We start from the raw sequence: 57,671 nt of genomic DNA, 5'->3' as shown, positions 1-57,671 counted from the left end.
ATGCGCGCCATCGTGCCGGGCCGGAAGTTTTCGGTGACGACGTCCGCCTTCTCGAGCAGCGCATCGAGCACGCGCCGGTCGGCCGGGTCCTTCAGGTCGAGCGCGATGCTCTCCTTGCCGCGATTGAGCGATGCGAAGTACGCCGACTTGTCGCCATACCACGGGCCGTATGCGCGTGCGTCGTCGCCGGTCGACGGGCGCTCGACCTTGATGACGCGCGCACCGTGGTCGGCCAGCAGCATCGTGCAGAACGGGCCGGCCAGCACGCGCGTCAGGTCGACGATCACGAGCCCTTCGAGTGCGCCTTCCATCATGCGACCTCCCGCATGCCGGGCGGCAGCACGGCCGCCAGTTCCCCGGGCGTGACCGGGTCGAAGCTCGCCAGCGGCGTGACGACCGGCGACGACAACCGTGCGAAGTCGCCGGCGTTCGGTTCGCCGCGCAACCCGAGCGCGCGCCACGCGGTCCGCGCGAGCGCCGGCATCAACGGATACGCAAGCAGCGCGAAGCCCTTCGTCCAGCCGTACAGGTCGCCGGCCGCGCGCGCGCCGTCGAAGCGTGCACTCCAGCGCTCGACGACCCGGGCCAGCGCCGTCGGGTCGAACGTCGCAAAATCCATCGCGCGCTGCGCATCGCGCCACGCCGCCTCGGCCGCCCGCGCCGTTTCGTCGGCCGGCGCGCGCGCCGCGAGCGGCCCGCCGATCGCCTCGGCCACCTGCCGCTGTACAGCCGCATACGGCCCGTTGACGAACCGGCAGAACGCATCGCGATCGAAGTCGGTGCGCGCGTCGACCGGATTGGTCGACGCGACGAAGAAGCGCACCGCGTCGGCCGGCACGCGCGTGCGGGCCGCGAGATCCTCGACCCAGATCGCCCAGCGCAGGCTCGTCGAGAACTTGCGCCCTTCCAGCGTATAGAAGTGGTTGATCACGAAGCGGTCGAACGGCTTCGACACGCCGTCGGCCATCGCCATCGCCTGGATCCCGACCAGGTGCGACACGCAGTTGTCGATCCCGAATCCGTTCACGGTGATCACGTCCGAGTCGCGATCGAACGGGTTCGCATGCAGCCCGTGCTTGCGCGCATAGAGATCGCCGACGAAGCGGATCGCGCCGAACAGCAGCCCATGACCGAACAGCGTGCGCGGTTCGCCGTCCAGCACGTACGGCAGCCCCCAGCCGGCATGGCTCGTCACGCGAAAGCGCGCACCGTCGCGTTCGAGATGGCGGCGCGCGATATCGACGAATACCGGTGCGGTCTCGGTGTCCACCAGTTGCGCAACCAGCGCGGCGGGATCCGCGATGTCGAAGAACAGGTTGTCCTGTTCGCGCATCGCAAGCGTCTCGCCCCAGCGCGCCGACGGTTCGCGGACATCCTCCGGCTGGAAATGCGCGCCGCAGTCCTCGCAGAAGAATCCCGAAACGTCGCGCGCGCACTGCGGGCAGCGGCCGAGCAGGAAACTGCCGGTCACGTAGCAGTCGCGCGCGGCCGAATACGGCAGGCGTTCGCGCACCGTCGACACGCGTCGCTGCGCGGCAAGCCGCGCGACGAGCCCGTCGTGCGCGGCGAGGTACGCGTCGTGATGCGCATCGCCGAGCGGATCGACGAACAGGTCGACGTCGATGTTCATGTCGGCGAGATCGTCGACGATGCCCGCGCAGCTCTGCCGCGCGAGCGCCGCCGCTTCGACGCCGGCCTGCCCGGCGCGCAGCGGAATGTAGGAATCGTACGGGTCGCTCGCGCACGCGATGCGCGCGCATTCGCCGCGGCTGCGCAGGTGGCGCGCGAGCATGTCGAGCCGCAGGTACGGGCCCGCGATATGACCCAGGTGCAGGCGCCCGTTCGGCGCCGGCATCGCGGGCACCAGCAGGTAGTGGCGCGGGTCGCGGATCGTGTCGATCGGCATGAGGGTCTCCGGGTCAGTCCAGCGTGACGGTCACGTCGGCCGCGAGCTCGCGCAGCAGCGCCACGATATCGCGGTCGAGTTCGCACTGCGCGATCAGGTACGCGATCTCGTACGCCTTGAACACGTCCTTCGGCAGCGCCATCTGCGCGCCCTTGCCGGCGACGACCTGCAGGAAACGCAGTTCCGGCCGGCGCCACAGTCGCTCGAACCCTTCGACGCGGGCGATGCGGCCGAGCCCGGGCGGCATCACGATGCGCTGGCCCGCGCGCGTCGACACGGTGCCGAACCGGTCGTCGAGCGGGCCGTCGATCGCACCGCGCGCGAGATCGAGCACCGTGCGATACGGCGAAAAGCCCGCGACGCTGTACGGGATCAGGTGCGAGTTGATGAACTCGCCGCCGAGCCGCCCGCCGATCTCGAGAATCTTCGGCCCGTCGCGCGTCACCATCACGTCCGCGTGGAAGCCGCACCAGTCGATGCCGGTTGCCGCGACGCCCGCGCGCACCATGTCGCGAATGGCCGCCTGCGTGCCGGCCGGCAGCAGCGACGGCGTCACGTTCTCGTACTGGATCGGGATCGACCGGTCGAAGGTCTTGTCGATGATCGCGTTGATCGCGACGCGGCCGTGCGCGACGACGCCGGACACCGAGTGCTCACTGCCCGTCAGCCGTTCCTCGAGCAGCGCATGATCGCCGTACAGGCTGAACATCTCGCCCTTTTCCGGCGAGTTGTATGCGCGAAATGCGCGATAGACCTCGGCCGGATCGTCGTGCGCGTCGACCGGAAAGATGCCGCGGCTGCCGGAGTTGCCGGCCGGCTTCAGCAGCGCAGGCGCGCCGATACGCTTCAGCGCGGCAGCGAACTCGGCTTCGCTGCTGACCACCGCGTAACGCGGGTTCGCGTTCGGCACGGCGTCCAGCACGCGGCGGGTCGCGGCCTTGTCGCGCACGTTGAGCGCGGCGTCCGGCGCCGTGCCGCGCAGCCCGAGCCGATGCGACAGCCGGCTCGCGAGCACGACTTCGAGGTCCTTCCACGCGACGACGCCGGACAGCTCGACGCGATGTTCGCGCAGGTAGTCGAGAATGGTCCGCTCGGCGGCGTCGTAATCGCCGAGCCGCGTCGGAATGATGCCGGCGCAGCCGAACGAGCGGAACGCGTCCGGCGTCGGCGTCGCCACATACAGGTCGAGCCCGAGGCTGCGCGCCGCGTCGATTTCGGCGATCCGCTCACCCGGAAGCGCGCGCGTGTCGAGATACAGCATGGCCGGTGCATGGGTCATGGCGGTGTGCTCCTGTCAGTTCACGAATTGTTGGGTGGCAGCGTGCGGCGCGTCGCCGTGCGGCCAGTCGACGAAACCCGGCGGCGTGCCGACTTCATAGATGGATGCGCCCGCGATCGCATTCGCGATCCGGCCGCTGCGCCACGCGGCGAGGCTCAGGTTCGGGTCGGCGATACCGCGCGTCGTGCGCGCGGCGTTCTGGAAGAAAATCCGCGCGGCGCTCGGCCGGTTCCAGCGCACCGCATAGTCGTCGTCGAGCTCCGGCACGCCGTTGCGCGTGTGCATCTCGAAGCGCAGCGATTCCAGCGCACCCGGCATCTGGAATTCGCTGCCCGTCGCGAGCAGCACGACGTCGGCGTGCAGCGGCGCGTGCACGCCGGTACCGTCGTCGACGCTCAGCACGTAGCCGCCGTCCGCGCGATGCAGGTTGGCCATGCTGCGGCCCGGCATCAGCGCGCAATGGCCGGTGCGCCCTTCGATGTGCGTGATCTCGTAGAGCCGCTGGTAGATCGCAGTCAGGAGCGGCAGCGTGACGCCGTCGCTCGCGAGGCGCTGCGTGTCGAGCGCGTCGCGCTTGCGCTCCGGCGACAGCCGCGAGAAATGCTCGTTGTACTGCGGCACGAACCATTCGTTGACGAACGGCGAGTCGTCCATCGGCAGGAAGTTCTCGCGCCGCGTCAGCCATGCGACATGCGCGGGCGCCGCGTCGCCCGTCAGCCCGAGCAGGTGTAGCGCGAGTTCGGCGCCGCTCTGGCCGCCGCCGACGATCGCGACGCGCCGGCCGGCGAGCGCCGGCCGCACGGTGCAGAACTGCGACGAATGCAGCACGTCGGCGCCCAGGTGCGGCCGTGCGCACGCGGGAATGGTCGGGCGCAGCCCGACGCCGACGACGAGGTTCGCGGTGCGCACGACCCCGTGCGAGGTCGTGACGCGCAGCGCGCGCCCGTCCCGCACGACGCTTTCGACTTCGCAGTCGAACCGCAGGTTGTCGAGCGACGCGCATACCCATTGCATGTACTGCTCGAACTCGCGGCGGCGCACGGTCGGAAAGCGCGCGTTCGCGAACGAGTACAGGCGCTCGGTGCGTTGCAGGAACGCGATGAACGAGTAGCGGCTGCACGGATCGGCCAGCGTCACGAGGTCCTTCAGGAAGCTCGTCGTCAACGACGAATCGGCGAGCATCAGCCCCGGATGCCAACGAAACTCGGGCTTGCGCTCGACGAACAGCGAGCGCAGGCCGTCCAGCGGCGCCAGCAGCGCGGCCAGGCTCAGGTTGAACGGGCCGACCCCGATCCCGAGCACGTCGACCTCCTCCCCGGCAAGGGCCCGCGGCTTCGCGCCGTCAAGCGTCTGAATGTCGAAAGTGTTCATCGCGCCTCCCCGGCACCGGTGATCGAATCGTGAAGAACGGCGCTGCCGGCCTCGCCGAGCACGAGCCCGGCGAGCACCGCGCCGCCATGAACGGCCGTGGCGATCCCGCTGCCGCAATAGCCGCCGCACCAGCCCAGCCGCCCGGCCGTGCCGACATGCGGCACGCCGTGCGCCGTGAAGCCGAGCGGCGCGGACCACACACGCTCGACGCTCACGTGCCCGAGCGCCGGGAAATACGTCGCCAGCCGCGCGCGCAAGGCGGCTTCGGCATCCGCGGGCGGCATGTCCGTCGCCAGGCCGAGCCGGCTGCCGAACAGCAGTCGCCCGCGGTCGTCGAGCCGGAAGTAGTCCTTGTCGGCGGACAGCGTGCCGTACACGCGCGGCCGCCGCGAAATGCGGTGTTGCGTCGCGTCGTCGAGCACGCCGGTCGCGAGCAAATGCGTGCCGTACCGTTCGAGCGGCGGGCGTACGTCGGCCGGCAGCAACGGCCACGCATCCTCCGCGCACACCAGCACGGTGCCGGCGGCAAGCGTCGCATCGTCGAGGTCGAGCGCGGCTGCTTCCGGCGCGAGCCGCAGCGCGTTCACGCGGGCGCCGCGCCGGATCCGCACACCGAGCGTCGCGGCCCGCATCCGCATCGCATCTCGCAGCGCGCGCGGCCGGATCAATGCGAAACTCAGGTTCAACAACCCGGCGATCGCGTGCGCCGCGCCGGTTTCCTGCGCGACCGCCTGCGCGTCGAGCCATGCGACACGCGCGTCCGGCTGTGCCGCGTAGTGATCGAACCGGCGTGCCAGTTGCATCGCCGATGCGTCGTCGCACGCGAGCGTGATATGGCCGGGATGCGCCCACCCGCACGCGAGGCTGCGGCTGTCGACGAAGCGCTTCAGATACGCGATCGCCTGCGCCGCCTCGCGCTCGGCGGCCTGCGCCTGCGCGGCCGAACCCGGGCCGCGCGGCAGCGCCGGCGCGACGCTCGCGACCGAACCGAAGTTGAATGCGCTCGGGACGTCGCCGGGCGGATCGGCATCGCAGACGTCGACCGTCGCGCCCTGCTCCGCCAGGTGGATCGCGGCGGACAGCCCCGTATAGCCGCCGCCGACGATCGCGACGTCGGCGGTTCGTTTGCCGGGCGCCATCATGCGTGCTCCGGCTGGTGCTGGCGCGCGTCGACGAAAGCGCGGTACGGCGCGTCGAAGAAGAACGCGGGCTCGCCGTCCGGCGGTTCGAGCTGGTCGAGCCAGCAGGCCGTCGCCGAATACTTCGCGAGGAACGGCCTGCGCAGCCAGCGCGGATCGCGCGCCTGCAGGAAGTTCAGCAGGAAGTAGCGCTGCCCGTGCAGGTCGAGCGTGCCCGCGACCTCGACCTTGCCGGGGCCCGCGCTCATCGACGGGCCGCGCGCGCTGCGCGCGAGCCCCGATACCGATGCGATCGCCGTGTTGTAGATGTCGAGCGCTCGCGCGAGCGGCAGCTCGAAATAGGCGCGCGGCCCCGTATCGCGCTCGACGAACATGTAATACGGCACGATGCCGAGCCGCACCTGCCCGACCCAGTTGCGCCGCCACACGTCGGCGTCGTCGTTGATGTGGCGCAGCACCGGCCCCTGCGAGCGGATCACGACACCGATGCGGCGCAGGTTCGTCACCGCCTGCTCCGCGATCTCCGTCGACAGCTCGCGCCAGTGGTTCAGGTGCGCCATGATCGTCACGTTGCGCCCGGCGTCGACCAGCGTGCGCAGCAGCGCGAGCAGCTCGGGCGTATCCGGATCGCTGACGAACCGGTACGGCCAGTACGTGAGCGCCTTCGTGCCGATCCGGATGTTGCCGACATGCTCGAGCCCCGGCTCCAGCAGCGGCGTCAGGTATTCGCGCAGGCGTGCCGCGCTCATCACCATCGGGTCGCCGCCCGTCATCAGCAGGTCGGTCACTTCGCCGTGCGCGCGCAGATAGGCATGCAGCCGCGCCGCTTCGCTCGACGCGAATTTCAGCGATGCATCGCCGACGAACTGCGGCCAGCGGAAGCAGAACGTGCAATACGCGTGGCAGGTCTGCCCGTGGCTCGGAAAGTACAGCACCGTCTGTGCATACTTGTGCTGGATGCCCGGGCAGGGTTCGCCGTCCAGCTCAGGCTCGTTGAGCCGCTGGTCCGCCGGATGCGGGTTCATCCGCGCGCGCAGGCGCCCGACCAGCGTGTCCAGTTCCGCGTGGCGCGCCGCGTCGCGTGACAGCACGGCCAAGCGCTCGAGATCGTCGGGCGCGAGCATGTCCGGCTGTGGAAACGTCAGCCGGAACAGCGGATCGTCCGGCACACGGGTCCAGTCGATCAACTGCTCGACCACATAGCGGTTGACCTTGAACGGCAGTACCCGTGCAACCAGCCCGATCTCCTCGCGCATCCGCGGCGGCAGCGCCGAGAGCTGCGGAATGTCGTCCAGCTTCGAGCGGTTGTACGCCTTGAACACCGGATGCACCGGTATCGACTGACGCGGCGGCGCGCCGCCCTGCACGCCATCGCGCGCGGATATCCGTTGGCCCTCGGATAGTTCGATCATTGACTCTACTCCATTTTTTTAGATGTACTAATGTATGTCGTGTGTCTTGCTGATCGCCGCCGACGGCCAGGCAGCCCGTCGGCGTCCTGCAGATACTAGAAGCAATTGCCGAGGCGAAGCATTACCGCCGTGTTATTTATCCATAAGCGTTTCGCATGCGGCTGCGCACCAATTCAGCGGGGCGCGGCCGCGCCCACCGCCGGCCGCGCCGCCCGTGGGTGCTTGCCCGGATGGGTTTCCGGCATCCGCCAGTACACGACCAGCGAGACCGCCGCGCAGGCCGCGACGTACCAGAAGAACATCGCCTCGTTGCCGCCCGCCTTCAGCCGCAGCGCAACGAACTCCGTCGTACCGCCGAGGATCGCCGTCGTCAGCGCATAAGGCAGCCCGACCGCCAGCGCGCGGATCTGCGGCGGAAACAGTTCCGCCTTCACCAGCATGTGCACCGAGGTGAACCCGCTCAATACGACGAGCCCCGCGAACACCAGCGCGAACGCGGCGAGCGGCTCGTGCACGTGCCCGAGCGCGGTGAAGATCGGCACGGACAGCAGTGCGCCGCCGAAGCCGAACCACAGCAGCACGGGCCGCCGCCCGACGAGATCCGATACAAGGCCGAACAGCGGCTGCAGCGGCATGTACAGCAGCAGCGCGAGCGTGCAGATCCAGGTCGCCGTTTCCTTGTGCAGGCCGACGGAGTTGACGAGGTATTTCTGCATGTAGACCGTGTATGTGTAGAACGCGACGGTGCCGCCGATCGTGATGCCGATCGCGAGCAGCAGTTCGCGCCAGTGGGCCGCGAGATCGGCCGACACGCGCGTCTTCGCCGCACGCGCGCGGCTGGCGAGGAACGCGTTGCTCTCCACGACGTTGCGTCGCATGTACAGCGCGAACAGCGCGAGCACGCCGCCGACGAAGAACGGGATCCGCCAGCCCCAGCGCTCGATGTCGTGCGTGCCGGCGAAGATCTGCTGCATCGCCAGCATCAGGCCGAGCGCGACGAGCTGGCCCGCGACCACGCTCACTTGCAGGAAGCCGACGTAGAAGCCGCGCCGGTTCGGCGGCGCGATCTCGCTCAGGTAGGTCGCGCTGGTGCCGTATTCACCGCCCATGCTGAGGCCCTGCAATAGGCGCGCGACGACGAGCAGCACCGGCGCGAGCACGCCGATCGTCGCGTAGCCGGGCGTGACGGCGATCAGCATCGATCCCGCGCACATCGCGAGCACCGATTTCGTCAGCGCGGCCTTGCGCCCGTGCCGGTCCGCGTACAGGCCGACGAGCCAGCTGCCCGCCGGGCGCGCGACATAGCCGACTGCCGCGATCGCCGCGGTGTTCATCAGTTGCACGGTCGGCCGGTCGGCGGGAAAAAACGACGGCGCGAAATAGATCGAGAAGATGCTGTACGCGAGAAAGTCGTACCACTCGATCAGGTTGCCGGCCAGTCCGCCGACGATCGAGCCGATACGCGGCGGCGCGTCGGCCGCCCCGGTGGGGGAAGTTGCCAAGGTTGTCTCCTGTTCGTTCTGTATCGGGCGGCCGGCATGCGGCCGCCCGTGCCGCATGCCGGCGTTACGGCTGGGCAGCCGCGTAGCGCGCGTCGAGCGCGTCGAAGCGCGCCTTGTCGACGAGCCGCTGCCGTTCCGCGAACGGCGCGACGCGCGCCGGGTCCTCGTCGAGCCGGCCCGTGTCGCGCAGCGTCGTCAGCGCCGCCTGCATCCCGCGCACCGCGCCCTGCAGCGCGGCGTTCGCATACAGCACCACGCCATAGCCGAGGCGCGCCAGTTCGTCGCGCGAGCGGGTCGGCGTCTTGCCGCCGATCACGATGTTGATGAGCTGCGGCGTATCGAACAGCGCGGGCAACCGCTCGACGTCCTCCGGCGACTCCATCGCCTCGATGAACAGCACGTCGGCGCCGGCCGCCGCATAGCGATGCGCGCGCTCGATCGCGTCGTCGATGCCGTGCACGGCCGCCGCATCGGTGCGGGCGACGATCAGCAGGTTCGGGTCGACGCGCGCGTCGACGGCCGCCTTCAGCTTGCCGACCATTTCCGCGGCCGGGATCACTTCCTTGCCCGCGAAGTGGCCGCACTTCTTCGGCAATACCTGGTCCTCGAGCTGGATCGCGTCCGCGCCGCTGCGCTCGAGCGTGCGCACCGTATGCAGCACGTTCAGCGCGTTGCCGAAACCCGTATCGGCATCGACCATCAGCGGCAGGTCGACGGCGTCGCGCACGCGCGCCGTGTGCTCGGCCAGTTCGCCAAGCCCGACGAAGCCGAGATCCGGCAAGCCGAGCGACATGTTGGTGACGCCGGCGCCGCTCAGGTACAGCGCGCCGAAGCCGAGATCGGCGGCGATCCGCGCGCTCAGCGCGTTGAACGTGCCGGCGACGAGCAGCCCCTCGCGGGCGGCGATGCTGCGCCGGAACGCGGCGCGACGAAGGGTGGTGTGATCAGTCATGCAGGGCCTCATTGGTCGAAACGGAACAGGGTTCGCGGCGAGTCGCGCAGCACACGCGTGCGCTCGCCGGGATCGGGCAGCCAGCGTTCGAGCGCCGCGCAGGTCGCGCCGAAATCGACACGCTCGCGATGCTGCGTATGCGGCCAGTCGCTGCCCCACACGAGCCGCTCGGCCGTGAACGCGGCGCGCAGCGCCTGCGCGGCGCCGAGCGCCGCGTCGGTGCCGTCGCCGGCCAGGCTGTTGCGATAGGCGGCCGACAGCTTGACCCATACGCGCCCGGTGTCGGCGAACGACAGCAGGTCGCGGAAGCCGGGGTCGCGCTCGCCGAGCGTCGGCGACGGGCGGCCGAAATGGTCGATCACGAGCGTGCACGACTGCGCGAGCAGGCTCGCGGCGATCGCATGCAGGTCGGCCGCATCGCGATGGATCTCGACATGCCAGCCGAGCGCATTGATGCGCGCGAACAGTGCGCGCCATGCCCGCGTGCCGAAGTCCGGAATCGGCAGGCCGACCAAGTTGAGCCGCATGCCCACGACGCCCGCGCGGTTCAGCGCGGCGAGCGCATCGTCGTCGATCCCCGGATCGACGACCGCGACGCCGCGAAAGCGGCTCGGGTAGCGCCGCATCACGTCGACGAAGAACGCGTTGTCGGTGCCGAGAAAGCTCGGCTGCACCAGCACCGCATGCGTGATGCCGTGCGCGGCGAGATGCGCGACGTACGCGTCGAGCGACGCGTCGTAGTCAGGCGCATGGCGCACGACCGGCGCGAGCGGCAGGCCGCGCGCAAACACGTGCGCATGCGCGTCGACCGCCGCGACGGCGGCCGCCGACGCGTACCACGCGGTGACGTTCGGCGCCGATGAAACCGGCTCGACCGGCGGATTCACTGCTCGATCCATGACGACTGCCTGCAAGATGTGCCCGGCCCGCATGACGGGTGACGGGCGGCTGGATGAACGAAAGACTGAAACTACAGCGATGCGCGGGCCTGCACGTCGCCGTCGGCGCCGGGCCCGGCCACCGCGTCGGGCAGGCGGCGCCCGCGCGTTTCCGGCAGGAACCACACCGCAATCACGACCAACCCGTAGGCGATGCCCGCATCGATGCCGAGCGCCGTGCCGAGCGGCATCGATGTGCCCATGTGCCCGACCAGCACCGGGAAGCCCGCCGACGCGATGCGGCCGAAGTTGTAGCAGAAGCCGACGCCGCGCCCGCGCACGTTCTGCGGATACAGTTCGTTGAACAGCGTGCCGAGCGTCGCCGGAATGCCGGCCGAAAACAGGCCGAGCGGGAACCCCAGCAACAGCATCGCGATGTCGTTCAGCGGCAGGAACACGTACAGGTTCACCATCACGGCGCAACACGCGGCGAACAGCATCACGTTGCGGCGCCGGCCGATCCGGTCCTGCAGATAGGCGCTGACGAAGCAGCCGCAGATGAACGCGACGATCACGACCGACAGATACGCGCCCGTGCCGAGCACCGACAGGTGCCGCTCGGTCTTCAGGTAGGTCGGCAACCAGATCGTGATCGCGTGATAGCCGCCGTGCGCGCCGACGCCGATCAGGCCGCCGACGACCGTCGCGCGCAGCACCGAGCGGTCGAAGATGCCGACCGTCGGCGCATCGTCCGCGTGCGCCGGCGCCCGTGCCGGTTGCGCGCGCGGCGGCTCGGGAATCGCGCGGCGGATATACAGCACCAGCAGCGCGGGCAGCGCGCCGATCGCAAACAGCGCGCGCCACGCCCATTCGGCCGGCAACCACGCGAACACGGCCATGTACAGCAGCACCGCCGCGCCCCAGCCGAATCCCCATGCGCTCTGCACGACGCCCATCGCCTTGCCGCGATGGCGCGCGCCGACCGTCTCGGCGAGCAGCACCGCGCCCGCGGTCCATTCGCCGCCGAAGCCGAGGCCCTGCAGCGCCTTCAGCACCAGCAGCTGTTCGAAGTTCTGCGCGAACGCACTCAGGAACGTGAATGCGGAGAACCAGCACACGGTGATCTGCAGCGCGCGCACGCGCCCGTAGCGATCCGCGATCACGCCGGCCAGCAGGCCGCCGAGCGCGCCCGACACGAGCGTTGCGCCGCCGATCAGGCCGGCCTGCCCCTTGCCGATGCTCCAGGTCGCGAGCAGCGCCGGAATCACGAGGCTGAACATCTGGGTATCGAGGCCGTCGAGCGCCCAGCCGGCAAAGCAGCCGCGCAACGTGCGCCGTTCGGTCGTCGATAGTTCACGCGTCCAGTTCAACAGAGGTCTCCTCGTGTCGTCGCCGTGCGCCGCGTCGTCGCGCCGCTTACCGGAGGCACCGCCCGTATCGGCGACGCTTCGTGAGCATCCTATGAATCATTTGGATAATTCGCTACCATGTTTCGAATAATTATTCATAACACACGCTTATGGAAATCAGGCACGTCCGCTACTTCCTCGCGATCGCGGATTCCGGCAGCTTCACGCGCGCCGCCAGCGAGCTCGGCATTGCGCAGCCGGCGCTCAGCCAGGCGCTGAACCGGATGGAGAAGGAACTGGGGGTTCGGCTGTTCGACCGGTCACGGCGCGGCGCGACGCTCACGCCGGCCGGGCTCGCGATGGTCGACGACCTGCGCCTGAGCGTCGCGCGGCTCGACGCGGCCGCGCACCGGGCGGGCGAGATCGGCGCGCAGCGCGCCGGGCGCCTGACGATCGGCTTCGTCAGCGCCGCGCTGTTCGACACGCTCCCACGCGCGATCCGTGCGTTGCGCGAGAGCGCGCCCGACGTGGAGCTCGTGATGAGCGAGATGAGCAATGCCGAGCAGGCGATCGCGCTCGAGCGCGGCGAGATCGATATCGGGCTGCTGCACACGCCGGTCGCGGTCAACGGCAGGATGCGCGAGAAGCTGATCCGGCGCGATCCGCTCGTCGCGGTGCTGCCGAAGGATTTCCCGCGCCAGCCCGACGGCACCGTCACGCTGGCCGAGCTCGCCGCGGCCGGCCTCGTGTGGTTTCCGCACGATCAGCTGCCGCTGATCCGCGCGGGCATCCTGAGCGCGTTCCGCCAGGCCGGGCATGCGGTGGACATCGTGCTCGACGTGAACCGCACGCTGACCGTGGTCGCGTGCGTCGCCGCCGGATGCGGCGTGTCGCTGCTGCCGCGCTCGATCCACGCGTTCGCATTCGACGGCGTCACTTACAGCCCGATCAGCGACGGCGCCGCACTGCCGCATTTCGAACTGAGCGCGATCTGGCCGGCCCGGTCGCGCCCGACACTCGCCGACCGCTTCGCCGCGCTGTTGCCGTCGGCCGACACGCGCGCGTGAGCGGCAGGCGCCGCATGCGGCACGGCGTCGCCCGGAAACAGGCCGCACCGGTCGCGCACCGCTTCGCTCCCGGTACGGGTCGTGTTGCGTCGTCCGCAGGGCCCTTCGTCGATGGATGAAAGCGCGCGCGTCATGCGAGCGTCACGGTCGCCTGCATGGTCAGCCAGCCGTCGCGATCCTTCGCCCACAGCTCGATCGTCTGGCCGTCATCCGAAGGCTTGCCGCACAGCGTGAACGGCTCCCCGTCGAATGTCGGGCGCACTGCGCGAAACGCGAAGCTCGCGAGCGTCGCAGCGGGCCGTTCGCGGTGCACGAGATCGACCAGCAGCGTCGCGATCAACGGACCGTGCACGACGAGCCCCGGATAGCCTTCCTCCTGCGTCACGTAGCTGCGGTCGTAATGGATGCGGTGGCCGTTGAAGGTCAGCGCCGAATAGCGGAACAGCATCACGGCGTCGGCCGTGACCGTGCGCGACCACGTCTCGCCTGCCGGCGCCGCGATCGGCTTCGGCGCGGGTGCGCCCGGCTGCGGCGCATCGCGATAGACGATGTCGTGCTCCTCCTCGACGCACAGCGCGTCATCGCACTCGATCCGGTGCTGCACCGTCACGAATACGAGCCGGCCGCTGCGGCCCGTCTTGTCCTCGAGGTTCGCAACCGTCGATTCGCGCGTCGCGCGCCGCCCCGTGCGCAGCGGCGCATGGAACGTCAGGCGGCCGCCGGCCCACATGCGGCGCGGCAGCGGCACGGGCGGCAGGAAGCCGCCGCGCTTCGGGTGGCCATCGGGGCCGACTTCGGCCAGCGGCGCGACGGGCAGGAAATAGAGCCAATGCCACAGCGGCGGCACGACGTTGCCGGGCGGCGGGCGGTCGAGCGTGGCGGCCAGCGCGTTCAGCGGGAACGCGGTGATGTCGTCGCCGAGCGTTTCGGTCTTGCCGAGCCACGCGTCGAGCGACGCCGGGGCGAGGGGCTGCGAGGATGGGGTGGACACGTGCGCAATCTCCAGGATGCAGGCAACGGCCTCAATATGCACGCAGTGCGCCGTTTCGCGAAGCCGGATTTCCCGAACCCCGGCTTCGCATCTGCCTGACCTGCCGAGCTGCCCTGCCGGACGACTTTCATCTGACCATTCGATCGCGACCGGCGCGCGCACGGCCGGGCCGACAACCTTACAGCTTGACCATCCCCGGCACGCCGCCTAAATTGCGTCAGACGGGCCGGCCGCGCGGCGTGCGACAAGTCATCCGGGTGACAAAAACGATAGTTTGCTATCGAATGTTTTTGCCCCTATCATTTCGCCCATGACCAATCTGCACGACCTCCGCCTCGCCGTCAGCAGCCTGCTCGTGCTGTCCGCGCGCAAGTGGCGCCGCACCAGTGACGGCGTCCTGAACGCGTACAACGTGTCCGAGGCCTGCGCGACGCCGCTGCTGATCGCCGGGCGCCTCGGCGAAGGCGTGCGGCAGGGCACGCTCGCCGAACACGTCGGCATCGAAGGGCCGTCGCTCGTGCGCCTGCTCGACCAGCTGTGCGCGGCCGGCCTCGCACGCCGCGACGAGGATCCGCACGACCGCCGCGCGAAAACGATCTCGCTGACGGCCGCCGGCCGCGCGGTCACTGCGAAGATGGAAGAAGACCTGCGCGTGCTGCGTGCGCAGGTGCTCAAGCGTGTCACGCGCGCCGATCTCGAAGCGACGCTGCGCGTGCTCGACGCCTTCAACACATCCGACTCGCACACACCCGCCGCGCGCGCGCCCCGCTCCGGCGACGCCACGTCATGACCTACCCGAGCCTTCGCGACTGGCTGTTCTCGGGCAAGACGTTCGCCGCGTCGATGCTGGCGCTGTACCTCGGCCTGTATTTCCAGTTGCCGCGCCCGTACTGGGCAATGGCGAGCGTCTACATCGTGTCGAACCCGTTCGTCGGCGCGACGCGCTCGAAGGCGCTGTATCGCGCGCTCGGCACCGCGCTCGGCGCAGCCGCCGCGATCTTCTTCGTGCCGCCGTTCGTCGAGACGCCGCTGCTGTTCGCGATCATCGTCGCCACCTGGTGCGGCACGCTGCTCTACCTCGCGATCTCCGACCGCACCGCGCGCAGCTACGTGTTCATGCTCGCCGGCTATACGATGCCGCTGGTCGCGCTGCCGACCGTGACCGATCCGTCCACCGTGTTCGATGTCGCGATCGCACGGACCGAGGAGATCGTGCTCGGCATCGTGTGCGCGAGCGTGGTCGGCAGCGCGATCTTCCCGAACCGGCTCGCGCCGACGCTGATCGAGCGCACCGACGCGTGGTTCAAGGACGCCGCGTTCTATGGCCGCGAGACGCTGTCCGGGCACCTCGCCGGCAAGGCGCTGTCCGCGTGCCGGCAACGTCTCGCGGCGACCATCACGGGCCTCGAGTTCCTGCTGAGCCAGTTGAGCTACGACCATGCGCATCCGCGCATCCTCGCGCGCGCACAGGCGCTCGCGGGCCGCATGCAGCTGTTCCTGCCGCTGATGTCGTCGCTCGCCGATCCGTTGATCGCGCTGATGCGCGACCTGCACGTGCGTCCGCCCGCGCTCGACGCGCTGCTGGCCGACGCCGCGAAGTGGTTCGACGCGCCGCTGCCGGCCGTGAAGACCGGCACCGACGGCGACATGGCCCACGATCCGGTCGCCGACAACCTGCGTGAACGGATCGCCGCGCTGCAGCCGGCCGACAGCACGCTGGCGAGCTGGGACGGCGCGCTGCTGTCGAACGCGCTGTGGCGGCTGCGCCAGGTCATCGACATCTGGCAGGACTGCCGCTCGCTACGCGCGCTGATCGCAAACGAAGCGGGCGTCTGGCAGCCGCGCTACCGGCACTGGCGGCTCGGCGGCACAGAACGCTTCTTCGATCGCGGGATGATGCTGTTCTCGACGCTGACCGTCGTGCTCGCGATCGTGTTCGCGAGTTGGCTGTGGATTTCGTCCGGCTGGCACGACGGTGCGGCCGCCGTCACGCTCGTGGCCGTTTCGTGCAGCTTCTTCGCCGCGCTCGACGAGCCGGCGCCGCTGGTGTTCAAGTTCTTCCTCGCGACGACCGCAAGCGTCGTGTTCGCGGGCCTGTACCTGTTCGTCGTGCTGCCGCACGTGCACGATTTTGCGATGCTCGTCGTGATGTTCGCGGGCCCGTTCATCCTGATCGGCACGCTGCTGCCGCGCCCGCAGTTCAACATGGTGACGATGCTCGTCGCCGTGAACACGGCTACCTTCATCAGCATCCAGGGCGCGTACGACGCCGATTTCTTCGTGTTCCTGAACAGTAATCTCGCCGGTGTCGCCGGGCTGCTGTTCGCTTATGTATGGACGCGCGCAACACGGCCGTTCGGCGCGGAACTCGCGGTGCGGCGCCTGCTGCGCTCGGGCTGGGAAGACGTCGCGCGCTCCGCATCGACGCAGCCGCTCGACGACCAGCGCAACCACGCGTCGCGGATGCTCGACCGCGTCACGCAGCTGCTGCCGCGCCTCGGCGCGTCCGACGACCACCGTCATCCGTCGATCGAAAGCTTCCGCGACCTGCGCATCGCGCTCAATGCGCTCGACCTGCGCCGCTCGCGCCGCCGGCTGTCGGGCGACGTGCCCGACGCGATCGACCGCGTGCTGGCCGGCGTCACGGACCACTACGAACGCTGCGCGGCCGCGAACGCGCGCCAGCCGGCGCCGCCCGCGCTGCTCGCGACGATCGACGACGCGCTGCACCGCGTCGCCGGCCGCAACCTGCAGGGCGCCACGCAGGCGGAAAACGGCACGGCGCCCGCTGCGCCGGCCACGCCCGCCACGCATCGCCGGCTGCGCGATACGCTGCACGCGCTCGTCGGCCTGCGCCTGTCGCTGTATCCGGCCGCGGCGGGGCAGCCGCCGCAGGCGCCGGACGGAGCACGCGCATGATCCCGCTTTCCCATCCGACTTTCCGACCCCGACCATGATCGGCGAAATCGACATCTTCGGCGTATTCGTGCCGGCCCCGCTCGTGCTGATGCTGATCGCCTACCTGATCAACATCGTCGTGCGCGCGGTGCTCGAGCGCGTCGGCTTCTACCGCCTCGTCTGGCACCGTTCGATTTTCGACCTCGGCATCTACGTGTTCGTGTTTGCCGCCGTCGTGATCGTTTCCCACCATCTCGTGGCTACCTAACGTGAAAAAAACCTGGCTCTCGGCAGGGCAAATCCTGCTCACCCTGATCGTCGTTGCCGTGGCTGCCGTCGTGCTGTGGCGCATCGTCAACTACTACATGTTCTCGCCGTGGACCCGCGACGGTCACGTGCGCGCCGACGTGATCCAGGTCGCGCCGGACGTGGCGGGCCTCATCACGTCGGTGCAGGTCGCCGACAACCAGGAGGTCAAGCGCGGCCAGGTACTGTTCGTGATCGACCAGGCCCGCTACACGCTCGCGGAACGGCTCGCCGAAGCCACGCTTGCGCAGCGTCGCGCGACGCTCGCCCAGGCGAAGCGCGAATACGCCCGCAACCTGCAGCTCGGCAACCTGGTCGCGAGCGAACAGGTCGAGGAAAGCCGCACGCGCGTCGAACAGGGCGAAGCCGCCGTCGCCGATGCGCAGGTGTCGCTCGACACCGCGAAGCTGAACCTGCAGCGCACGACGATCGTCAGTCCCGTAGACGGCTACCTGAACGACCGCGCACCGCGCGTCGGCGAATACGTGCCGGCCGGCCGCGCGGTGCTGTCGGTCGTCGACCGCAATTCGTTCCGCGTCGACGGCTACTTCGAGGAAACCAAGCTGCGCGGCATCCATATCGGCCAGCCGGTCGACATCATCGTGATGGGCGAGCCGCATGCGCTGCGCGGCCACGTGCAGAGCATCGTCGCCGCGATCGAGGATCGCGACCGCACGCAGGGCGCGAACCTGCTGCCGAACGTGAACCCGGCATTCAGCTGGGTGCGGCTCGCACAGCGCGTACCGGTGCGGGTCGTGCTCGACGAGGTGCCCGACGATTTCCGGATGATCGCGGGCCGCACCGCGACCGTCTCGATGCGCGAAGCCGACACGCGCCGCAACGACAACGCAAAGCCGGCGGCCGGCGCGAGCGCTGCGTCGATCGTCACGCCGGCATCGACGGCTTCCTCCACGGCCGCCAGCGCAGCAGGAGCATCGCGATGAAGCCGCACGGTCTGCGCCTAGCCGCAACGCTCGCGCCGCTTGCGCTCGCACTCGGCGCGTGCAAGTCCGTCGGCCCCGATTACACGCTGCCGCAGCAGGCGTACGTGAATGCGCCGCTCGCGAACCATGCGCTCGACGACGCGAACGGCACGCTCGTGTCGCGCGATGCCGTGCCCGGCAACTGGTGGCAGCTCTACGACGACCCCGTGCTCAACGGGCTCGTGCGCGATGCACTGAAGTCGAACACCGACCTGCGCGTCGCCGCGGCCAACCTCGCGCGCTCGCGCGCGGCGCTGGAAGTCGCGAGCCAGCAGGGCGGCTTCTCGGGCGGCGCGGAAGCCACCGTGCAGCGCGCACAGGAATCGGCCGAGCAATACCTGCTCGAAAACAAGCTGCCCGTCGTCAACGAAGGGATGGTCGGCATCAACGTGTCGTACGAGATCGACCTGTTCGGCAAGCTGCGGCGCGGCGTCGAAGCCGCGCGCGCGGACAGCGAGGCCGTCAGGGCCGCCGGCGACCTGGCGCGCATCACGGTCGTCGCCGACGTCGTGCGCGCATACGTCGAATCGTGTTCGGCCGGCGACGAGCTGGCCGTCGCGAAGCAGTCGCTCGCGCTGCAGCAGCAGCGCGTGAAGCTGTCGCAGCGGCTGCGCGATGCCGGGCGCGGCAACCAGACCGACGTGACACGCGGCGTGACGCAGGTGCGCACCCTCGCCGCCGATATCCCGCGCTTCGAAGGCCGCCGCAAGGTCGCGCAATACCAGCTCGCCGCGCTGCTCGCGCGCTCGCCGGCCGACCTGCCGAAAGCCGTCACCGAATGCGAGCGCCTGCCGAAGCTGCGCCAGCCGATTCCGATCGGCGACGGCGCTGCGCTGCTGCGCCGCCGCCCCGACGTGCGTGCAGCCGAACGGCAGCTCGCCGCCGCGACCGCCCGCATCGGCGTGGCGACCGCCGCGCTGTACCCGTCGGTCAGCATCGGCGCGTCGGCCGGCTCGGTCGGTGTCGCCGCCGACCTGTTCTCGTCCACGACGAATCGCTGGTCGTTCGGCCCGCTGATCAGCTGGTCATTCCCCGTCAACGGCCAGCGTGCGCGCGTGCGCGAAGCCGAAGCCGCAACGGGCGGCGCGCTCGCGCACTTCGACGGCGTCGTACTGAACGCGCTGCGCGAAACGCAGTCGAGCCTCGCGACCTATGCGGCCGACGTGCAGCGCACGGAAGCGCTGCGCACGGCCTATGAATCGGCACGCAACTCCGCCGACGAAACGCATCGCCTCTATCTGGCCGGCCGCGAGTCGTTCATCTCCGATCTCGACGCGACGCGCACGCTGACGAGCGTGCAGGCGCAGGTGGCGGCCGCCGAAGGCCAGGTCGCGGCCGACCAGGTGCGGCTCTTTCTCGCGCTCGGCGGCGGGTGGGATGACGATACGGCACCCGACGCATCGAAGCAGACGTCGAAGCCGGCGCCGGCAAGCGGTGCGTCGGCAGCCTCGGCCGTCGTCACCGCCGCCGGGTAACCCGCCGACCAAGACCTAGAAGCGCGTCTGCACCCCGACACGCGCCAGCAGCTGATTCGGGCCGCTGGCGGTGCCGTTCGGGTCGACGATGCCGCTGACGAGTGCCTGCGCGTTGGCGTTCGCGCGCTGGTACACGGCCACCGCGTACACGGTGGTCCGCTTGGAAAGAAAATAGTCCACCGACGCGCTCAGCTGGTGCGCGTGGTTGTTCTCGAGGTACGCGTTGCCCTTCATGTACAGGTAGCTCGCACCGAGCTGCAGCGCGGGCGTGACGAGGAACGTCGCCCCCAGTTCGCCCTGCGCAATCGCACCGCCGTTCGCCCCGTTTCGCACGGTCGTGACGAGCGCATTCATCGCAAGGCGGCCGAAATCGTAGCGCGCGCCGACGCCCCAGTTGCGGATGCCGACTTGCGGCCCGCCCGGCTGCAGATACTTGACTTCGATGAACGCGGCGGCGGCACCGAACGCGCCGTGATCGTAGTTCAGGCCGGCACTGACGCTGTTTCCGCTTCCCATCGATCCGGGCACACCGCCGAACCCGTACATCGCGCCCATCCGGAAGCCGTAGAGGGACGGCGACTGATACTTGACCGAGTTCGCCACCGTCTGGCCGGACATCCGGTCCCAGTCGAACTGGGCCGCGTAAGGCGGGTTGTACGGAAGCGCGATTTTCTGGAAAGGGCCCGCGCGAAAACCGTACAGGCCGCCGACTGCAAACGCCGCATCGGTGCGGCCGAAGAACAGCGAGTCGATCATGAAGTCGTACTGGTTGCCGAACTTGATCGACCCGAACCGGTCGTCGGTCAACCCGACCCAGGCGTTGCGCCCGAACAGGCCTTTGCCGGGCGGCTGGATCGCCCCCGTTCCGACCGCGATCTGGCTGACGAGATCGAAGACCGCGTGCGTGCCGCCACCGAGATCCTCGTCCCCCCGGATACCCAGCAGATTGGGTGCCATGATGCCGTCGTCGAACTTCAGGTTGCCGTGCCCGCCCGAATTGCCGATGTAGGTGATGCCCGCATCCAGAAAACCATACAGCGCGACGCTGCTACCCGTTCGCGCCTGTGCGTCGTGCATGCATGCCGAAGCGCCCAGCGCGATTCCCAGCCAGACCATACTTTTCATTGCTCGTCTCCATTGACCTGATTTCCAGTTTATTTAGTTATATTGATTATTATTTTCGTACTGCCGCATCGAAACGATGCGTGCCGGCAGTGCCTGTCCTGCGCGGACAGGCACGACTGCTTCGTGATCGAACCGCTATCGAGCGGTGGAACGCGTATTGAGAAGATCCAGCGCGACGTCGACGATCATGTCCTCCTGCCCGCCGACCATCCGGCGCTTGCCGAGCTCGACCAGAATATCGACCGCCTTCAGCCCGTACTTCCGCGCCGCCGCTTCCGAATGGCGAAGGAAACTCGAATAGACGCCGGCATAGCCGAGCGCGAGCGTCTCGCGATCCACGCGAACCGGCCGATCCTGCAACGGACGCACGATGTCGTCGGCCGCGTCCATCAGCAGGTGAAGATCCGTGCCGTGATCCCAGCCCAGGCGCTCGGCTGCCGCGACGAACACTTCGAGCGGCGCGTTGCCGGCACCCGCCCCCATCCCGGCAAGACTCGCATCGATCCGGTCGCAGCCTTCCTCGACGGCGACGATCGAGTTCGCGACGCCGAGGCTCAGGTTGTGGTGCGCATGCATGCCCGTCTGCGTGTCGGGATTCAGCACGGCCTTGATCGCACGGAAGCGGTCGCGCACATCGTTCATGTTCATCGCGCCGCCGGAATCGACCACGTAGATGCAGGTCGCGCCGTAGCTTTCCATTTTCCTCGCCTCGATGGCCAGCCGGTCCGGCGTCGTCATGTGGCTCATCATCAGGAAGCCGACCGTGTCCATCCCGAGTGCGCGTGCATGCTCGATGTGCTGCTTCGAAATGTCGGCCTCGGTGCAGTGCGTCGCGACACGCACGACGCGCGCGCCTGCATCGTAGGCAGCCTTCAGGTCGTGGATCGTGCCGATGCCCGGAATCAGCAACGTCGCGATCTTCGCGTGCGTGACGACATCCGCCGCGGCCGCGATCCATTCTGGATCGCCATGCGCGCCGAACCCGTAGTTGAAGCTCGATCCTTGCAGGCCGTCGCCGTGCGCGACCTCGATGCTGTCGACCCGTGCGGCATCGAGCGCGCGAGCGATCGCCTGCACGTCGTCGATCGAATACCGATGCCGGATCGCATGCATGCCGTCGCGCAACGTGACGTCGGAGATATAGAGTTTCTTGCTCATGATGAAGGTCCCGTTACGCGCTCGCGCGCTGCAGCGACTGCGCCATGCGCTCGGCGGTCGCGAGTGCGGCGGACGTCATGATGTCGAGATTGCCCGCATATGCCGGCAGGTAATGCGCGGCACCCTCCACCTCGACGAAGATCGAGGTCTTCAGCCCGCTCATGCGGCCGAGGCCCGGAATGTCGAGCGGCGCGGACGCCGGGATCACGTCGAACTGCACCGCCTGCTTCAGGCGATAGCCCGGCACGTACGCCTGTACCGCGCGGGCCATCTCGTCCACCGACGCGGCGATCCGCGCTTCGTCGGCCAACTCCGACAGCACATAGACGGTGTCGCGCATCATCACCGGCGGCTCGGCCGGATTCAGGATGATGATGGCCTTGCCGTGCGCCGCGCCGCCCACTGCTTCGATCGCCTTCGACGTCGTCTCGGTGAATTCGTCGATGTTCGCGCGCGTGCCGGGCCCGGCCGACTTGCTGCTGATCGACGCGACGATCTCCGCGTAGTGCGCTTTCGCGACGCGCGATACGGCCGCGACCATCGGAATCGTCGCCTGGCCGCCGCAGGTCACCATGTTCACGTTCGGCGCGTCGAGATGCGCGTCGAGATTGACGACCGGCACGCAGTACGGGCCGATCGCCGCGGGTGTCAGGTCGATGCAGCGAATGCCGGGCTTCAGTGCACGCAGAAATGCGTCGTTCTTCACGTGCGCGCCGGCCGAGGTCGCATCGAACACGAAGTCGATATCGTCGAACTCCGGCAATCGCGCGAGGCCCTCGACGCCTTCGTGCGTCGTCGCGACACCGAGGCGCGCCGCACGCGCCAGGCCGTCTGACGCCGGGTCGATACCGACCATCGCGGCAACGTCGAGATGCCGCGCATGTCGCATGATCTTGATCATCAGGTCGGTGCCGATGTTGCCCGAGCCGATGATCGCGGCCTTGAGTTTCGGATGGCTCATGAAAATCCTCAATCGATGAAAGTCGCTCGTACGTCGCCGAGGCCGGCAACATGCGCGACGAACGTGCCCGCCGATCGAACGGCGACCATCGGCCCGAGCGCGCCGGTCAGGATCACATCGCCCGCGCGCAGCGGCGTGCCGAGCCGCACCATCCGGTCGGCAAGCCACACGGCCGCGTTCAGCGGATTGCCGAGGCAGGCAGCACCGTTGCCGCGCGACAGCACGTCGCCGTCCGACGACAGCGTCATCTCGCAGCCGGCGAGATCGACATCCTTCAGCGGCACGGGCCGGGTGCCGAGCACGAAGCGCGCGCTCGACGCGTTGTCCGCGACGGTGTCGGCGAAGCGAATGTCCCAGTCTGCGATCCGGCTGTCGACGACCTCGATCGCCGCAAGCGCATACGCGCACGCACGCTGCAGGTCGGCGAACGTGTGCTTCTCGTGCACGAGGTCGTGCTCGAGCACGAGTGCGATCTCCGCTTCGACCTTCGGCTGGATCAGCTTCGACAGTCGCATCGGTTCGGCGTCGCCCGCCGCCATCGACGCGAACAGCGTGCCGAAATCGGGCTGGTCGACGCCGAGCTGCTGCTGCACCGCGAGTGACGTCAGGCCGATCTTGCGCCCCACGATGCGCTCGCCGTTTCGGACCCGCAGGTCGACATTCGCTTGCTGCACCGCATACGCGGCCGCACCGTCATCGGTTGCGATCTCGCCGCGCACCGGTGTTGTCGCGCGGCATTGCGCCTCCGCGTGACGGAGGCGCGCGGCCAGCGTATTGATGACTTCGGAATCCGGCATCTTCAAGGTTCTCCCGCAATCGGTCGGTGTTGAACTGGAATCGCGCATGCCCATCATGCGTTCGCGATGAAATCGGCGACCAGGCGGTTGAACTCGTCCGGATGCTCGATCATTGCCCAGTGCCCGCACCGGTTCAGCAGCACGAGACGCGAATCCGGAATGTTCGCGAGCAGATACAGCGACGTCTCGAACGACACCACGCGATCGTCGCGCCCGTGGATCAGCAGCGTGGGCGTCTTGATCGCCGGCAGCAGTTCGGGCTTCACCCACTTCGGCAGCGGCGCACCGGCCGGCAGGCCAGCCACGTAGTTGCTCAGGTGCTTGGGGCGCCGCAGCGCGGCATCCGAACGGGCCTGGCACAGTTCCGCCGTCGCAAAGCGCGCCTTGTCGTACACCATGATCTCCACCAGCCGGCGCATGTGCTCCGGCGACGGATCGCGGTACGCCTGGATCAGTACCTTGAGCCCTTCGGACGGGCCGTCGCCCGCGCCGAACAGCGTCGGCATGCGGCCCACCGGCGGCCCCATCGTCACGAGGTGCGTGATGCGTTCCGGATGCTCGGTCGCGAGCCGCAACGACGTCTGGCCGCCCATCGAATTGCCGACGAACGCGGCCCGCTCGATGCCCAGCGCATCCATGAACTGGATCGCCGCGTCGACATGATCGAGCTGGTCGACCGTCGCCGGATCCGATTGCCCCCAGCCGGGCATGTCGACGGCGTATACGTGGAACTGCTTCGCGAGTGCATCGATGTTGCCGCTGAAGTTGCTCCATCCCGTTGCGCCCGGGCCGCTGCCGTGCAGCAGGATCACGGGATGACCGCTGCCGGCCTCGTGGTAATGGAGTTGCCAGTCCCGTGTCTTGACGGTGCGGCTGGTCTGAGCCTGGGTAAGCGCCATGATGGTTTCCTTCCCGAACGTGATTGAGGTGTGTCGCAGCGACGTTGCGGTCGCGCGTGGGGCGTCAGCCGCGCAGCAGGTCCGCGACGACGTGCGGGGGACGATGCCCCCAGGTACTGAGCCGGTCCAGGTGCTGAACCTCCCAGCTGGCTTCGTCGATGACGAGCCCGCCCCAGCCGAACTCGACGTTGAAGCCCGACGGCGTACGAACGTAGAAGCTGAACATCCGGTCGTTGGGGTGCATGCCGAGGCTCATCTCGAGCGGCTGCTTCGCTTCGAGGCAGCGGTCATGCGCGAGCCCGACGTCGCCGAGATCGGCGGCTTCGATCATGAAGTGATGCATGCGCTTGCCGAACGGCATGTTCGCGAACGCGACGGTGTGATGACGCGGGTTGCAGCGCAGGAACGCCACGCTGGCCACGATGCCGGGCGCCACCTCCTCGTCGATGACGTCCGTCGTGCGAAAGCCGAGCAGCCCGTACCAGTCGACAAGCACGCGACGGTCCACGCCGTTCTCGATCAGCACCTGATGACCCGCGCCGATTCCGCCGGTGACGAAGCGCGACACGCGTTGCGGCGACTCGAACGGCGCATCGGCGGCGGCCAGCCCGACATAGAGCTCGACGCAGTTGCCCAGCGGATCGGTCGTCACGGCGAGGCGGCGAACCGACCGTTGCGCGCACAACTGCGCGTCGCCTTCGACGACGTCGTTGCCGGCCGCGCGCAGCCGGCCGACGATCGCATCGAGATCCGCGTCCGTCGCACAACCGAAACCGGTGAACGCGAGATCGTCGGCGCGGCCCCGAACGATGATCCAGCGATGCGCCGCGTCGTCCATCCGCAAGCTCAGCATGTCGTCGGTGCGGCGGCCGACCTGCATGCCGAGCAAGCCGGCCGCGAAGCGCTCCCACGCGGCAAGATCGCTTGCCTCGATGCCGACGTATCCGAGTTCCGTCACTGTACTCATCCTGCTCTCCTTCATTGATTCGTCCCGCATCGACTGACGGTGTGACCGGGTACGGCGAGGCCGCTCACGTCGGCGGCCGCGACGAAGCGGTCCGGCCGCAGCGCGACCGCGCGTGCGCCGAACTTGCGCAGCCACGGCTGCAGCACGCCGTCGAGATCGACGAATTCGTCGGGGCCCTGCGTATGCTCATGTTGCTGGCGCACGGCGATATAGCGCGCGCCCAGCCGGTCCCATGCCGCCTTCTCGTCGGCGCTGAGCAGGCTGGCCGGATCGACGTCGTCGCCAAGGAGTACGAAGCCGTCACCCAGCAGGTCGTCCAGCCGCGCCATCGCACCGCGGTTGTCGCCCACCACCGGCTGCGGCACCATCCGGCCGACAACGCTCGCGCCACCGAGCGGGCCGCGCAGCCATCCGGCCGCGAGCACGGGCGGCGCAATCAACGGCGGCTCGGGCGCGTCCGGGGTGGGCGGCGCGGCAAGTGCGGCCTGCTCGTCCTCCGTCAGCTCCTGTTTGATGATGCGGCCGAGCTGAACAGCGAGCTGCGTGTAGAACGTCGCGTTCGGCCGGCGTTCCGTTTCGTAGGTATCGAGAAAATCTTCGGACAACGTACCGTTCAGCACACCAGAAAGTTTCCAGCCGAGATCGAACGCATCGCGCATGCCGGTCTGCATGCCGGCGCCGGCCCATGGCGGCATCAGGTGCGCCGCGTCGCCGGCGAGAAACGCGCGGCCGGCGCGCCACGTATCGGCCATGCGCGTGTGATGCCGGTAGAACGCGTACTGATGGATCTCGACGTCGTCCTCGCTTACGCCAAGCGCCTTCAGCAGCGGCCAGACCTGCTCGTGGGTCGAGAAATCGGCCTCGCTTTCGCCGGGCTTGAGCGGCAGTTCCCAGCGATGATTGCCGCCGGACAGCGCAATATCGACCACGGGCCGCTCCTTGTCGGACCAGAAGGTCAGCAGGTTGCGATCCGGCCACCAGCGCTTCACGCGGCAGTCGATCACGATCCACTGCACGTCCAGCGTATCGCCGAGCAGCTTGATGCCGAGCATGCCGCGCGTCGCGCTGCTCCCGCCGTCGCACCCGATCACGTAGCGCACGCGTGTGTCGTTCGTGTCGCCGGTGGCCGTGTTTCTCGTGCGCACGGTGACGCCCGCGTCGTCCTGCGTCAGCGAGACCACCTCGAAGCCGTAGCGCACGTCGATTTCGCGTTCGTACTTCGCCGCGCACTCGCGCAAGGCCGCTTCCATCGTCGGCTGATAGATGTTGAAGAAGCGCGGCTTGATGCCGAGCGTCGACGGCGGGTGTTCGATGCGCATGATTTCGGTGCCGTCGTAGCGCATCCAGCGCAGCGCCCGCTGCGGATCGATGTGCTTCAGCACCGCTTCGTCGACGCCGAGATTCTGGAAGATCCGCATCGTCCAGTCGTTGACCGTCACCGCCCGCGCCCGCGGGTAGATCTCGCGGTGTCGTTCGAACGCCACGCAGGAAATGCCGTGCCGGGCCAGCGTGAGCGCGGCGATGACGCCGGTCGGTCCATAGCCAACGATCGCAACGTCGGCGTCGTACTCGTGAGTCATGGGGTGTCTCCTTCTCCTGTAGTGCGTTCGCCACGCGGTGTGGCGGCCCACACCTTCGATGACGGAATTGTACCGATAGGTCCAAAACTGGAAATCTAGGGAAAACGAGTATTGGACTGATCGGTACAATAGTTGGGGAGCGTATACTTTTGGAATGGACAATCCACAACAAATCGGTAACCGGCGCGGTCAGAAATCACGCCAGGAAATCCTCGACGCGGCGGCTCGCGTCATGTCGGCCTATGGCTATGCCGGCACATCGATGTCGGCGCTGGTCGAGGCGACCGGCATCCCGAAGAGCGCGATCTACCATCACTTCGGCTCCAAGGCAGGGTTGCTCGCGGAAGTGATGGCGCAAGGCGCGCGGGGCTTTTTCGATGCGATGCGCAATGCGCACGAGAACCCGCCCGACGGCACGCCGCGCGAGCGGCTGGGCTGGTATCTGCAGAAGACCGGCGAGGTCTTCCTGCACCGCGAGAATTTCCTGCGCCTGCTGTTCGTGATGGTCATGAGCAACGAGGCTGCGGAGCCGGAAGCGATGCAGACCGTCGTCGACGTACGCAACGAAGGCCGCGACTACATGCGCGAGATGATTCGCAACGCGTTCGGCGAGGATGGCAAGGCGATGTCCGCCGCCACCGCGGACGATCTCGCGTACTTCGGGATGATGGGTTTCGACGGCGCTTTCGTGTCGTTGCAGTCGGGCGACCCGCGATCGATGGCGAAACACATGGCGCAACTGACCGATGCACTCGTCGCGCTGGGCGAGACGCCGGCCAGCCCGGCCCGCAAGGCACCGCGCAGCACATCGAAGCGCAGCTAGGCGCGCTGGCCGCAAACGGCCGGACGCCTCGCGTCGTCCCGCGTCGTCCCGCACAGCATGGATTGCGGGACGACCATGACGCCGCCGCTCTACTCGCCGGACAGGTGCGCGAAGCCGCGCCGGGCTCGCCGGAAGCTTCCGGCGAATGGCAAGCCGGGCAACCGTGCGACCGCTCGCAACCGGAATGCCGGGCATCGCAAACCCGAGCCGCATTTCGCCGGCATTGAAGGTAAACTCGTCCGCGATTTCCCGTCTTTCACCCACCGCCCGTCGGGCAGCTCATTTTCCGGAGATCCATCATGCGAACCAGCGCCCGCAACCATTTCGCCGGCCAGGTCAGCGCCGTCAAGACCGGTGCCGTCAACGACGAAATCACGCTTCGCACGCAGGGCGGCCTCGACATCGTCGCCGTGATCACTCACGGCAGCGCGGCTTCGCTGGGCCTCGCGGCCGGCTCGAAGGCATTCGCACTCGTGAAGGCTTCTTCGGTCATCGTGATGGTCGACGTCGACAGCAGCAAGGTGTCGGCCCGCAACTGCGTCGCGGGCACGGTATCGTCGGTCGCGAAAGGCGCGGTCAATTCTGAAGTCGTGATCAAGGCAGCGGGCGGCGCCGAACTCGTCGCGATCGTCACCAACGACAGCGTCGATCGCCTCGGCCTCGCGAGCGGCACGGCTGCGTCCGCGATCTTCAAGGCATCGAGCGTGATCGTCGGCGTCGAATGAACGCGTGACGATCGCGATGGCGATCCGTTTGGCACGGCGCATTCACGCGGATCGCGCCGTACCGCTGTCGGGCCGATGCACACGATGACAGCCGAGCGCGATCACGCTCGCCAACGGGCGCTGCGGTCGCTGCTGTCCGCGGCGGCCAGCGCCGATACGCCCGACGCACGCCTGTTCGGCGCGCTCGTTGCGGCACGCGCGCGCCGCGACGAACTCGCGCTGCTCGGCCTCTCTCGTCCGCAGTTGGCCGGCCTGCTGGCGCGGCAGTTTCCGCGCCTGCCTGCAACCGATGTCGCGGCACTCATGCCGACGGCCGCGATGACACTGCTGCCCGCCACTCACGCGGCGTTCGTCGGGACGCTGCACGCGCGGCTGATGGACGACGCGAATCCCGCCGCCGGCCGTGACGACGCCAGCTGTCTCGCGTCGATCATCGCGCACGCCTGCCTGCGCCCCGATCATCTGTGGCGCGACCTCGGGCTCGACGGGCGCGACGCGGTATCCGCGATGCTCGATCGCTATTTCCCCGCGCTGGCCGCGCGCAACATCGCTCACCTGCGCTGGAAGAAATTCCTCGCACAGGAAGTGGCCGCCTCGCTCGATGTGCCGCCGGACCCTGCCCCCGGGTGCCCGGGCTGCGAGGATTTCGGCTTCTGCTTTCCTCACGCGCGATAGTCACCGCGGCGACCCAAGCTGCCCATTCGATTCGTCGCATCGCCAACTGGAGAAACCGCCTTGACCGATATAGCGAGCCCCAACCTGCCATCGCGCGATTTCGAAGTCACATCCCGCTTCTACGAGAGACTGGGGTTCGCTGAAACCTGGCGCGACGACGGCTGGATGATCCTCAAGCGCGGAAACCTGTTGCTGGAATTCTTCCCGCACCCCGAACTCGATCCGGCAACGAGCTGGTTCAGTTGCTGCTTTCGGCTCGCGGACGTCGGCACCTTCTTCGACGACGTGCTCGCCGCCGGCGTTCCGGAACAAGCGACCGGCTGGCCACGCGCGCACCGGCCGGCGCGTGAAGCCTGGGGCGGCACGGTCGGCGCACTGATCGATCCGGACGGTTCGCTGATCCGGCTGATCCAGACCGATGACTAGGCCCGCACGCGCTGTAGCTGCCGCGATCGGGCGGCGCTGAAAACAACCGTGCGCACAATGCGGCGCACGCCCCATAAACGGTTACCTTGCGAACCGTATCGCCTGCTGCTCATGGCGCGGTCAATGCCGGTGCCGGTGATGAATGTCCGGAAAATGCGCATGGCTGTGTGTGATCGGCAGATGCACGTGCGGATGCGTATGCGGTTCGTTGCCGTCGTACGCGAAATCGTGCGCATGCTGGTGATGTTCGTCGTGCCGATGCCGGTGCGTGTGCTCGAGCCGCTCGTGCGCGTGCGTGTGTTCATGCCGTTCGCGAACGTGCAGCCAGATGCCGAGCGCCATCAACGCGGCGGCGATCCAGAACGTCGCGGGCGGCAGCGCGGGCCAGATCAGCAGCGACAGTACGACACCGAACAACGGCGCGATCGAGAAATACGCGCCCGTGCGTGCGCTGCCGAGATGACGCAGCGCGACGACGAACAGCACGAGGCTGATTCCGTAGCCGCCTAACCCCGTCAGCATCGCGGCAGCCGTGACCGGGATGGCCGGCAGCGTCGCGCCGGTGGCCAGCGCGATGCCGATGTTGACGGGTCCGGCGATCAGCCCCTTCACGCACGCGATGATCATCGCGTCGTTCGCGGCGACCTTGCGGGTCAGGTTGTTGTCGACCGCCCAGCACAGACATGCGCCGACGATCAGCAACGCGCCGACCGGCACGCCGGCCCGGCCCGGCGTCCACGACAGCAGCGTGCCGCCGGCGACGATCGCGACCATTCCGAGGAACACCTGCGAATCCACGTTCTCGCGAAACACGACCCATGCGATGACGGCCGTCAGCACGCCTTCGAGATTGAGCAGCAGCGCGCTCGTCGCCGCGGGCGTGCTCGACAGCCCGAGCATCAGCAAAGCCGGGCCGGCCACCCCGCCCGCCGCGATCGCGCCGGCCAGCCACGGCAGGTCGGCGCGCTGCAGCGGCGCGGCGTCCGCGACCGGTGCATGACGGTTGTGCAGGCGGCGAAGCAGGATCCCGATACCGAGCCCGACGCCGCTGCCGAGATAGAACAGGCCGGCGACCATGAATGGCGACATCGCGCCGATCAGCGCCTTGGCGAGGGGTGTCGCGGCGCCGAACAGCGCGGCCGCAATGAGCGCGACGAGAATCGCGGAATGTCTCGAGTGCATGATCCGGTTTGAATTGAGGGTGAAACGCGTGGGCCGTGGCTTCGGGTTGTGTCGCAGTCGACTTTCCGTACCTTTCGGAATGCAAGCTGCATCGCACCGGCCAGCTTGCACGCGACCCGACGACCCCGCCGGGATTATCGCGCGACATCATGTCATGACAGCCGAACGCGAGCGCCCACCCGCCAATCCATGGTTCCGGCCTTTCTATATTTCAGGAAAACGAATTAATTGAATGTAGCATCGCGACATTCAGGATAGGCGTACCGTCCACGCGGAAACGACAATGTCGAAACATCGTCCATGCAGCGCCGATCGGCGAACGTGCTTCGTCCGGTCGCGTGGTGTGTTCGAGGCGGGAGAGATCACGGCACGGCACGTCGAGTGCCGTTGGGAGCAGTCCTGACCTGCCTCGGTCGAGGCAGGCCAGTCTGTCGTGCATTCACCGCAGGCAATCTGCATGCGGATCGGCGCCGTGCGGGATGCAGCGGCGCGGTACGGATTACTCGTTTCCGGCCGTTTGCTGCTCGACCTGCGGCGCGGCGTCGGCTTGCGCTTCCACGTTTGCCGGTTGCGGCTCGGCGGCGGCCTCGGCCTGCTGCTCGGCCTTCGGCTGCTGCTGTGCGCCCTTGGCTGATTGCCCCGCGCCCTTGTTGCCGGGGCGACGCGCCTTCAGGCGGCGCGCCCGCGCTGCGTCGTCATGCGTGACGCGCCCGGCTTCGTTGCCCTGCAGATCGACCCGCACCGCGTCTTCGACGAGGCACGACCAGTAGCGGTTGCCGCGGCACCACGTCGACATCGCGTCGCGCAGTTCGGCTTCGCTGAGCCCGACGGCCTGTGCTTCGCGCGCGAGGTCGTCCCAGATGCCGACCTTGAGCGGCACTTTGGGGGCCGGATTCTTCGGGAACGCGTGCGGAAACTTACGTTGCAGTTTGCCGATCGCAACGATGACCGGATCGACCGGCGCGGACGGCTTCGCCGACGCGGGCTTCGCGCGGTGCGGTGCTTTTGCCTTGGCGCCGGCGGCAGCCGGCTTGGCGCCACGCTGCGGCTGGTCGCCGGACTTCGGCTTCGCGCCGGTGTCCGCCGGCGCTGCCGGCCGCTTCGCGTTGCGCTCCTGCTTGGCCTTCGCTGCGAGCTGCGCCCGCAATTCGGCAAGTTGTTCAAAACCCATAAATTCAATCCACCAGGAATATAAGGTGTGGTTCGTGCGGCCATGCCGCGCGGCGTAAAAGCTTCGCCGCCATGCGGGCGACCCGTCTGCCGCCGATGCGGAACACGACGGGGCCGCATCGCGCACGCCACTCTGTTTTCAGGCACCCGGCCACGATGCCGGACAAGGCAGGAGGGAAGTATACCGGTACGCGCGACGGCCGGTTGACTCGCCGGTCTGCATTGGCCCGATTCGGGGCACCGGAAATGCGTCCATGCGGCCGTGTTGCGCATTATATGGATACGTTTCCGGAAGTCACGTCGTTCACCCTCGACAGCGAAAATCGGGGCCATCTTGCGCACTGCGGTTGCCCCGGCGGCGCGGATCGACGCTCCATGCGTGGTGTTCCGCCCTGCGACGTCGAACGCAATCGTGCCGCATCGGTACGTCGCGGCCTTCGGCTGCCATTCGGAATCCCGGGCTGCGGCGTCGGCTGCGTGCGAATCGCCGATCACGGCGATGGATCGGCGCTGGTGCCGTGCCCATTCGACCGCAGCGGTGCCCGCACATGACTCGTTGCGTCCACATCGATCCCGTGGCGTACGAAGATTACGGAAAGTGCGTAGTATGGCCGGATCGATGTCGTCGGCAGCGTACCTCGGCCCGTTTCGCGGCGCCCGCGGCGAGCCGCTGACATCCCGCCTGGCTGCAAAAGAGAACCGGTTGTACGAAACGGAGCAGATACATGGTTCCCCCCCACGACATCCCGCCCGACGGCATCACGCGCGAGGAAATTCACCATCGGCAGATCGACATGCGCGGCTATCGGCGCAGCGACGGCCAGTTCGAAGTGACGGCCTGCCTCGCGGACCGCAAGACCTTCGATTTCACGCCGCCGGGCGGCACGCGGACGGTCGCTGCGCTGTCGCCGATCCACGACCTCGGGGTGACGCTGGTCTTCGACGCCGACATGGTCGTCCGCGCCGTATCCACGTTCCTCCGGTCGCATCCGTATGCGCAGTGTCCGGGCGGTGGCGACTCGCTGCAAGCGCTCGTCGGACTGAGCATCGGTGCCGGCTGGAACAGCGAGGTCCGCAAGCGCCTGCCATCCTGCGATACGTGCACGCACCTTAAGGAATTGCTCGGCCCGATCGCCACCACGGCCTATCAGACGATGGTCGGCATGCGAAAGTCGTCGCTCGAGGGCCGCGACAGCGACGGAAAACCGCTCAAGATCGACAGCTGCCATGCCTATGGCGCATCGCGCGATCTCGTGAAACGCCTTTGGCCCGAATACCACCGGCCTTCGACGACGGTAACGGGCGGCTAAGGGTCAGGTATTCGGCCAGTCCCGTCGCCGCAGCACGCATGTGTCGCGTGCCCAAACGTGCGTCGATCGGGCCTCGCCCCAACCGGTCGTCGCTGCCACCGCACCGGCCATCAGAAAACGCCCAGCGCAAGTCCCGCCGCAAGACCGGCACCCAGCTCGGCGCAGCGCGCGAGATCGTCGCCGTCGATCGTCTTCGCCGCGAGGATGCGTTCCGGCGTCTGCGCGTGCGTACAGACGATCAGGCCCGGCGCCACGTTCTTCAACCGCCATCCAGTCGCGATCCGGTCGATCTGACGCAACGCGTTCTGCCCATCGCTTCCGGCGCAGATCATCACCGCATACGGGCGGCCGTTCACGCGATCGAGCGCCGCGTAGTAGCAGCGGTCGAAGAAATCCTTCATCAGCCCGGACATTGCCGCGAGATTCTCCGGCGTTGCAAACAGGTACGCGTCGGCGGCCAGCACGTCGGCGGCGCTCGTGGCGTCCGCGCGCTGCAGCCTGACGTCGACGCCGGGTTGCTCGCGCGCCGCGCCGGCAGCCGCTTCAGCCATCTGTTGCGTGCCTCCGGTCATCGTGTGATAGACGATCAACAGCGTCTTCATTCGTCGTCACTCGCGTTCGGTTTCAGGTATGCCGGCGGCATCGCGGGTTCCCGCTGGATGGCCAGCGATCCCATGAGGCCGCTCCTCGTTCGCTTCCTCGGATCTGCCGGCTTTCCGGCTCGTCGGTGCCCCGCACGCATCGATCGTGCGATCGCACCGGCTTCGATTCGCGCAAGTTCGACCGGATGCACGATCAGTCCGTTGTGGCGCGCGATGCGTCGGTGTCTTCCGGTCGCGCGTAGTACGCGAGAAACATGTCGGCAGCGGATTCGGCGACCTTTTGTTGCTCCGGCGCCTCGAGCGGCGGCTGGCCCATCGTTATCTGCGGCCAGAACGCGAATACCTTCACGATACCGTGCAGCTGATGCGCGGCAAACACCGGATCGGTGACCGACAGGCGTCCGGCCGCTGCGGCCGTCCGCACCCAGACCGTCATGTCTTCCTCGCGCTCGCCGAGACGCTCGACCATGTCGCGCGCACGTTCCGGCGAATGGATGGCCGCACCGATTGCGACGCGTGCGAGCGAGAGAAATGCCTCGTCGCTGAGCAGGCGCATTTTGCGATCCAGCAACGCGAGCAATTGTTCGCGCAGCGGCACGTCGGCCCGATAGGTGGGCGAGCTGCCCGTTCGGGTTGCATCCCACAATTTTTGCAGGATCGCAGCGAACAACGTTTCCTTTCCCGGGAAGTGGTTGTAGACGGTTCGCTTCGACACGTCCGCACGCGCGGCGATGCGGTCCATGCTGGTCGCGTCGTAGCCTGACGCGAGAAATTCCTCGATGGCCGCGTCGACGATGGCCGCGCGCTTTCGGTCGGTCAGGCGCTGAGGGGGAGTGCTGGTATCCATTCAGAAATTTTACACCGGGCAGTTTACTTATCCCAAGAATAAACTACACTGTTTAGTTTACTTTATCCGCCGGACGAACCGACATGGCATCGCCTCTCGTTTTGATTCATCGCATTCTGGGTTTTGCGGCCGCCCGACGCGGCCGCGCGCAGTCTGGCGGCTCGCCGCAACACAATGGCGAGCGCTTCAGCAATGTCGCGCCGCGTCCGGTCGAGGGATTGGGCAAAACGCTCGGAATCGCCTGGACCATGCTGTTCAACAAGCCACGCCATACCGTGCCTGCGGGCGTGCTGCCCGTCGATTCGCTGACCCGCGCGGCACTCGACGCGGCCCCCGATCGCAGCCTGTACCGGCTTGGCCATTCGACGCTGCTGCTCAAGCTGCGCGGCGAATTCTGGCTGACCGATCCCGTGTTTGCAGAGCGTGCGTCGCCGTTTCGGCGCGTCGGCCCCAAGCGCTTCCATGCGCCGCCGATCGCGCTCGATGATCTGCCGCCGCTGCGCGGTGTGATCCTGTCGCACGATCATTACGATCACCTCGACCGCGACACGGTGCTCGCGCTTGCGGCAACCACCGATGTGTTCGTGACCACGCTGGGTGTCGGCGACCGCCTGATCGAATGGGGCATCGATGCGAAAAAAGTCCGTCAGCTCGACTGGTGGCAGAGTGTCGATGTGGCCGGCCTGACGCTGACCGCGACACCTGCCCAGCACTTTTCCGGGCGCAGCCTGTTCGACGGCAACAGCACGCTGTGGGCGTCCTGGGTCATCGTCGCCGACGACTTGCGCGTGTTCTTCAGCGGCGACACGGGCTATTTCGACGGTTTCCGAACGATCGGCGAGCGCCTCGGGCCGTTCGACGTCACGCTGATCGAAACAGGCGCATACGATGCGCATTGGCCGTACGTGCACATGCAGCCAGAAGAAACCGTGCAGGCGCACATCGATTTGCGCGGACGCTGGCTGGTCCCGATCCACAACGGCACGTTCGATCTCGCGATGCATCGCTGGCACGAGCCGTTCGAGCGCGTCACGGCGCTGGCGATCGTGCGCGGCGTCGAACTGTCGACGCCCAGGATAGGCGAGCGCCTCGCTCTCAACGAACCGCATCGCGGCGAGCGGTGGTGGCGCACGGTGGACGAGCGCGCGACGTCCGTTGCCACGAAAGCGCGCCGCTGGCCGCTTTGCGCATCGCAGGCGACGAAGTAGCCCCGCCGGACGTTGCGCATTTTTCCCGGAGCGCGGCAATGCCGTGCTCCGGGACGCGCATTTCCGGCGTACCCGCACATCGACGTGCCTGCCTGTAGATCCGATTACTGAGTAGAGAAGTCATGCATCCGGCACCCGCCCGATACGCCCCCGGCCAACACGTCGACGACGCCACCAGCGCTGCATTCAACCCTGCTGGCCCTCGCTCAACCCGCCAAAGCCGGGAGAACGACTTGCGACAAACGCTAGCAGAGCGTGTCGCGAGATGGACGGAAGGCGTCGACCACCTCATCACGGCCATTCCGAACCTGAGCCTCCATCGAAGGGAGGCGGCAACGCAGCCGATGGACTGCATGGTCGAGCCGAGCTTCGGTCTCGTCGTTCAAGGCACGAAGCGGCTCATTCAGAGCGGCGATGTGTATCTCTGCGACGCCAACCGTTTTCTGATCACGTCGCTCGACTTGCCAGGTTCGACGCAGGTCATCGAGGCCAGCCGCGAAAGGCCGTTTCTCGGAATCGGGCTCAAGCTTGATTTTCGCGTCATGGCCGAACTGATGGCGCAAGTCGCACCGGATCACGAGGAAGCCCCTGCGGGCCGCGGCCTCGTCGTCGGCGATATGACCGAACCGCTCTACGACGCAGTGAACCGGTTGCTGGCGTTACTGGATGACCCGAACGCCATTGCCGTTCTTGCACCGTCCGTCGAGCGGGAAATCTACTATCGGCTGCTGACGAGCAACCAGGGTGCCCGTCTGCGTCAGATCGCGTCCGCCGGCAGTCAGGGCAACCGCGTGTCGCGGGCGATCCAGTGGTTGCGGACCCATTACGACGAATCACTGCGCGTCGACGATCTGGCGGCGCAGGTTCAGATGAGCAGTTCGACGTTCCACCACCACTTCCGCCAGCTCACCGGCATGAGTCCGCTGCAATACCAGAAATGGATACGGCTCAACGAAGCGCGCCGGCTGATGCTGTCCGAACGGCTCGACGCCGCGTCGGCATCGTTCAGGGTCGGATATGCGAGCCCGACCCAGTTCAATCGCGAATACAGCCGGTTGTTCGGCAATTCTCCACGAAGAGATATCGATAGCCTGCGGAGCGGAGCAGAGGTCGTTCTGTCTGTAGCGGCGACTTATTGATCGCGGAGACGGCACCGGAGATGCTGGATGCCGAGTTTGGCGGTATCCGGAGAATGGGTGAATCAGCTTCACGCATAAGGGATCGATCCGGCTGAGGCGGACGCGCGTGGCGGGATGCGCGCTTTTGGGCATCTTGCCAGCTCAGGAGTGATTGCTCGACGGCCGTCCAGGAACCTTTAGTTGAGTATCGCGTAGCGGGTGGACGCCTCGCGAAGTCAGACGCGGTCCAAACGCTCGATCATTGATCGGCCATATGCAAGCCGCCCCATGCGGACCTCATGAACTGGTGAGGGACTTCGCCCCCTCCTCAATACCCCATCGTCTTACTGTCTGTCGGGCGCCTGGCTGCGAATTTTCAGGTGCCGGATTCTCGCGTCACTATGCAATCGAACGAATTGTGCGACCCGGATGTGCGTTGTCACGTGACAACTCTCGTTGAATATCGACGCGGTGCATCCAATCAGAGACTTGACAGCGAGTCGTGACAGATCTGATTTTCAGCAACTCGATTTCTCTTCGGCATCAGGCCAGGGATGAATTGTTTTAAAAACCACGAATTACGTATCAAACGAAACAATTCATGGCATCTTCTCGTGAACGCTCGCATTCGGAACACGAAATGATCATACGCCCCTACTTACAGGGTCGATCTCGCTGATTTTGCGTGAAACAACATGAAGAATATGGCGCAAGCCATTGCTGGACAAGGATTTCCGGGAATACCCCATTTCTTGAAAATGTTTCACGATCCGGCCCGTTTGAGTTGTCGCGCAGCTTCGACAGCGGAGTTTTTCGCAAAGCCGGCCCTCGGACGCATAACTGTCGTGTAGAAACCCCTGTCTGCACTGGCCAGAACGCAGGGTACGCGGGACAAAACCCTTACCCTCCCCTGCCGGCCAACGGATGCAATGAAGTCGATCTAACGCCCCCAAATAAAAGGGTCACATCAAGTGCACCCACGATATGCATTCGAGAGCGCCGGTCAGCAAGCTGACCGGTCCTGTCCGCGGGGGGGGATGTGAATGCGGATAGTCCGCGATAAGCCCGCAGGATCTGCGAACCGATTGATGATTCAGACTCTTCGAAAAGATGTGCATCGATCGACATACGATGAAACGTACCACTTCGTCACCCAGTTCCCAGATACGACACCCCAGTTGTCACGTAACAACCCCCAACCAACTGGCCAGGAAACTGAATTTCGCACCGTCCGGCGGCTGCGGATCCCTTCATTGACGATCTACTTGGTCACGCTCGATGGAGTCCGATCAAAACTCTTCCCGAGAAGCGACTAAGTGCTGACGTTGCCCCCGTCCCGAATCGATTGTCACGTGACAACTCACATCACACGAGGCCGCCGCACCACGCCAAAGACCGGATGTCGGGCGTCGAAATGATCTCGCCACGACCGCAAACACGACCAAATCAAAGAGCGTCTGGTGTCGGATAGCATCGAGAAGTATCAGATTCCCCCGACTTGTCACGTGACAACTGAGTTTCCCGGCGACATTCGTGAAATCGAGTTGCTGGAGACACAACGAGTGCCATCAGGGACAAAGCGGGATCAAGCGATCAGCCTCTGCGGATCAACTCCGCCATCGACATTGAAGTTCATCGAATTTTCCCTTGGTCTTTGCACGTATTTTTTTGACCGCGATCGTCAATTCTATTTTTACTCGATCGTCAGTCACGATTGGCTTGTTAGCCATTCGGCTCACTTGTCACGTGACAACCACATCGATTACAAAAACATACATCGAGTCTAAGTATTTTCTAGACATTTTGACGGCAGCTGCATATATTACGCAAAACTCCGTGGAGGAATTTAATGGCTTTCAAGATCGCCGTCAGTAATCAAAAAGGTGGGACTGGGAAGACAACCATCTCCGTCAATATCGCGGCCGCGTTCGAAGCTGGCGGCAACAAGGTCGCCCTGATCGACGCCGACCCTCAGGGCACGTCCGTCCGGTGGGTGACGAGCGGCGAGAACACACTGCCGATGACAGTGCTTTCGCTAGCCCCTGCCGGCCGCGGCATCGGCGGCGAGATCAAGAAGCAGGACGCGAACTTCGACGTAATCGTGGTCGACTGTCCCGGCAACCTCGAAGATCCGCGAATTGCATCTGTACTCGAAGTCGCCGATTTCTGCCTCGTGCCGCTGTCGCCGTCGCCGGCCGATCTCTACAGCACCGTCGCGATGATCCGCATGATCGAGTCGATGCGGTCCGTCCGTAACCCGAGTCTTTCTTCCGCATTAATGCTGAATAGCGTCAATGGAAAAACTAAAATGCGTGAAGAAATTTTAAAAATTCTACGGGCTGAAGAAATAGGGGAGCATCTACTCGACAGCCAGATCGCGCAACGCGAGGTCTACCGTCAGACGTTTGCGCTCGGCACCACGATCCATCATCACAATCGATACCTGAAGGGCCTGAAAGAAGCCCGTGCGGAAATCGAAAAGCTGGTCACGGAAATGGCCCAATACATCGCGTCGACGCGCGCTACCGGAGCCGCCCATGGCTAAGGACACATCGAAAGACAAGAAGCCGACCGGCAACCTGCATCTCGCAGCCGGCCTGCTGCGCGGGCTCGCGCAGGAAAATGCGGCCCTCGAAACACGGCTGCCCGAACCGGCGGCCGCACCGAACGTCGTCGGCGAAACGGCGCCCGCCAACGCCCCGGCCGCGGCCACGCCCGCCGGCACGGCGGATCTTGGCGCGCCGCAGAAGGTACTGGTCAAGGACTGCATCCCGAACCCGTTCAACCCGCGCGTGTTCTACTCGGAGTCGAGCCTGCACGAGCTCGCCCTGACGCTGAAACGGGAAGGGCAGATCGAGCCGATCAAGGTTACGCGGCTCCCTGAGTTTCCCGGCAAGCTCGTGGTGATCGACGGGCAACGCCGGCTCCGCGCGACGAGCATCAACGGCGATGAAACCATCAACGCCACGTTCCGCACGGATCACACGCCCGAGCAGCTCTATACGATCGCGTATCGCGCGAACCACGACCACGAACGCCAGACGATCTTCGACGATGCGGTCGCGTGGAAGCGTCTCCTCGACGAGCAGGTCTTTTCCGACCAGAACACGCTGGCGGAAAAGATCGGCAAGGACAAGGCGTCGATCAGCAAGACACTGTCGCTCAACGCACTCCCGAACACACTCCTGGAACGGATGGCGAGCGCGAACGACGTGGTCGGCCTGCAGGCGGCGTACTTCCTGAAGCTGATCTTCGAGCGCCTGGGCGAGCCGACGGCCGACCGGCTGCTGACGGCCGTGATCGACCGGAAAAAATCGGTTCGTGATCTCGAGAATTTCCTGCGTGCGCAGAGCGACGGCAGCAAGAAAGCGGGACGTACGCGCTACAGCGTCCGTCACGACTTCGCGCTCGAATCGCGAGCAATCGGCCAGTTGAAGACCTATCCGGACGGCCGTCTGGATCTGCAACTCAAGGGCGTCGACGCATCGCACCAGGAGGCGCTCGCCGACAAGCTCAAGACAGTCATCGACGCGTACGTTGCCGAACTGGCAACGGCCACACAGCAGTAACGCACGAAAAGCAGAAGGCCTCGCGCCCGCGTTGCACCGCGAAGCCGGACGACGACGTCCGGCGCGCGACGCGCACCCGGCTGCGAGGCCTCGTTCAGTTGCCTGCGAGACTGCTTTTCAGCAGGAATTCCAGCAAATCGTCCGAGGTCGGTTCGCCCCACGTATCCAGCGCGAGCCATCGGAAGAAGCTGGTCTGTGCGAGCTTGCTCGCCTTCTTCTTCGGCGACAGCGTCAGGTCCTTCGAGCCTGCCACCGTCTCGTTGTAACGCTCGATCAGCTTGGTCTGGTCGTCGATCTCCAGTTCGCGGAAGTACGCACCGGCTTCCTCGACCTTCGCCGCCAGATATTTGTCGCGAATCTGCTCCTGCTTGCTCTGCGCAGACTCCTTCGCCGGTGCGGCCGTCTCCGTTCCCTGCCCGTCGGCCAGCGTGTAGCCGTGCGTCAGCGCCTTGCGGAAATACGCGGCCACGTTGTCGACCGGGGCCGCATTCTTCTTCGTAGTCCGATTGAGCGTATAGGCAATCGCTGCCTTGATGCGCTGTACGCCGTATTGCGTGATCAGCCGGCGCGCTTCCGAACGCGGAATGCCGAACTTGGCGACCTCCTCGACCAGCGCTTCGTTCTTGACGTCGCCATCCTCCACCGTATCGGCGCTCTGCTTGCGCGTCACCTTGAACTGGACGGCTTCCACGCTCCGGCCGGACTTGTGTTCGATCAACTCGAGCGTGTGATCCGAAACTTCGTTCACCTCCTGAATGCACGGCACCAGGACCTTGCTCTTGAACAGCTTGTATTCCTTGTACGACTGCGACGCCTTGTCCTGGCCGAGAATGAGGTCACGAAATTTCGGCAGCGGGATCTTAGCGGTGATGCCGATCCCCTCGTAGCGCACCGTGTTTTCCCACAACGCGAGCGAGTGCGACCGCCGGAACTCGCGGGCGATCCGCATATCGATCAGTGCATAGATCTCCGGGTTGAGCAACTCGCTGCGAATCTGGTCGGAGAAGCTGTACTTCAGCACCGATTGCTCGAGCTCCGCGCCGGCGAGCAGGCCCGACGCTTTCCAGACCGTCGACCGATCCGCGGCCAGGTAGTCCCAGTTGACGACGGTACTGATCAGCGAGTTGACCGTGTCCTTCACGTATTTCGTGTTGTTGCTGTTCAACCCGCTCTCGTGCGAAAGCGACGCGATCGAGATCGAGAAGCTCGTCCGGCCTGGCTCGAATGCCTCCTGCCGAAGCGCGTTCTTGATCAGCGAGCTGAACATCTTGCGCTGCTGCAGACCGATCTTTCCGGACTTGGGCGCGATATGAATCGCCTGGACCGCCTTGCGCAGCAAGTCGGGGGGCTCGGGTGTCTGAAACAGCGAAACCTGTTTGTCTGAGCCTTTGCTTGCGGGCTTGCGCGGCATCGTAATGTCCGGATAAGGTCACCTTGTTGAGAGCGGACTTTATACCTTTTCGCGCCGAGGGGCAACGCCCGTGTTCCCGCTTTACTTGCACTATCGAGTCTAAGCTTCAGATCCAAAAGGAAAATTTGCGATCAGACGATCTGTGTAGAACCCCATATCCATCTACCTTTCGACCAAAATGCTTCCCACAAGCCGCTACCTTTCATACCCGGACACGGAAACCCGGCACGAGATTTGCCCTCGGCAAGGTAACCATCCATGGGAAACCAATACGCAGAATCCAGATCGTCGGGCAAACTCATGGTGCCGTGCAGCACAGTCGCGTTTTCTTCCCATAACTTGCTACCTTCACCGATTCCCACAGAAGGGTACCTATCGACCAGGCACGGCGACAGTGACTGCGCTGATTTTGGCCCTGAAGGTAGACATTGCTCCCATAAACGGCAACCCATTGTTTTCCCCATAACTGGTTACCTGTCCATGGCATCGATCCTGTCCATGGGAACCCGCCACCGGCAATCTTGGAGAAATGCAATCGAGCAGCCCAAAATGCTACCCATAACCGGCTACCTTTGAGTCGTCCCATAACCGGCTACCAGAGAAAAATCACTGTGCACCCCTGTATGTACGGATCGAAAAAAGCGCACCATAAAAGGCTACCTTCAGCCGTTCCCATGGACGACTACCCAACGCGTTTCCAGGCCGATTTCCCATAACCGGGTACGCTTGCCCCATATCCACAACCCCGATCCCCCACAACCCGGTACCCCAAACCCCAAATCCACAGACCTGAAACCCCAGACCCTTACACCTGTGCTCCCATAAATGGGTACCGAACACCTGTCAAACCCTTATCGGATAAGGCTGTGAGCCGTCTAAAAGTAGTTAAAGAAGTAAACGTGGTTTACAAAAGATGTAAACACACGTGCGCTTCCAGAAAAAGACGAACCCCATAAACCGCTACCAATGGGTAGCCGTCTATGGTGCAGCAAGCATCGCAATGCTTCGATTCAGGGGTGGAAAGCAATGGTTCGGCACCTCGTCCCGCAAAGGCTTCAGGCCCGACAAGGCTTCCAGAAGAGGTAAGTACACACTCACATCGGCTGAAACGTAGAAACCTATGGGAGAAAAACGGGGGAAAAGTCTCCGTTTGCAGACACAGGTTCCCATCTATGGGATCAAAAAAACCGTTCGGCGACTTCCCCAGTGTCTGTTATTGACCGGCAAAACCGATCAGCGCCCGGAAACACCGATCTCTTCGGTTTCGTTCACAGCAGTTTGAAATCATCCGAGACGGCAAGCGAAGGGGGTTTTTTTGCACTCAGGCTTCCCTGTCCGGGAACAAGTTTTTCCGTTTGGCTATCCGCGCGTCTCGTCAAATTTAGCCTGCGGGCTGTGCACTGAGGAAATCGACGCGACGTGCTTCGCCACCCAGGGCTCCCAAATTTCTACCTTTGGAGCCACCAACCGAAGATCAAAGCTGTGCCGCCGAATCGCAAGCAGAGGTTCGGGAACGGCCTCCCGGAGATCAATTGGGTGGCGGGCACTGTCTGCACGCGTCGCCAGCTCCTGGGGCGATCTGGCGCACGTCGCGAACCAAAGTGAAGATGCGGGCGATCACGAAGCTCACCGCAATCGGATTCGAGCGATGATCCCGAACATTCTCACCTTCCGACGCGTCCGAATCCCGTAAAAGCTCACTGATCAGGCAAGACCACAGGTATCGGCATGCTGTGCGGGCTGCAACACGCGCCAGGATGCCGGGTGGATAAGGTCGCAGAATGAAAAACCTGTGACTCGAGCACGCTGCGCTCCCGGACAGGATCAGACGGCTCGCAAGCATTGCCGCGACATCACCACCCTGCGTGCCGGGTTCACCAGAAGAGCATGGCGACATCGGCACGATACCGTCGGCGTAGTCGTGAAGTGATTCCGGCCGATGTCTTCACCGCACGCAACGCATCCGTGCGTTTCGTCATGCAGATACGGGAGCACGCGGCGGCGAGTTTTACCGGCTCGGGTCATTCTCGGCATCACAGCGCGGCGATTGGTTGCCGGATCGAACGCTGCGCGCTGCGGCGATGCAATCGTGCATGCCTTGACCACCGCAAGCCGAATCGTGGCCGTTTATGGGAGGAACCGTCGCTTGAACCGCGTCGACGGGCAACATGTCGCACAGTTCGACTGCTGCTGCTGTGGTCCTGATGGGTCAGATAACGGTCATATCAAGCGTGAGCATGCCGGCAACACCACCTATGAAACAGTCATTGGCAACTTGCGTCGCAGCGCACCGCGCGGACGTGACCGATCCTCGTCGCTGAAGCGCGGGTACACCGATCGTTTCCTGTCGCCGCCACGGCGCGATCCGAACGCACGCCGATGCGCGATACACAGTTCCTGTCCTGCCAACGACGGTCGCACGGCATCCACGTTTTCTCCCATACGTGTATCCCCAACTCCGTTGTCACGTTGGCACCACATTTTTCGAGACGCGGTTATGATGCACAGGTCCCGAACACGGCATGACAACCGATCGGGGCAGGGGCGGTATCTCGTGGTCTTTCAATCCGTGATAAACCAGAAAAGAGAGTTCAGCGATGCGAATCCAGATCAGAAAACTCACGCTGGCTGCTACCGCAGCCGCGTTCCTGTTCGGCTCGGCAGTTCCCGCGTTTGCGCAGACCGACGCCAGCGCGCCCGCTGCACAGGACGCAAAGGCAGCGAAGAGCCAGGCACGCAAGGCAGCCAGGGCCCAACGCAAGGCAGAGCATAAGGCTGCGCGTGCGAAGAACAACGCCGAACTGAAGAAACTCGAAGACGCCGGTTACAAGCCGGCGGCCAATGATCCGAACTATCCGCAGAACCTGCAGAACGCGGAGAAGAAAGCCGCCGGCGCCAGTCAGTAAGCGCCGTCGGGCGGCAAGCCGCGGGTCGATCCGAGGCTTGCCGCGTGCGCCGCGGCCCCGCGGCGCACATCGAAAGCAGCATTTCCGGGATCGACGAAGGCAAACACAATCCATACGCTTGCGTTATTTGATTCGGATTCCTGCATGTCTTGGCGCGCATGACCCGTACACCGACGCGGTCAGCTCTGCCCGAGCGGCGCCGCCGCGTTTCCCGCCACCTTCAGCCAGTTCTTGAATGCCCGCACCGCGTCGTCGTTTGCGCGTGCGGAGGCCACGTACGTGAAGTAGCGCCACGGCGGCAGCGCCGGTTCGCTGAACGGTTGTACGAGCCGACCTTCGGCGATGTCGTCTGCGACGAGCGCGATCGGCCCCATCGCGACGCCGAGCCCGTCGAGCGCGCCTTGCAGCGTCAGGTAGAAATGCTCGAGCGTGAGCGAGTGTCGCGGCACGAGATTCGGATATCCGGCTGCCGCGAGCCATTCAGGCCACATGCCGGGATAGGTCGCCGCGTGCAGCAGCGTGAAGCCGGCGAGATCGGCGGGCGTCCGCAACGGCCGCCGCTCCAGCAGTTTCGGCGCACACACCGGCAGCCGAACCTCTGACAGGAATTCCTCGGCAACGTAACCGTCGATGGCCTGCGGGCCGCCGCGAACGATCAGGTCGACCTTGTCGCGCAGCTTTTCGATCGGCTCGTTCGACGTCGACAGGCGCACCTCGATGGCCGGGTGGGCAACCTGGAACGACGACAGCTTCGGCACCAGCCAGCGCAACGAAAATGTCGCCGGTGCGCTGACGCGCAGCACGCGCTGCTGCGCATGGCCGAAATGCTGTGCGGTGGCGAGCGCGATCCGGTCGAACGACGCCCCGACTTCGGCGAGATACGCGCGGCCCGAGTCGGTCAGTTCGACCCGCCGGTTATGGCGTTCGAACAGCGGCCGCCCGAGCCACGACTCCAGTTGCTGCACGTGCCGGCTGATCGCGCCGTGGGTCACGCACAGTTCGTCGGCGGCCAGCGTGAAACTGCCGAGGCGCGCGGCGGCTTCGAACGCACGGAGCGAATTCAGCGGGGGGAGTCGTCGGGCCATGGCATCGTTTCGTGTGATATTTATTCACACGACAGTTCAGGTTTAATCGTTTGATCGGGTGCTTGAGCTCCGCCAATATGGCATACAAACGGCCAGCTCGGCCGAACGATTGTCTGAATTTCTCACATGGAGTGCGGAGCATGCCGAACGTGGTGGTCGTGGGCGCCCAATGGGGCGACGAAGGTAAGGGGCGCGTCGTGGACTGGCTGGCGGCACAGGCCGATCTCGTTGCACGCTACAACGGCGGCCACAATGCGGGACATACGCTGGTCGTCGGCGGCAAGACGTACAAGCTCGCGCTGCTGCCGAGCGGTGTCGTGCGCGGCAAGCGCGGCGTGATCGGCAACGGCGTGGCGCTCGATCCGGAAGCGCTGCTCGCGGAAATCGGGCGGATGGCCGAACTCGGGCTGTCGGTGACGCCGGACAACCTGTCGATCGCCGAGAACGCGACGCTGGTGCTGCCGATCCACCGCGCGATCGACCAGGCTCAGGAGCGTCTGCGCCGCGAGCCCATCGGCACCACGCTGCGCGGGATCGGGCCGGCCTACGAGGACAAGGTCGGGCGTCGCGGGCTGCGCGTCGGCGATCTCGCGGAACCGGGCCAACTCGCTGCCAAACTGGATGTGCTCGTCGATTACCACAACGCGTGGTTCCGCGGCCTGGGGCTCGACGCGTATTCCCGTGACGCGATGCTGGCGACGCTGGTCGACCTAGCGCCGCGGATCCTGCCGTTCGTGCGCCCCGTCTGGGCCGATCTCAACGATGCGACCGACCGCGGCGAGCGCGTCCTGTTCGAGGGGTCGCAAGCCGTGATGCTGGACATCGACTGGGGCACGTACCCGTTCGTGACGTCGTCCGGCACCGTTGCATCGGCGGCGGCGGCCGGGACAGGGCTCGGCGCGTCGAAGCTCGGTCACGTGCTGGGCGTCACCAAGGCGTATGCGACGCGGGTCGGCGGGGGCCCGTTTCTCACCGAGCTGTCCGATGCGACCGGCGAAACGCTGCGCGCACGCGGGCAGGAGTTCGGCGTGAATACCGGCCGGCCGCGCCGCTGCGGATGGCTCGATGCCGCACAGTTGCGTCAGGCCGTCAGGATCTCGGGCATCGATTCGCTGGCGCTCACCAAGCTCGACGTGCTCGACGGTTTCGAGTCGATCGAGCTGTGCGTCGGCTACGAACTCGATGGCGTGCGGGTCGACCACCTGCCGGCGAGCCTCGATGCGCAGTCGCGCGCGAAGCCTGTGTACGAACGGTTCGACGGCTGGCACGGCACCGTGAAGGGGATACGCGAACGTGCGGCGCTGCCGCGCGCCGCGCAGGATTTCATTGCGCGCGTCGAAGCGGTCGCGGGTGCACCGGTTTCGATGATCACGACCGGTGCGGAGCGCGACGACACGATCGTGTTGCGCAATCCGTTCGATGCGGCCGCCACGGCCTGATGCGTCATACATGACGTGAAACGCAGGGCGGTATCGTGGTCGCCGGGTAGTTTTTGCCGATCCGATGCCGTTCGCGTGCCGGCGCGTCCGGTTGAGTATGCGCCCGGCCCGTACGGCCGCGCGCACGGCAGCTCGGCAACACGATTCGGCATCCGGATCACGCCGCGTACGGCGAACTGGACACGTCTGCATGGCTGCTGTACTGTTCCGCACAATTCGCGCCAGACCGGCCTGCGCCGGCGCAGCCGGCACCATGGCCGCACGGTGGCGCGACGTGATCTCAATCCCGGGGACAGGTCGATGGACACGTTACAGATGATGCGCATTTTCGTCCGGGTTGCGGAAGAGGGCAGCTTCACGAGCGCGGCCCATCGCCTGGACATCACGACCGCCTATGCATCGCGGTCGGTCGCGCAGCTCGAAACGCATCTGCGCACGCGCCTGCTCAACCGCAGCACGCGCCGCATCGCGCTGACCGACGCCGGGCAGCGCTATCTCGACCGCTGCCAGCGCATCCTCGGCTATATCGACGAAGCAGAAGCCGAGGCGGCCGACGCACAGGCGAAGCCGTCCGGACGGCTGCATGTCCATGCGACGACGAGCTTCGGCCAGGCCTACGTGGTGCCCGCGGTCGTGCGCTACCGGCAGCGCTATCCATCGGTCGCGGTCGAGCTGACGCTGTCGCAGCATGTGCCCGACATCATCGACGAAGGCTACGACGTGTCGCTGCAGTTGAGCGCGACGGAGCTGCCCGATTCGGGGCTCGTGTCGCAGCGGCTCGGCGAGGTGCACAGCGTGCTGTGCGCGTCGCCCGCGTATCTGAAGGAGCGCGGTACGCCGAGCACGGTGCGCGAGCTCGACGGCCATGCGTGCCTGCAGATCGTCACGCCGGTATTTCCGCGCGATCGCTGGCATCTCGATGGCCCCGACGGCCCCGAGACGTTCGACCTGCCGTTGCCGGATTTCCAGGTGAACATCGCCGACGCGCTCGGCGCCGCATTGCGCGCCGGCCTCGGCATCGGTTCGCTGCCGATGTCGTCGGCACTGCCCGCGCTGGCGAGCGGCGCGCTGGTGCGCGTGCTGCCTGACTACCGGTTGCAGAAGCTGACGGTCTACACGCTGTATCCATCACGCCAGTATCTCGATGCGAAAATCCGCACGTTCGTCGATTTCCTGCGCGAATGCGTGCCCGAGATGCTGTCCGCCGACGAGGCTGCGCTGCACGCGTCCTGCAAGTCCTGAGGTCTCACCGTCGGCGTGTGAATACGAGGCTGCGCATCAATCGAACAAATAATACGCAGTCCTGTATTTGACGCAGATATCGCCTTTATCTTCACGACCGACCCGGCCAGTGATGCCCGATTCACTGGCGTGCCCTTATGAAAGCGCTTGCTTTCGATATCGAACATCGTTGGTTCGATGCTTGGCGCCCACCCCCTAGAATCGGTTCGACCGGCTTCATCGCATGCGTGCGCAAAGCTGCATCCTCTTCATCGAACCCGATACGACATGGCAGACCAACACTCCACAACCCGCCGCCGGCTCCTGCATGCCGGCCTGGCGATCGCGGCGGGCGCCGCCGCGCATCCGGGCTTTGCACTGGCGAGCACGGCCGGCGCGCGTACGTTGCGCATCGGCTACCAGAAAGGGCCGCTCAGCCTGCTGAAGGCGCGCGGCACGCTGCAGGGCAAGCTCGCGTCACTCGGCGTGAGCGTCACGTGGACCGAGTTTCCGTCGGGGCCGCCGCAGCTCGAGGCGCTGAACGCCGGATCGATCGACTTCGGCGATGTCGGCGAGGCACCGCCGATCTTCGCGCTCGCAGCCGGCGCGCCGCTCGTCTATTACGCGCAGACGCCGGCCGGCCCCGCAGCCGAGGCGGTGGTGGTCGCGAAGGATTCACCGGTCAAGACGTTTGCGGACCTGCGCGGCAAGCGCATCGCGCTGGTGAAGGGATCGAACACGCACTTCCTGCTGGTCCGGCTGCTGCAGGCCGCCAAGCTCAACTATGCGGACGTCACGCCGGTCTGGCTGTCGCCGTCCGATGCACGGGCCGCGTTCGAGAACCGCTCGGTCGATGCATGGATCATCTGGGATCCATTTCTCGCGGTGGTCCAGCAGGTGTTCGGCGCGCGCATCGTCGCGGACGGCACCGGGCTCGTCGAGAATCGCAGCTATTACTTTGCGTCGCGCACGTATGCGCAGCGCAATGCCGACGTGCTGGACGCAGCCGTGTCGGAATTGACTGCAGTTCAGCGATGGCTCGATGCGAACCGCGCGCAGGGCGCGGCCGAGTTCTCGAAGCTGTGGGGGATTCCGGAGCCGGCGGTGGCGCTCGCGTTTCGCCGCGCGCGCTTCGGTGTCGAGCCCGTCACGCGCGACACGCTCGCCTATCAACAGCGCATCGCCGACGTGTTCTACCAGGCCGGTGTCCTGCCGAAACGCGTCGACGTCAGCCAGGCCGCCCCGCCCGCGCTCGCGTGAGAAGGTGCAGCCGGCCACGCACGTCGGGCTCAACGGCGGAGCGGCAGCGCGACATCGTCCGGAATCGGGCACACGTACGGCCGGCCGCCGCGCCGAGCAGGTCGATCGCGGGCGCGGCCATCGCATTCGCTGCAAGCAGCGTCCTCTTGTGCGCGACCCACTGCCACGCGTGCACCGCGCGCGTGAGGTACCGGCCTACGGCGCGACGCGGGATAGCGGCACGGCTTCGTCGCGCAGCTTCAGGACATCGCGGCCCGGCGCATCGCCGAAGAGGCGTGCGTATTCGCGGCTGAACTGCGACGCGCTCACATAGCCGACACTGCGGCACGCCTGCCGCGCGTCCATCGCCGACAGGCACATCAGGCGGCGCGCCTCCTGCAGCCGCAGCACCTTCTGGCATTGCAACGGGCTCATCGACGTGACCGCACGGAAGTGGTGATGGAAGGTCGATGGGCTCATGTCCACCTGTCGCGCGAGCGATTCGACCGTCATCGGATCGAGGTAGTGGTCGCGGATCCAGGCGACGGCACGCGAGATGCGCTGCGTCGTCGAGTCGCCCTGGCCGACTTGCGCGACACGCGCACCCGACGGACCGCGCAGCAGCCGAATGAGGATTTCGTCGACGATCAGCGGCGCGAGCAGGTCGATGTCCTCGGGCTGCGCGATCAGTTGCATCAGCCGCACGACGGCGTCGACGATTTCAGGCGGTGCATCGTGCGTATCGAGTGCGCCGCAGTCGACGGCCTTCGGCAGCCCGAGCGGAAACACGCGTGGTGTGAGTGCCGCGATGCGGGCCGGGTCGAGTTCCAGTTGTGCATAAAGGAACGGCTCGGCCGGGCTCGCGCGCATCACGCGGCCGGTGACGGGCAGGTCGGCCGTCGCAACCAGCATCCGCGATTCGTCGATCACGTAGGTGTCGTCGCCGACCCGTGTCGATTTCGCGCCTTGCCCGACGATGCCCAGGCATGCGTGGTGCACGCCATGGTTCCAGTGCGGCGGCGACGCGGAGGCGCGCGCGATGCGCATGCCGCGCACCGGGAGCTCGAACGTGCCGTCGTGCGGCGCGTAGGCGGCGATCAGCGCAGCGAGCCGGGCCGTGGGCGACCGGGCCGGCGACCAACGGTCGTGATCGGGCGGGATGCGCTGTCGCGGCAGCGTTCGGGCGTCGATTTCCATATTGCGTGAGCGGATGGCGGAGTGGTCGGTGCAAGGTGCGCGGCTGCGATTCCCGGTGGATGTCCCGGCAGGGGGCCGGCACGGCGGTCACATCGTACGGCGAGTCGCGTGCACGTGATTGCCTAAACCTGTCGGAAATTAGCCCGATCATCCGGATCTGCATGGCCGGCGAACGCATCGCCTCGCGTTGCGCGGTGTGCAGCGCACAAATTCGGAAATTAAGGCAAAACAATCGCAGGATCGGGCAAGCCAATTTCCGGCAGTTTTCATACCATTGCACCTGCTGAAAGAAACGTGAGCCAGTGCACTCGGGCGATGCGGGTATGACCGTCGCATGGCCGGCGGATGCCGCCGGCGTCGCCGCTGCGAACCACTGGAAAAGACTCAGGACTGCTATTCGAATGTTCGTGCATCGGGCCAGCCGAGGCCGGCTTGCGTCCGTTGCATGCCGGCACGCGTCTGGCGCGAGCGTGCCGACCCGATCCGCCGTGGCCGGCGTCGGTGCCGCCGCATTGGCCGGGCCGTTGCATGTCGGTCGCGACACCGCGACGGGCGCGCGCGTCGAGGCAGTCGGCCGCGCAGGGGAATCCGGACAAATGGACCAACTTCAATCGATTCGGGCATTCGTGACGGTGGCAAGGGAAGGCGGGTTTCGCCGGGCGGCAACGCGGCTGCGCGTGTCGACGGCGATGGCGAGCCGGCTGGTCGACGCGCTCGAGACGCGCCTTGGCGCACGCCTGCTTCAACGCAGCACCTGCCATCAGTCGCTGACGGAAATCGGCGAGCTGTATCTCGCGCGCGTCGAGCGGATTCTCGGTGCGATCGACGAGATCGACGGTCGTTTCGTCGCGATGGGCAGCAAGCCGGAAGGCGCGCTGCGCATTGCCGCGCCGGTCGCGTTCGGGCTCAGCCAGTTGAGCGCGTTGCTCGATCGTTTCGTGAGCGGGTTTCCGGACGTGCGGCCGACCGTGACGCTGACCGATGCCCATGTCGACCTGACATCCGAAGACATCGATGTCGCGTTCCTGACCGACGGCATGCCGGTTACCGGTGCGCACGCTGGCCGCCTACGAATCCGTGCGCGTCGCGGCGCCGGGTTATGCCGACGCGCACGGCGGCGCGGCTGCGTCGGGCGACTGGCCGGACATCACGGCCGTGCGGCTCGATCTGCCGGCGGCCGGCGATGACGATGCGGCTTCGTTTCGACCCGACGCGTCGCCCGTCGGCAGTCCGGGCGTCGGCCATCTCGAGATGGCCCGGCGGCTGGCCGTGGCCGGCATGGGCGCCGCGGTGCTGCCCGCGTATCTCGTCGACGCCGATCTGGCGGCTGGCACGCTGGTGCGCGTGGCACCGGTCCGCCCGCTCGCGCCCGTGACGCTGAAGCTCGCGCATGCGCGCACCGCGCATCTGCCGGCCGCTGCACGGGCATTCATCGAATTCGCCGGCGCCGCGTTCCGGCCCGCGAGCTAGCGGCCCGCTTGGCCGTTGCGGTAACCCGTGCCCTTCGTGGGCGCGGGCTCACGGTTCCTTTTCCACGGAAGCAGTTCGACGAACGAACGCTCCGCAGGGCGCAACGCACGCCTGAAATACGCGTCCGCATCTGCGGCAAACCGGAAGTGACAGCATTCCGGCCGCACGTGCAGGTCACGAGGAGATCTGGTGATTCCCATTGAAGGTCGTCTATTTGTGAGAGGTCGCTCCATGCGCGTCGAACGGGTTCCATACCGCTTAATCACTGCTGCAACGGCTGCCGTTTTCCTGGCCGCGTGCGGGAAAAAAGAATCGGCGCCGCCGCCGCAAACGCCGGAAGTCGGCGTCGTCACCGTCCAGCCGCAGGCCGTGCCGGCGGTTACCGAACTGCCGGGCCGCACCAGCGCGTTTCTCGTTGCGCAGGTGCGTGCGCGAGTCGACGGCATCGTGCTGCGTCGTGAATTCACCGAAGGCACCGACGTCAAGGCTGGCCAGCGTCTGTACAAGATCGATCCGGCGCCGTATATCGCTGCATTGAACAGTGCGAAGGCGACTCTCGCGAGGGCGCAGGCGAACCTCGTCACGCAGAACGCGCTGGTCGCCCGCTACAAGGTGCTGGTGGCTGCGAACGCGGTCAGCAAGCAGGACTATGACAACGCGGTGGCCACGCAAGGCCAGGCTGCGGCGGACGTCGCGGCCGGCAAGGCGGCGGTCGATACCGCACAGATCAACCTCGGCTACACCGATGTCGTGTCGCCGATCACCGGCCGCGTCGGTATTTCGCAAGTGACGCCGGGCGCGTACGTGCAGGCGAGCCAGGCGACGCTGATGTCGACGGTGCAGCAGCTCGACCCGGTGTATGTCGACCTCACGCAATCGAGCCTCGACGGGCTGAAGCTGCGCCAGGACGTGCAGAGCGGCCGCCTGAAGACGAGCGGCCCGGGCGCCGCGAAAGTGTCGCTGATCCTTGAGGACGGCAAGACCTATGCGGAACCGGGCAAGCTGCAGTTCTCGGACGTGACGGTCGACCAGACCACGGGCTCGGTGACGATCCGCGCGATCTTCCCGAACCCGGGCCGCGTGCTGCTGCCGGGGATGTTCGTGCGCGCACGGATCGAGGAAGGCGTGAACGAGAACGCGTTCCTGGTGCCGCAGATCGGCGTCACGCATGACCAGAAGGGCCAGGCGATTGCACTGGTCGTGAATGCGTCCAACAAGGTCGAGACGCGTCCGTTGACGACGGCCGGCACGTATGGCCAGGACTGGATCGTCGAAGGCGGTCTGCAAGCGGGCGATCACGTGATCGTGCAGGGCGTCGACAAGGTGCGCCCGGGGGCCACCGTGAAGACCGTCGCGGCGCAGCTCGCACCGGCGCCGGACGCTGCGCCCGGCACACCGGCCAGCGCCGCGAATGCGTCCGGCGCCGCGCCGGCGAGCACCGCCGCCCATGCTGCCGCGAGTCCGACCGCTGCGTCGGCCGCGCAATAACAAGGAGTCCGTTTCATGGCCAAGTTCTTTATCGATCGCCCGATCTTTGCGTGGGTGATCGCGATCGTGCTGATGCTGGCCGGCGTCGCATCGATCTTCAAGATGCCGATCGCGCAGTATCCGACGATCGCACCGCCGACGATCCAGATCCAGGCGAACTATCCGGGCGCTTCCGCGAAGACGGTGGAAGACACGGTGACGCAGGTGATCGAGCAGCAGATGAGCGGTCTCGACAACTTCCTGTACATGTCGTCGACCAGTGACGACTCGGGCAACGCGACGATCACGCTGACCTTCTCGCCGGGCACGAATCCGGACGTCGCGCAGGTACAGGTGCAGAACAAGTTGTCGCTCGCGACGCCGAATCTGCCGCAGGTCGTGCAGCAGCTCGGCATGCAGGTCACGAAGTCGAGCAGCAACTGGCTGATGTGGTTCGCGTTCAACTCCGAGGACGGCAGCATGTCGAAGGAGGACCTGACGAACTACGTGGCGTCGCATGTGCTCGATCCGCTCAGCCGCGTGAACGGCGTCGGCCAGACGCTGCTGCTCGGTTCGCAGTTCTCGATGCGGATCTGGCTCGACCCGGTCAAGCTGACCAACTACAGCCTCACGCCGACCGACGTATCGGCCGCGATCACGCAGCAGAACGTGCAGATCGCGGGCGGCCAGATCGGCGGCACGCCGGCGAAGCCGGGCACCATGCTGCAGGCGACGATCACCGAATCGACGCTGCTGCGCACGCCCGAGCAGTTCGGCAACATCCTGCTGAAGGTCAACCAGGACGGCTCGCAGGTTCGCCTGAAGGACGTGGGCCGCGCGGCGCTCGGCTCCGAGAACTACACGTTCGACACGAAGTACATGGGGCAGCCGACGGCCGGCCTCGGCATCCAGCTCGCGACCGGCGCGAACGCGCTGGCGACCGCGACCGCGCTGCGGGCCAAGGTCCAGGAGCTGTCGAAGTACTTCCCGCACGGTCTCGTCGTCCACTATCCGTACGACACGACGCCGTTCGTGCGCCTGTCGATCGAGGAAGTGGTCAAGACGCTGCTCGAAGGTATCGTGCTCGTGTTCCTCGTGATGTACCTGTTCCTGCAGAACCTGCGGGCGACGATCATCCCGACGATCGCGGTGCCGGTCGTGCTGCTCGGCACGTTCGCGATCATGGGCCTCGCCGGTTTCTCGATCAACACGCTGTCGATGTTCGGCCTCGTGCTCGCGATCGGCCTGCTGGTCGACGATGCAATCGTGGTGGTCGAGAACGTCGAGCGCGTGATGGCGGAGGAGGGCCTGTCACCGAAGGAAGCGACCCGCAAGGCGATGGGCCAGATCACCGGCGCACTCGTCGGCGTGGCGCTCGTGCTGTCGGCGGTGTTCGTGCCGGTGGCGTTCTCGGGCGGCTCGGTCGGCGCGATCTATCGTCAGTTCTCGCTGACGATCGTGTCGGCGATGGTGCTGTCGGTGCTCGTCGCGTTGATTCTGACGCCGGCACTGTGCGCGACGATCCTCAAGCCGATCCCGCAAGGGCATCATGAAGAGAAGAAGGGCTTCTTCGGCTGGTTCAACCGGACTTTCGACCGCAGCCGCGATCGCTATACGGGCGGCGTGAACCATGTGATCCGGCGCTCGGGCCGCTGGCTCGTGATCTACCTGGCCGTGTTCATCGCGGTCGGCGTGATGTTCGCGCGCCTGCCGAAGTCGTTCCTGCCGGACGAGGACCAGGGCTACATGTTCATGATCGTGCAGACGCCGTCCGGTTCCACGCAGGAAACGACCGGCAAGACGCTCGACAACATCAACACGTACCTGACCACCACCGAGAAGGACGTGGTCGACTCGGTGTTCACGGTCAACGGCTTCAGCTTTGCGGGCCGCGGCCAGAACGCCGGTCTGGTGTTCGTGAAGCTGAAACCGTACGAGCATCGCCAGCGTTCGGACCAGAAGGTGCAGGCGCTGATCGGCCGGACCTTCGCGCACTACTCGCAATACAAGGACGCGATGGTGATTCCGTTCAACCCGCCGTCGATTCCCGAACTCGGTACGGCCGCCGGCTTCGACTTCGAGCTGACGGACAACGCCGGTCTCGGCCACGAAGCGCTGATGGCTGCGCGCGGCCAGCTGCTCGGGATGGCCGCGAAGGATCCCGCATTGGCGCTCGTGCGCCCGAACGGCCTGAACGATACGCCGCAGTACAAGGTCGACATCGACCGCGAGAAGGCGAACGCGCTCGGCGTCACGGCCGCTGCGATCGACCAGACGTTCTCGATCGCGTGGGCGTCGCAGTACGTGAACAACTTCCTGGATACGGACGGCCGGATCAAGAAGGTGTACGTGCAGTCGGACGCGCCGTTCCGGATGACGCCGGAAGACCTGAACATCTGGTACGTGCGCAACAGCGCGGGTGGCATGGTGCCGTTCAGCGCGTTCGCGACCGGCCACTGGAGCTACGGTTCGCCGAAGCTCGAGCGCTACAACGGCGTGTCGTCGATCGAGATCCAGGGGCAGGCCGCGGAAGGCAAGTCGACCGGCCAGGCGATGGCGGCAATGGAAGCGCTCGCGAGCAAGCTGCCGGAAGGTATCGGCTACGCGTGGACGGGCCTGTCGTTCCAGGAAATCCAGTCCGGCTCGCAGGCGCCGATCCTGTATGCGATCTCGATCCTCGTCGTGTTCCTGTGTCTGGCGGCACTGTATGAAAGCTGGTCGATCCCGTTCTCGGTGATCATGGTCGTGCCGCTCGGCGTGGTCGGCGCGCTGCTCGCGACGATGCTGCGCGGCCTCGAGAACGACGTGTTCTTCCAGGTCGGCCTGCTGACTACCGTGGGCTTGTCCGCGAAGAACGCGATCCTGATCGTCGAGTTCGCACGCGAGTTGCAGGCGCAGGGGAACATGGGGCCGGTGCGTGCGGCGATCGAGGCGGCCCGCCTGCGGCTGCGTCCGATCCTGATGACGTCGCTCGCGTTCATGCTGGGCGTGCTGCCGCTTGCGATCAGCAACGGCGCGGGCTCGGCGAGCCAGCATGCGATCGGCACGGGCGTGATCGGCGGGATGATCACGGCGACGTTCCTCGCGATTTTCATGATCCCGATGTTCTTCGTGCGGGTTCGCGCGATCTTCAGCGGCGAGACGGAAAACGTCGACGACGCATGGCGTCTCGTGCAGGGCGACCTGCAGCGCGGTCACGGCGATGCACACGATTCGAAGGGGCAGTAACGATGCAAAAACACGCTTTGACTGCAACCGCGGCCGCACTGGCTGCCGCGTTGTTCGCCGCGGGCTGCACAATGGCGCCGCATTACAAGCGGCCCGACGCACCCGTCGCGCAGGCGTACCCGGCCGGCGGCGTCTACGCGACGCAGCCGGGTGCGGCCGGCGCGCGCAGCGCGAACGGCCAGACGGCGGCCGCCATCGGCTGGCGCGAATTCTTCGTCGATCCGCGCCTGCAGCGGCTGATCGAGATCGCGCTGAACAACAACCGCGACCTGCGCGTGTCGGTGCTGAACATCGAGGCGGCGCGCGCGCAGTACCAGATCACGCGTGCGGGCTTGTTCCCGACGCTCGACGGTACGGG

At 66.3% G+C, this 57,671-nt stretch carries 49 protein-coding genes (1 of these 49 running past the window's edge); 24 read left to right on the top strand and 25 right to left on the bottom strand.

Annotated elements, in window-relative coordinates; genetic code table 11:
* The 10 genes from B7G54_RS33505 to B7G54_RS33460 form a co-directional block, all read right to left on the bottom strand.
* Positions 1–314 carry the 5' portion of a CaiB/BaiF CoA transferase family protein gene (locus B7G54_RS33505; RefSeq protein WP_085043003.1) on the bottom strand. 868 nt of this gene lie to the left of the window's left edge, so only the first 314 of its 1,182 coding nucleotides appear in the window; it begins with the start codon at positions 312–314; its stop codon lies beyond the left edge, outside the window.
* A complete protein-coding gene (locus B7G54_RS33500; RefSeq protein ID WP_085043002.1) occupies positions 311–1,906 on the bottom strand; it encodes a methionine--tRNA ligase in 1,596 nt (531 codons plus the stop codon). Before B7G54_RS33500 ends, B7G54_RS33505 begins: the two co-directional genes overlap by 4 nt.
* A 13-nt stretch (positions 1,907–1,919) precedes the next feature.
* On the bottom strand, positions 1,920–3,185 hold the full coding sequence (locus tag B7G54_RS33495) for an ATP-grasp domain-containing protein (RefSeq protein WP_085043001.1): 1,266 nt from the start codon (positions 3,183–3,185) through the stop codon (positions 1,920–1,922).
* 15 nt (positions 3,186–3,200) lie between these two features.
* Entirely contained in the window at positions 3,201–4,556 is a 1,356-nt protein-coding gene (locus tag B7G54_RS33490) for a lysine N(6)-hydroxylase/L-ornithine N(5)-oxygenase family protein (protein ID WP_085043000.1), read from the bottom strand.
* On the bottom strand, positions 4,553–5,698 hold the full coding sequence (locus tag B7G54_RS33485) for an NAD(P)/FAD-dependent oxidoreductase (RefSeq protein ID WP_085042999.1): 1,146 nt from the start codon (positions 5,696–5,698) through the stop codon (positions 4,553–4,555). Before B7G54_RS33485 ends, B7G54_RS33490 begins: the two co-directional genes overlap by 4 nt.
* On the bottom strand, positions 5,695–7,107 hold the full coding sequence (locus tag B7G54_RS33480; RefSeq protein WP_106409053.1) for a KamA family radical SAM protein: 1,413 nt from the start codon (positions 7,105–7,107) through the stop codon (positions 5,695–5,697). Before B7G54_RS33480 ends, B7G54_RS33485 begins: the two co-directional genes overlap by 4 nt.
* A gap of 173 nt (positions 7,108–7,280) precedes the next feature.
* Entirely contained in the window at positions 7,281–8,666 is a 1,386-nt protein-coding gene (locus B7G54_RS33475; RefSeq protein WP_425266533.1) for an MFS transporter, read from the bottom strand.
* Positions 8,667–8,673: 7 nt separating this feature from the next.
* The gene (locus tag B7G54_RS33470; RefSeq protein WP_085042997.1) at positions 8,674–9,561 is read right to left on the bottom strand and encodes an isocitrate lyase/PEP mutase family protein; all 888 of its coding nucleotides are present in this window, start codon (positions 9,559–9,561) and stop codon (positions 8,674–8,676) included.
* 8 nt (positions 9,562–9,569) lie between these two features.
* Positions 9,570–10,460, bottom strand: coding sequence for an amidohydrolase family protein (locus B7G54_RS33465; RefSeq protein ID WP_085043026.1), 891 nt, complete (start codon positions 10,458–10,460; stop codon positions 9,570–9,572).
* A gap of 71 nt (positions 10,461–10,531) precedes the next feature.
* On the bottom strand, positions 10,532–11,809 hold the full coding sequence (locus B7G54_RS33460; RefSeq protein ID WP_085042996.1) for an MFS transporter: 1,278 nt from the start codon (positions 11,807–11,809) through the stop codon (positions 10,532–10,534).
* A gap of 149 nt (positions 11,810–11,958) precedes the next feature.
* Here B7G54_RS33460 and B7G54_RS33455 point away from each other — a divergent pair, with 149 nt between their 5' ends.
* On the top strand, positions 11,959–12,855 hold the full coding sequence (locus B7G54_RS33455) for a LysR family transcriptional regulator (protein WP_085042995.1): 897 nt from the start codon (positions 11,959–11,961) through the stop codon (positions 12,853–12,855).
* Positions 12,856–12,985: 130 nt separating this feature from the next.
* Here the strand turns inward: B7G54_RS33455 and B7G54_RS33450 are convergent, their stop codons facing one another.
* Positions 12,986–13,846 carry an HTD2 family dehydratase gene (locus B7G54_RS33450; protein ID WP_085042994.1) on the bottom strand — a complete coding sequence of 287 codons (861 nt, stop codon included), beginning with the start codon at positions 13,844–13,846 and terminating at the stop codon, positions 12,986–12,988.
* 310 nt (positions 13,847–14,156) lie between these two features.
* On the opposite strand from B7G54_RS33450, the gene B7G54_RS33445 reads away from it, so the two are divergent.
* Genes B7G54_RS33445 through B7G54_RS33425 form a run of 5 tightly spaced genes read left to right on the top strand, consistent with a single transcriptional unit; the run spans position 14,157 to position 19,508 of the window.
* Positions 14,157–14,636 carry a MarR family winged helix-turn-helix transcriptional regulator gene (locus tag B7G54_RS33445; RefSeq protein ID WP_085042993.1) on the top strand — a complete coding sequence of 160 codons (480 nt, stop codon included), beginning with the start codon at positions 14,157–14,159 and terminating at the stop codon, positions 14,634–14,636.
* Positions 14,633–16,765: an FUSC family protein gene (locus B7G54_RS33440; protein ID WP_085042992.1), complete on the top strand. Its 2,133-nt coding sequence runs from the start codon at positions 14,633–14,635 to the stop codon at positions 16,763–16,765. Before B7G54_RS33445 ends, B7G54_RS33440 begins: the two co-directional genes overlap by 4 nt.
* Before the next feature lie 34 nt (positions 16,766–16,799).
* Complete coding sequence (locus tag B7G54_RS33435) at positions 16,800–17,012, top strand: DUF1656 domain-containing protein (protein ID WP_011350409.1); 213 nt, start codon at positions 16,800–16,802, stop codon at positions 17,010–17,012.
* A gap of 1 nt (position 17,013) precedes the next feature.
* The gene (locus B7G54_RS33430; RefSeq protein ID WP_085042991.1) at positions 17,014–17,994 is read left to right on the top strand and encodes an efflux RND transporter periplasmic adaptor subunit; all 981 of its coding nucleotides are present in this window, start codon (positions 17,014–17,016) and stop codon (positions 17,992–17,994) included.
* The gene (locus B7G54_RS33425; protein WP_085042990.1) at positions 17,991–19,508 is read left to right on the top strand and encodes an efflux transporter outer membrane subunit; all 1,518 of its coding nucleotides are present in this window, start codon (positions 17,991–17,993) and stop codon (positions 19,506–19,508) included. The genes B7G54_RS33430 and B7G54_RS33425 overlap by 4 nt, the downstream gene beginning before the upstream one ends.
* 15 nt (positions 19,509–19,523) lie before the next feature.
* Here the strand turns inward: B7G54_RS33425 and B7G54_RS33420 are convergent, their stop codons facing one another.
* From B7G54_RS33420 to B7G54_RS33390, 7 genes are all read right to left on the bottom strand, one after another.
* Complete coding sequence (locus tag B7G54_RS33420) at positions 19,524–20,633, bottom strand: porin (protein ID WP_244289461.1); 1,110 nt, start codon at positions 20,631–20,633, stop codon at positions 19,524–19,526.
* Positions 20,634–20,768: 135 nt separating this feature from the next.
* A complete protein-coding gene (gene dmpG / locus B7G54_RS33415) occupies positions 20,769–21,791 on the bottom strand; it encodes a 4-hydroxy-2-oxovalerate aldolase (RefSeq protein ID WP_085042989.1) in 1,023 nt (340 codons plus the stop codon).
* A gap of 13 nt (positions 21,792–21,804) precedes the next feature.
* Positions 21,805–22,752, bottom strand: coding sequence for an acetaldehyde dehydrogenase (acetylating) (locus B7G54_RS33410; RefSeq protein ID WP_085042988.1), 948 nt, complete (start codon positions 22,750–22,752; stop codon positions 21,805–21,807).
* An 8-nt stretch (positions 22,753–22,760) separates the two neighbouring features.
* On the bottom strand, positions 22,761–23,549 hold the full coding sequence (locus tag B7G54_RS33405; protein ID WP_085043024.1) for a fumarylacetoacetate hydrolase family protein: 789 nt from the start codon (positions 23,547–23,549) through the stop codon (positions 22,761–22,763).
* 53 nt (positions 23,550–23,602) lie between these two features.
* Positions 23,603–24,448, bottom strand: a complete 846-nt coding sequence (locus tag B7G54_RS33400) for an alpha/beta fold hydrolase (protein ID WP_085042987.1) — start codon at positions 24,446–24,448, stop codon at positions 23,603–23,605.
* Between the two features lie 64 nt (positions 24,449–24,512).
* Positions 24,513–25,415, bottom strand: coding sequence for a VOC family protein (locus tag B7G54_RS33395; protein WP_085042986.1), 903 nt, complete (start codon positions 25,413–25,415; stop codon positions 24,513–24,515).
* 11 nt (positions 25,416–25,426) lie between these two features.
* The gene (locus B7G54_RS33390) at positions 25,427–26,995 is read right to left on the bottom strand and encodes a bifunctional 3-(3-hydroxy-phenyl)propionate/3-hydroxycinnamic acid hydroxylase (RefSeq protein WP_085042985.1); all 1,569 of its coding nucleotides are present in this window, start codon (positions 26,993–26,995) and stop codon (positions 25,427–25,429) included.
* Positions 26,996–27,227: 232 nt separating this feature from the next.
* Between B7G54_RS33390 and B7G54_RS33385 the strand changes: the two genes are divergently transcribed.
* From B7G54_RS33385 to B7G54_RS33370, 4 genes are all read left to right on the top strand, one after another.
* A complete protein-coding gene (locus B7G54_RS33385) occupies positions 27,228–27,818 on the top strand; it encodes a TetR/AcrR family transcriptional regulator (protein WP_244289460.1) in 591 nt (196 codons plus the stop codon).
* Between the two features lie 299 nt (positions 27,819–28,117).
* Complete coding sequence (locus B7G54_RS33380) at positions 28,118–28,543, top strand: TOBE domain-containing protein (RefSeq protein ID WP_085042983.1); 426 nt, start codon at positions 28,118–28,120, stop codon at positions 28,541–28,543.
* A gap of 84 nt (positions 28,544–28,627) precedes the next feature.
* Positions 28,628–29,218, top strand: coding sequence for a nitrogen fixation protein NifQ (locus B7G54_RS33375; protein ID WP_085043023.1), 591 nt, complete (start codon positions 28,628–28,630; stop codon positions 29,216–29,218).
* 60 nt (positions 29,219–29,278) lie between these two features.
* Positions 29,279–29,644 carry a bleomycin resistance protein gene (locus B7G54_RS33370; protein ID WP_085042982.1) on the top strand — a complete coding sequence of 122 codons (366 nt, stop codon included), beginning with the start codon at positions 29,279–29,281 and terminating at the stop codon, positions 29,642–29,644.
* Positions 29,645–29,764: 120 nt separating this feature from the next.
* Here the strand turns inward: B7G54_RS33370 and B7G54_RS33365 are convergent, their stop codons facing one another.
* Positions 29,765–30,826 carry a DMT family transporter gene (locus tag B7G54_RS33365; RefSeq protein WP_085042981.1) on the bottom strand — a complete coding sequence of 354 codons (1,062 nt, stop codon included), beginning with the start codon at positions 30,824–30,826 and terminating at the stop codon, positions 29,765–29,767.
* Between the two features lie 499 nt (positions 30,827–31,325).
* The gene (locus B7G54_RS33360; protein ID WP_085042980.1) at positions 31,326–31,997 is read right to left on the bottom strand and encodes a ProQ/FinO family protein; all 672 of its coding nucleotides are present in this window, start codon (positions 31,995–31,997) and stop codon (positions 31,326–31,328) included.
* Positions 31,998–32,721: 724 nt separating this feature from the next.
* On the opposite strand from B7G54_RS33360, the gene B7G54_RS33355 reads away from it, so the two are divergent.
* Positions 32,722–33,306, top strand: coding sequence for a DUF2889 domain-containing protein (locus B7G54_RS33355; protein WP_085042979.1), 585 nt, complete (start codon positions 32,722–32,724; stop codon positions 33,304–33,306).
* A gap of 110 nt (positions 33,307–33,416) precedes the next feature.
* Here B7G54_RS33355 and B7G54_RS33350 read toward each other — a convergent pair whose 3' ends face one another.
* Entirely contained in the window at positions 33,417–33,908 is a 492-nt protein-coding gene (locus tag B7G54_RS33350; RefSeq protein WP_085042978.1) for a flavodoxin family protein, read from the bottom strand.
* Positions 33,909–34,101: 193 nt separating this feature from the next.
* The gene (locus B7G54_RS33345; RefSeq protein WP_085042977.1) at positions 34,102–34,755 is read right to left on the bottom strand and encodes a TetR/AcrR family transcriptional regulator; all 654 of its coding nucleotides are present in this window, start codon (positions 34,753–34,755) and stop codon (positions 34,102–34,104) included.
* Positions 34,756–34,838: 83 nt separating this feature from the next.
* On the opposite strand from B7G54_RS33345, the gene B7G54_RS33340 reads away from it, so the two are divergent.
* From B7G54_RS33340 to B7G54_RS33325, 4 genes are all read left to right on the top strand, one after another.
* Positions 34,839–35,963 carry an MBL fold metallo-hydrolase gene (locus B7G54_RS33340; protein ID WP_085042976.1) on the top strand — a complete coding sequence of 375 codons (1,125 nt, stop codon included), beginning with the start codon at positions 34,839–34,841 and terminating at the stop codon, positions 35,961–35,963.
* A gap of 122 nt (positions 35,964–36,085) precedes the next feature.
* A complete protein-coding gene (locus B7G54_RS33335) occupies positions 36,086–37,102 on the top strand; it encodes an AraC family transcriptional regulator (RefSeq protein ID WP_085042975.1) in 1,017 nt (338 codons plus the stop codon).
* A 1,828-nt stretch (positions 37,103–38,930) separates the two neighbouring features.
* Complete coding sequence (locus B7G54_RS33330) at positions 38,931–39,626, top strand: ParA family protein (RefSeq protein ID WP_085042974.1); 696 nt, start codon at positions 38,931–38,933, stop codon at positions 39,624–39,626.
* A complete protein-coding gene (locus B7G54_RS33325; RefSeq protein ID WP_085042973.1) occupies positions 39,619–40,650 on the top strand; it encodes a ParB/RepB/Spo0J family partition protein in 1,032 nt (343 codons plus the stop codon). The genes B7G54_RS33330 and B7G54_RS33325 overlap by 8 nt, the downstream gene beginning before the upstream one ends.
* A gap of 94 nt (positions 40,651–40,744) precedes the next feature.
* Here the strand turns inward: B7G54_RS33325 and B7G54_RS33320 are convergent, their stop codons facing one another.
* On the bottom strand, positions 40,745–42,061 hold the full coding sequence (locus B7G54_RS33320; RefSeq protein ID WP_085042972.1) for a replication initiation protein: 1,317 nt from the start codon (positions 42,059–42,061) through the stop codon (positions 40,745–40,747).
* Between the two features lie 2,597 nt (positions 42,062–44,658).
* On the opposite strand from B7G54_RS33320, the gene B7G54_RS33315 reads away from it, so the two are divergent.
* Positions 44,659–44,967, top strand: coding sequence for a hypothetical protein (locus B7G54_RS33315; RefSeq protein ID WP_085042971.1), 309 nt, complete (start codon positions 44,659–44,661; stop codon positions 44,965–44,967).
* 179 nt (positions 44,968–45,146) lie between these two features.
* Here B7G54_RS33315 and gcvA read toward each other — a convergent pair whose 3' ends face one another.
* On the bottom strand, positions 45,147–46,052 hold the full coding sequence (gcvA, locus tag B7G54_RS33310) for a transcriptional regulator GcvA (RefSeq protein WP_085042970.1): 906 nt from the start codon (positions 46,050–46,052) through the stop codon (positions 45,147–45,149).
* A gap of 140 nt (positions 46,053–46,192) precedes the next feature.
* Here gcvA and B7G54_RS33305 point away from each other — a divergent pair, with 140 nt between their 5' ends.
* The 3 genes from B7G54_RS33305 (at position 46,193) to B7G54_RS33290 (ending at position 49,972) form a co-directional block, all read left to right on the top strand.
* Positions 46,193–47,491, top strand: a complete 1,299-nt coding sequence (locus B7G54_RS33305; protein WP_085042969.1) for an adenylosuccinate synthase — start codon at positions 46,193–46,195, stop codon at positions 47,489–47,491.
* A 300-nt stretch (positions 47,492–47,791) separates the two neighbouring features.
* The gene (locus tag B7G54_RS33300; protein WP_085042968.1) at positions 47,792–48,733 is read left to right on the top strand and encodes a LysR family transcriptional regulator; all 942 of its coding nucleotides are present in this window, start codon (positions 47,792–47,794) and stop codon (positions 48,731–48,733) included.
* A gap of 267 nt (positions 48,734–49,000) precedes the next feature.
* Positions 49,001–49,972: an aliphatic sulfonate ABC transporter substrate-binding protein gene (locus tag B7G54_RS33290; protein ID WP_085042967.1), complete on the top strand. Its 972-nt coding sequence runs from the start codon at positions 49,001–49,003 to the stop codon at positions 49,970–49,972.
* Between the two features lie 195 nt (positions 49,973–50,167).
* On the opposite strand, the gene B7G54_RS33280 is transcribed toward B7G54_RS33290, so the two are convergent.
* On the bottom strand, positions 50,168–51,148 hold the full coding sequence (locus B7G54_RS33280) for an AraC family transcriptional regulator (protein WP_085042965.1): 981 nt from the start codon (positions 51,146–51,148) through the stop codon (positions 50,168–50,170).
* 596 nt (positions 51,149–51,744) lie between these two features.
* Here B7G54_RS33280 and B7G54_RS33275 point away from each other — a divergent pair.
* The 5 genes from B7G54_RS33275 to B7G54_RS33260 all read left to right on the top strand — a co-directional run.
* Positions 51,745–52,335 (top strand): LysR family transcriptional regulator, encoded by a 591-nt coding sequence (locus B7G54_RS33275; protein WP_279628100.1) that lies wholly within the window; start codon positions 51,745–51,747, stop codon positions 52,333–52,335.
* Positions 52,226–52,618: a LysR substrate-binding domain-containing protein gene (locus tag B7G54_RS40050; protein WP_279628099.1), complete on the top strand. Its 393-nt coding sequence runs from the start codon at positions 52,226–52,228 to the stop codon at positions 52,616–52,618. Before B7G54_RS33275 ends, B7G54_RS40050 begins: the two co-directional genes overlap by 110 nt.
* Positions 52,619–52,849: 231 nt before the next feature.
* Positions 52,850–54,106, top strand: a complete 1,257-nt coding sequence (locus B7G54_RS33270) for an efflux RND transporter periplasmic adaptor subunit (protein ID WP_085042964.1) — start codon at positions 52,850–52,852, stop codon at positions 54,104–54,106.
* Between the two features lie 15 nt (positions 54,107–54,121).
* A complete protein-coding gene (locus tag B7G54_RS33265) occupies positions 54,122–57,313 on the top strand; it encodes an efflux RND transporter permease subunit (protein ID WP_085042963.1) in 3,192 nt (1,063 codons plus the stop codon).
* Between the two features lie 2 nt (positions 57,314–57,315).
* The coding region (locus B7G54_RS33260; protein WP_165765644.1) for a TolC family protein at positions 57,316–57,671 on the top strand (356 nt) is incomplete at its 3' end.

Origin of the sequence: Burkholderia puraquae, assembly GCF_002099195.1 — a bacterium.
GTDB classification, from domain to species: domain Bacteria; phylum Pseudomonadota; class Gammaproteobacteria; order Burkholderiales; family Burkholderiaceae; genus Burkholderia; species Burkholderia puraquae.
Note: the sequence above shows the minus strand (reverse complement) of the source record. Positions and strands in the feature narration are given on the sequence as shown.

Coding starts and splice junctions, on each gene's coding strand:
- B7G54_RS33480 (WP_106409053.1), bottom strand. CDS start 7,107: ATGATCGAACTATCCGAGGGCCAACGGATATCCGCGCGCGATGGCGTG.
- B7G54_RS33435 (WP_011350409.1), top strand. CDS start 16,800: ATGATCGGCGAAATCGACATCTTCGGCGTATTCGTGCCGGCCCCGCTC.
- B7G54_RS33495 (WP_085043001.1), bottom strand. CDS start 3,185: ATGACCCATGCACCGGCCATGCTGTATCTCGACACGCGCGCGCTTCCG.
- B7G54_RS33400 (WP_085042987.1), bottom strand. CDS start 24,448: ATGGCGCTTACCCAGGCTCAGACCAGCCGCACCGTCAAGACACGGGAC.
- B7G54_RS33340 (WP_085042976.1), top strand. CDS start 34,839: ATGGCATCGCCTCTCGTTTTGATTCATCGCATTCTGGGTTTTGCGGCC.
- B7G54_RS33350 (WP_085042978.1), bottom strand. CDS start 33,908: ATGAAGACGCTGTTGATCGTCTATCACACGATGACCGGAGGCACGCAA.
- B7G54_RS33345 (WP_085042977.1), bottom strand. CDS start 34,755: ATGGATACCAGCACTCCCCCTCAGCGCCTGACCGACCGAAAGCGCGCG.
- B7G54_RS33270 (WP_085042964.1), top strand. CDS start 52,850: ATGCGCGTCGAACGGGTTCCATACCGCTTAATCACTGCTGCAACGGCT.
- B7G54_RS33425 (WP_085042990.1), top strand. CDS start 17,991: ATGAAGCCGCACGGTCTGCGCCTAGCCGCAACGCTCGCGCCGCTTGCG.
- B7G54_RS33420 (WP_244289461.1), bottom strand. CDS start 20,633: ATGAAAAGTATGGTCTGGCTGGGAATCGCGCTGGGCGCTTCGGCATGC.
- B7G54_RS33465 (WP_085043026.1), bottom strand. CDS start 10,460: ATGGATCGAGCAGTGAATCCGCCGGTCGAGCCGGTTTCATCGGCGCCG.
- B7G54_RS33355 (WP_085042979.1), top strand. CDS start 32,722: ATGGTTCCCCCCCACGACATCCCGCCCGACGGCATCACGCGCGAGGAA.
- B7G54_RS33265 (WP_085042963.1), top strand. CDS start 54,122: ATGGCCAAGTTCTTTATCGATCGCCCGATCTTTGCGTGGGTGATCGCG.
- B7G54_RS33325 (WP_085042973.1), top strand. CDS start 39,619: ATGGCTAAGGACACATCGAAAGACAAGAAGCCGACCGGCAACCTGCAT.
- B7G54_RS33365 (WP_085042981.1), bottom strand. CDS start 30,826: ATGCACTCGAGACATTCCGCGATTCTCGTCGCGCTCATTGCGGCCGCG.
- B7G54_RS33280 (WP_085042965.1), bottom strand. CDS start 51,148: ATGGAAATCGACGCCCGAACGCTGCCGCGACAGCGCATCCCGCCCGAT.
- B7G54_RS33300 (WP_085042968.1), top strand. CDS start 47,792: ATGGACACGTTACAGATGATGCGCATTTTCGTCCGGGTTGCGGAAGAG.
- B7G54_RS33485 (WP_085042999.1), bottom strand. CDS start 5,698: ATGATGGCGCCCGGCAAACGAACCGCCGACGTCGCGATCGTCGGCGGC.
- B7G54_RS33470 (WP_085042997.1), bottom strand. CDS start 9,561: ATGACTGATCACACCACCCTTCGTCGCGCCGCGTTCCGGCGCAGCATC.
- B7G54_RS33330 (WP_085042974.1), top strand. CDS start 38,931: ATGGCTTTCAAGATCGCCGTCAGTAATCAAAAAGGTGGGACTGGGAAG.
- B7G54_RS33315 (WP_085042971.1), top strand. CDS start 44,659: ATGCGAATCCAGATCAGAAAACTCACGCTGGCTGCTACCGCAGCCGCG.
- B7G54_RS33475 (WP_425266533.1), bottom strand. CDS start 8,666: ATGCGGCACGGGCGGCCGCATGCCGGCCGCCCGATACAGAACGAACAG.
- dmpG (WP_085042989.1), bottom strand. CDS start 21,791: ATGAGCAAGAAACTCTATATCTCCGACGTCACGTTGCGCGACGGCATG.
- B7G54_RS33385 (WP_244289460.1), top strand. CDS start 27,228: ATGTCGGCCTATGGCTATGCCGGCACATCGATGTCGGCGCTGGTCGAG.
- B7G54_RS33380 (WP_085042983.1), top strand. CDS start 28,118: ATGCGAACCAGCGCCCGCAACCATTTCGCCGGCCAGGTCAGCGCCGTC.
- B7G54_RS33290 (WP_085042967.1), top strand. CDS start 49,001: ATGGCAGACCAACACTCCACAACCCGCCGCCGGCTCCTGCATGCCGGC.
- B7G54_RS33410 (WP_085042988.1), bottom strand. CDS start 22,752: ATGAGCCATCCGAAACTCAAGGCCGCGATCATCGGCTCGGGCAACATC.
- B7G54_RS33390 (WP_085042985.1), bottom strand. CDS start 26,995: ATGACTCACGAGTACGACGCCGACGTTGCGATCGTTGGCTATGGACCG.
- gcvA (WP_085042970.1), bottom strand. CDS start 46,052: ATGGCCCGACGACTCCCCCCGCTGAATTCGCTCCGTGCGTTCGAAGCC.
- B7G54_RS33305 (WP_085042969.1), top strand. CDS start 46,193: ATGCCGAACGTGGTGGTCGTGGGCGCCCAATGGGGCGACGAAGGTAAG.
- B7G54_RS33335 (WP_085042975.1), top strand. CDS start 36,086: ATGCATCCGGCACCCGCCCGATACGCCCCCGGCCAACACGTCGACGAC.
- B7G54_RS33375 (WP_085043023.1), top strand. CDS start 28,628: ATGACAGCCGAGCGCGATCACGCTCGCCAACGGGCGCTGCGGTCGCTG.
- B7G54_RS33490 (WP_085043000.1), bottom strand. CDS start 4,556: ATGAACACTTTCGACATTCAGACGCTTGACGGCGCGAAGCCGCGGGCC.
- B7G54_RS33360 (WP_085042980.1), bottom strand. CDS start 31,997: ATGGGTTTTGAACAACTTGCCGAATTGCGGGCGCAGCTCGCAGCGAAG.
- B7G54_RS33275 (WP_279628100.1), top strand. CDS start 51,745: ATGGACCAACTTCAATCGATTCGGGCATTCGTGACGGTGGCAAGGGAA.
- B7G54_RS33395 (WP_085042986.1), bottom strand. CDS start 25,415: ATGAGTACAGTGACGGAACTCGGATACGTCGGCATCGAGGCAAGCGAT.
- B7G54_RS33440 (WP_085042992.1), top strand. CDS start 14,633: ATGACCTACCCGAGCCTTCGCGACTGGCTGTTCTCGGGCAAGACGTTC.
- B7G54_RS33320 (WP_085042972.1), bottom strand. CDS start 42,061: ATGCCGCGCAAGCCCGCAAGCAAAGGCTCAGACAAACAGGTTTCGCTG.
- B7G54_RS33405 (WP_085043024.1), bottom strand. CDS start 23,549: ATGCCGGATTCCGAAGTCATCAATACGCTGGCCGCGCGCCTCCGTCAC.
- B7G54_RS33500 (WP_085043002.1), bottom strand. CDS start 1,906: ATGCCGATCGACACGATCCGCGACCCGCGCCACTACCTGCTGGTGCCC.
- B7G54_RS33455 (WP_085042995.1), top strand. CDS start 11,959: ATGGAAATCAGGCACGTCCGCTACTTCCTCGCGATCGCGGATTCCGGC.
- B7G54_RS33445 (WP_085042993.1), top strand. CDS start 14,157: ATGACCAATCTGCACGACCTCCGCCTCGCCGTCAGCAGCCTGCTCGTG.